The sequence below is a fragment of the Pseudomonas sp. R84 genome (assembly GCF_009834515.1).
Classification (GTDB): domain Bacteria; phylum Pseudomonadota; class Gammaproteobacteria; order Pseudomonadales; family Pseudomonadaceae; genus Aquipseudomonas.
The window spans coordinates 3,898,434-3,952,432 of record NZ_CP019426.1 but is presented as its reverse complement, the minus strand read 5'-3'; the positions used below and the strand labels follow the sequence as shown (position 1 = coordinate 3,952,432).

Here is a 53,999-nt window from a genome sequence, read left to right as displayed (position 1 = left end):
AGCCGTTCGCCAAGATTGCCGACGCCGATACCGTGAGCGTGCTTCGCCAGTCGCCGCAACGGCAGCAAACCGCGATACACCAGCAAACAACCGACCACCGCCAGCAACAGCGCCGCCAGCGAGGCGAGGCCATAAACACTCAAGCGGTAATTGGCGAGCATCGCGGTGCGCTCGCTCATCAGGCGCCCGGTGGTGACTTGCAGATTGCCCAGTTCGCCGGAATCGATACTCGCTGCCACTGCCGAAAACGGCACGCCGTCGACACTCGGCAGATGCTGCACGTCCTTGAGCGTCATCGCCTGGTCGATGGGCACCGCCGGCAACGTCGGCGGCTTCAGATTACCCGGGTTGACCACCAGCAACGGCGTTTGCCCCGGCGTGCCAATGGTCAGCAGCGCTTCGCGGTTACCGAGCATGTTCTGGAACAGCGCCGGTTTGTTCTTGATCAGCTCCAGGGCGTTGCTGTCGTTGAGAAAGGTGCGCAGTTGATCGACACGGCTGACCAGCGCGGTGTCATCACGGCGGATCAACTGTTGCTCCAGTTCGTTGTACAGCGCGGCACCGAGACCGGCCAGCGAAGCGAACGCTAGCAGGGCGAACACCAGCGCCAGGCGCAAGGTCAGCGAATAAGGGCGATGGCCGCTCATGGCTGCGTATCGAAGCGATAGCCGATGCCGCGCACGCTGTGGATCAGCTTGAGCTGGAACGGATCATCGATCTTCGCCCGCAAGCGGCGCACCGCGACATCGACCACATTGGTGTCGCTGTCGAAATTCATGTCCCACACCCGTGAGGCAATCAGCGAACGGGCGAGAACCTGCCCGGTATGGCTGGCGAACAACTGCAACAAGGCGAACTCCTTGTTGGTCAGGGTGATGCGCACCCCAGCACGGCTCACGCGGCGTTTGAGCACGTCAATCTGCAGGTCGGCGACTTGCAGTTGTTCGTCTTCATGAATCGGCCCGCGCCGGGTCAGAGTGCGCAGGCGCGCCACCAGTTCGGCGAAGGAAAACGGCTTGATCAGGTAATCGTCGGCGCCCAGTTCGAGGCCTTTGACGCGGTCAGCGATGTCATCGCGGGCGGTGAGGAACAGCACCGGTGTGTCGGCTTCCTTGCGCAACCGGCGCAGGACTTCCCAGCCATCCATTTTCGGCATCATCACATCGAGCACGATCACATCGAAACTGTGTTCCAGCGCCAGGTGCAGCCCGTCGGCACCGTCGCGGGCGAGACTGACGCTGTAACCCAGTTCCTGCAGACCGTTGAGCAGGTAGTTGCCCGCCTTGGGTTCGTCTTCGACAACCAGAATATTCATCGATCAGTCTCAGTGGTCATTGATGCAGCCGCTGCCTTGTACCTGATAGTCCAGCACATGTTCGCGGCCCTGATGGTCGAGGTAATTCAATTGCGCCGGGACCACGCCACACGCTTGTGAAATATCGGTGCTGGACAGGACTTTGTCGACATCCAGATTGACATAGAAGCCGGATTTGTCATGAATCACGGCGCTGTCGGGCATGTTCGCAGCGAACACGCTGCCGGTGGCAAGGAGGGCGGTGAGGGCGAGCAGGAGGGTTTTCATGGTCAGTCACTCAGTGGTCATGGTTGATCGGCATTGGTGCCGGGACAACTTCAGGCTACCGAGCGATCCGCACGGCAAACCGACAGCTGAATGACAAAGTTGTAATGAAACATGGGGCTGACAGAGATCAAATGTAGGAGTGAGCCTGCTCGCGATAGCGGTGTGTCAGGCACCATCTGTGTTGGCTGACACACCGCTATCGCGAGCAGGCTCACTCCTACAGGGGATTTGGGGTGCTCTGTCAGCTCGCGTGGGTATTGAGAATGCTCGCCACCTGCTGCGGCTGGCAGTTCAGATACGGCGACGACTTCAGCCAGCGCTGATCCGGGTACCACGAAAACATGAACTGGCCATTCTTCAACCGGTCGATCACCTGCTTGGCGATCTGTGGCCGAACCGCTGGGCAACCCTGGCTGCGGCCGATGCGCCCCTGTTTCTTGCTCCACAACGGATTCACATAACTGGCGGCGTGAATGACGATCGCGCGATCGCGAGCCATGTCATTGAAGCCTGGCTCCAGACCGTCCATGCGCAGCGAATAACCGTGGGTGCCGCTGTAGCTTTCCTGCGTGCGGAACAGGCCAAGGCTGGACTGGTAGCTGCCTTCGACATTGGAAAACTGCGTGGCGAAGTTTTCCCCGGAATTGGAGCCGTGAGCAACCAGATCGCGCAGCACCAATTTCTTTTTGCTGAGGTCGAAGATCCACAGTCGGCGTTCGGTGGACGGTTGCGAATAGTCGATGATCGCCAGGTGGCGGGACGGTTTCGCACCGTTGTTGACCGCGCATTGCATGGCGTTCAACGCACCTTTCAGCGCTTGGGGATTGAGTTCTGGCGCGGCGTGCGCGAGGCTGGTAAAGAGAACCGGCGATGGTTTGCCGGCGGCAAAAACGGGACTGGACACCACGACAAGGGTCGCGGTGGTCAACAGAAGTCGGCGCAAAAACGTCAACATTTTATAAAGTGTCCTCAATTGCTACTTATTTGGCACTTTGGCTCCTGACTCCCAGTCAATACCCGCAAGCCCGTCGATCGAGCCTGACTGTTCAGCGCACCTGATGTAAGGTTGGCCATCATCTAGACGGCCATGGATTGGAGTAAAGCAGTTGTTCAAAAAGTACGCATGCTACTTGAGCATTTGTTTGCTCGCTGCGCCGTTTGTCGCTTGTGCCGATGAGCCGTTGCCGCCGCTGGAGACATTGCCAACGCCACCGGCGGAAATGCCGGTCGAGCCGCAAAGTCCGTTGCAGGCGGTTTTGATCAGTCTGGCGCAGTCATGCCCGGCGATTGCGGCACAGCTCAACGGCCCGGCGCTGAGTCAATTGCAAGCCTTCTACCAGCAGCAGGACTGGATGCCGGTGTGGGCCAGTGAGTCGGCACGATTGCCGGTGTTGCGCTCGCAATTGCAGCTGTTGGCCGATGATGGTCTCAATCCAAAACGTTACCCGATCGCGACCACGGCGCCGCAGGATGGCGAGTTGTGCGCCGACATCGACATCAGTCGCAACTACCTGCAGGCCCTGCAGGATTTGCACTACGGTCGCCTGCTGCAATCGCACTTCGAACCGCTGTGGCATGCCGATGACAGCCCGCGTGACCGTCAGGCGGAATTGTTGGCGATCGCCGTACCGGGCATGCACGACATTGCCGTCGCGTTCGATCTGGCCCGTCCGCGTCTGGCGCAATATCAGGACTTGCGTCAGCTCTATGCGGCGCAACGGCTCACGGCTTTGCCGCAATGGCAAGCGGTGGGCAACGGGCCGCTGTTGCGCCCGGCCATGGAAGACAAACGTGTGCCGGAACTGGCTCAGCGGCTGTACAGCGAAGGCTACCTGACTCACGTCGTTGGCACGCCTGACAATGCTTATGACGACGTGCTGGTTGATGCGGTGAAGAGTTTTCAGGCCAACCATTCCCTACAGGCTGACGGTGTGGTCGGGCCGGGCACGATTGCCGAACTCAACATCAGTCCGCTAATTCGTCGTGAACAGCTGCGGGTCAACCTCGAACGTTTCCGCTGGATGGCCCAGGACATGGAACCCAATGGCCTGCTGGTCAACGTCGCCGCTGCTGAACTGACGTTGTATCAGAGCGGCGTGCCGGTGTGGCAGACGCGCACTCAGGTGGGTCGCGCCGAGCGCCAGACGCCGTTGCTGAAATCCCGGGTGACACGCCTGACCTTGAACCCGACCTGGACCGTGCCGCCAACCATCTGGAAGGAAGACAAACTGCCGGAAATCCGCAAGGACCAGACCTTCCTCAGCCGCCAGAACCTGCAAGTGCTCGACGCTAACGGTCAGCCGCTGGCGGCAGCGGATATCGACTGGGACAACCCCGGTAACATCATGCTGCGTCAGGACGCCGGGCCGCGTAATCCGCTGGGGCAAATGGTCATCCGCTTCCCCAACCCGTTTTCGGTGTACCTGCACGACACGCCGAGCAAGGCGCTGTTCGAAAAAGGCCCGCGTGCTTTCAGTTCGGGCTGTGTGCGGGTCGAGCATCCGATGCAACTGCGCGATCTGCTGCTCACCCCGGCGGAAAAGGCCCGCACCGAAACCCTGCTGGCCACCGGCACCACCCACGAATTCCGTCTGTCGGCGCCGGTGCCCATCCTGATGACTTACTGGACCGCACAGGTCGACAGCAGCGGCCGTGTGCGTTACTCGCCAGACATTTACAGCCGTGACAGCGCGTTGCTCGCCGGACTCGACCGGGCGCACTAAGCCTCAGCGGGTGCTTCTGTTCCAGAACACCCGCGCCAACCACGCATCGACACTCAACTTGCCCGCTCCGGCGAATACCAACGGTAGCAACGCGGCGAGGTAAATCGCCGGCAGCTTGAAGTTGCCGAAGCCTTTGTTAGTGATCGCATAACCCTGTGCCAATTCACTCAGTGACGACCAGTCAGCGGGCCAGTGCACGGCGGCGGTGGCGACGACAGTGACCACGATCAGCGAAATCGCTGAGATGCGCGTGCCGAACCCCACCAGAATCGCTAGCGCACCGATCAGCTCGGCCCACATCGACAGTTCCCAGTTCAGCGTTGCCGGCAGTTGATCGAACGGGAAGGGGAATCTGTCCTGAATGTCTTCGAACCAGTTCTGCCCGTTGAATTTCTCCAGCCCGGATTCGAAGAACTCCCAGGCGATGAACAGGCGCAGTGTCAGCGGGGCGAGCCAGGTGCCGGCGCGGTCGAGGTTCAGGTGCAGGTGTTTGACGGCGGTTGAAAGAGTGGTGGTCATGGTGCAGCTCCGGTGAATTGAATGAAATCGACCGGGGCATTTCAGCGTCGGGGTGTATCGGGGATGTGTCGGCGGGGTGGCGGATTGTGCTTTTGGTGTGTCTGCGGCTTCGGGGTATACAGTGCGATACAGTCAAAGGCCGATCACCCTAACCCTCCCGAAACGTCGGACCGCCCAGAGGGAGAGGGGACTGACCGTGGGATATTGAAGAGGTACGCCGACGTGAGAGTTTTCTTCTGAATCCATAATCGACTCAGTCTTTCAGGTCGATGGATGACGCCAGACACCTCGGTCGGCTCCCTCTACCTCTGGGCGGTCCGACGTTTCGGGAGGGCTAGGGTGAGGGCAACGGTTTAGGCACCCGCCACAAATACCAAGCCGCCACCGTCCGAAAAGGACTCCAAGCCACCCCAATCTCAACCATCTCCCTACGCGTTGGCTGCACCTCCAGTCCCTTCATCCGCCGATATCCCTCACGCACGCCAAAGTCATCCGCCGGCAGAATATCCATGCGCTCCAGGCTGTAAATCAGCAACATCTCCACCGTCCAGCGACCCACTCCGCGCAGGCTGATCAGGCGCTCAATCAACGCTTCATCATCCATCGCCAGCGCCGTAGCGTAATCCGGCACCACGCCATCCAGCGTTGCCTGAGCAATCCCCTGAATCGTCGCAATCTTGCCCGCCGAAAACCCGCAACTGCGCATGCGCTCAAACTCCGTCGCAAGAATCTGCTCCGGTCGCGGAAAGGATTGCCCGGAAAACAACCCCACCAGCCGCCCGACAATCGCATCGCCAGCCTTGGCATGCAGTTGCTGATAAGCAATCGCCCGCACCAGCGACTCATACGGATCACGCGCAGGATGAGGTTGATGCAGACACGGGCCGACCGCTGCGATATGGCGCTGCCAGTGCGGATCGAGCGCGGCCAGAAACGCGCTGGCCGCCTGATAAGCGTCGGGCATGTTATTTCAGCAGGCCGTTGACTTCGCCGTAGCTGAACGCCTTGAGGTCATGGGTATCGAGTTTGCCGCTGGCGAGAAAGCTTTTCACCAGCCCACCCATTGCGCCATAGAGGAATTCGGCAATGCCGGAACCCGCGCTCAAGCGGCGCACGCCCAGCGCTTGCAGTTCTTCAGGCGAAGGCAGGCAAGCGAAACTAAGCACGTTGACCGGCAGCGCAGTGCCTTTGCAGATGGCCTCGATTTCATAGGCCGACGTCACGCCTGCCGCGAACAAGCCATCGGCGCCGGCCGCTTGATAGAGCGCCGCGCGGCGCAGGGTCTCGGCGACGCGATCCTCGGCCGGCACCAGGCTTTTCAGATAGACATCGGTGCGCGCATTGATGAACAACTGGACATCGCGCTTGCCGGCGACCTGTCGCGCCACTTCGATCTTGCGCGCGAGCAACTCAGGATCGGCGGAACCGTCCTCGATATTGATCCCCACGGCACCCGCCGCGATCACCGCATCCAGCACTTCCGCCACGCGCCCGAGGTCGTCGGAATAGCCGGCCTCGACATCCACGGTCAATGGAATACTGATCACCCGGGCGATCGATTCCACGGTCGACACCAGACGTTCAAGAGGCAGGGTGTTGCCGTCCGGGTAACCGTGGGCCCAGGCCACCGCCGCACTGCTGGTGGCCACGGCTTTACCGCCCAGGTGCTCGACCAGTCGCGCACCGGTGGCGTCGGCGACATTGGTCAGAATCAACAGGCCTTGCTGGTGCAACTGGTGAAACTGCGTAGCGAGCGCGTTCATCAAAAATCCTTCTTGTCAGTTGATGGGGGTGGTCAGAATGCCAGGGATTGGGTGAGCTGCACGGCGGCGTTTTCCAGCCTCAGCAGAAACGCCTTGCGCGGCTGCCCACCACCATAGCCAGTCAGCGAGCCATCCGCGCCGATCACCCGATGGCAGGGCACCACAATCGATAACCGATTGTGCCCGTTGGCCAGGCCTACTGCGCGACTGGCGCCGGGTTTGCCCAAACTGGCAGCGATGGCGCCGTATGTACTAGTGTGGCCGTAAGGGATTTGCAGCAACGCTGACCAGACCTGCCGGGCAAACTCGCTGCCGGGCAAGTGCAGCGGCACAGTAAAGGTGTTCAGCTTGCCGGCGAAATACTCCACCAGTTGCTGCTCGATCTGCTGCAAGTGGGCGTTGTGCCCCGGCGCGACTGCGTAGCCATAGCGATTTTGCAGCTCCTCGACTTCGCGGGTCAGCGCCGGGCGATCGAGAAACTCCAGTAACACCAGTCCACGCCGTTCGGCCATGGCGATCATCGGCCCCAGCGGCGTGGTCAGCCGGGTGAACAGCAGTGGCTCGCTCTGTTCGGCGCGGCCCGGGGTGATGTGGAAGGACTTCTGGAAAGCATCACGAAAGCCGCTGAGCGATTCATAACCCGAATCAAACGCGGCGTGATCAATCGAGGTGCCTTGCCTGATCCCGCCCAGCGCCATGCCCAGCTGGCGCGTTCGCAGCCACGCGTGGAAGGTCATGCCGAAATGCTGCTTGAACCAGCGCCGCAGCTTCAGCGGTTCGATGCCTTCAGCGAGCAACTGCGCATCGCTCCAGCGCAGCTCCGGGTCGGCCTCCACGGCTTTGAGCAGGCGCTGCACCCAGTCCGGCGCGATGGCGGCGGCGTCCAGCGGCTTGCAGCGCAAGCAAGCGCGATAGCCGGCCGACATGCATTCGTCGGCATGGGCGAAGAACTCTACGTTCTCCGGTTTCGGCTTGCGCGCCGTGCAACTGGGGCGGCAAAAGATCCCGGTGGTTTTCACAGCCGTGAAGAACACGCCTTCATAGGCAGTGTCGCGTTCAAGCATGGCGCGAACCATTTCGGCGTGGGGCGGCAGGACAGCGGTTTGTATGTTCATGGTCCGAGAGTAAAACCAGATTCTCGATGGCTCCACCGAAAAATCGACAGTGAATTTTCAAATCCCCTGAACTACCGTGTAGGAGCTGCCGCAGGCTGCGATCTTTTGACGTTGATCCTCAAAAACAAGATCAAAAGATCGCAGCCTGCGGCAGCTCCTACCGTTTGTTGAGGTGTGCCCGATGCATCCGTTTTCCATCCAACATATCGATCACATCGTCCTGCGCGTCGCCGATCTGCGACGCAGCATCGAATTCTACGGCCAGGTATTCGGCGCCGAAGTGGTCAAACGCAACGAACCGCTGGGCCTGATACATCTGCGCGCTGGCACTTCGATGATCGACCTCGTCGACCTGCAAGGCGAACTTGGCCGCAAGGGCGGCGGGGCGGCCGGGGCCGAGCGGCGCAACGTCGATCACTTCTGCCTGCGCATCGAGCCGTTCGATGAAGCGGTGCTGATTGCACATCTGCAAACCTTCGGTCTGACTGTGGCAAAAGCTGAATCACGCTTCGGCGCCGAGGGCAAAGGTCTGTCGCTGTATTGCTTCGACCCGGACGGCAATCAGGTCGAACTCAAAGGTCCGTCCGAGGCTTAAGCACGTTTCGCCATCAGCAGCACCGACGCCGCCGCCGACAGCAGCCCCGCGCAGCAACGATTGAAGATCCGCTTGCCGCGCGGCTCGGCGAACCAGCGGCGCATGTGCAGGCCCATCCACGCGTAGGCGCTGATGGCGATCCACTCCAGCAGCAGAAACAGCACGCCCAGCATCGCGAATTGCTCCGGCACCGGGCGCGCCGGGTCGACGAACTGCGGCAGAAACGCGGTAAACAACAGGATCGCCTTCGGGTTGCCCGCCGCCACCAGAAATTCCTGCCGCGCCAACGCGAAGAACCCCGCCGTTGCTGCGGTCGCCTGCTGCTCAGTCTCGGGATTGGCCCGCCACAACTGCCAGGCCAGATACAGCAGATACCCCGCGCCAATGATCTTGATCGCATGGAACAGCCATTCCGAGGTCTGCAGCACCACCGACAGACCCGCCCCAGCCAGCGCAATCATCCCGGTGAACGCCAGAATCCGCCCGATGCCCGCCGCGCAGGCGCGGCGAAAGCCATAGCGCGTAGCATTGCTGACCGATAGCAGGTTGTTCGGCCCGGGGGCCATGTTCAGGGCGAAACAGGCCGGGAGAAACAGGATGAGCGTGGCGAGATCCATGACAGCACTCCAGAAAAGAGAGCGATATTTTTATCACAGCCTCCGGGCGCCCAGACCCATACAGTCACGCGGCGCTGTCGCGGTACAGCGCCCGGCGCCGTTGGGCAACGCGGTCGAACTTTTTGCAGATGCCTTCACTCTGAATGACTCAGAGGGTGATGGTTTCGGCAGAAATAACTATCCATCCGGTCAGAAACCGCGATAGCCGTGTAAAATTTCGCCGACGTTGCACTCACCCCGTTTGGCCCCTGGCGGCCCCACCAAGAGCGATCTACATGCAAGCAAAGGCCCGTGAAGTTTATGTGCCACCGGTGCTGCAAGATCTGCGGGCCGGCACTGCCGAGCTGCACATCGCGCTGGAAAAACGCCTTCCTTTTTTCTCCGATACCCTCGATACGCAGGCCTTTGTCCGGCTGGTGCAGGCCTATTACGGCTTCTATCTGCCGCTGGAAAACGCCTTGCTCCGCAGTGATGCAATTCCTGCCGGTTTTGATCTGACGCCTCGACTCAAAGCGTCAACCTTGCGCACTGATCTGCACGCGCTGGGCGTATCTGCCGAAGCGCTGCAAGGTCTGCCGCAGTGCGAGCAGTTGCCGGTGATCGACTCAAGCTCTGCCTGCCTTGGCGTGCTCTACGTTCTCGAGGGCGCAACGCTCGGCGGACAGATTCTGCGCCGGGAAATCTCTTCACGATTAGGCCTGGAAGCCGATAACGGCGCGGCTTTTCTCGATATCTACGGCGCCGCCACGGGCCGGCGCTGGCGCGACTTCATTGAATACCTCGGCAGTCGGCCAATGAGCGTCGCCGAGCGTGCCGCTGTCGTCACGGCAGCACAAACCACATTCAGCAGCTTCGAGCACTGGCTCGAACGCCGGGAGGTACTGGCATGACTGCGCAAGACAAAGAAGCCTTTGAAGAACTGCTGGCCAACTGTGCCGACGAGCCGATTCGTTTCCCCGGGGCGATCCAGCCCCACGGTTTGTTGCTGACTTTGAGTGAGCCTGACCTGGCGATCATTCAGGTCAGCGCCAACGTCGAAACCCTGCTGGCCCGCGCGCCACAAAGCCTGATCGGTCAGCCACTGGAAAGCCTGATCGGCGATGCCGAAGCGGCGCAAGTGCGCGAAGCCTTGCTGCAACCTTCGCTGTCTGACTTAGCGCCGCTGCGCTTCAGGCTCAACGGCACGGCGTTCGAGGGCCTGCTGCATCGTCATCAGGGCGTGCTGATCCTCGAACTGGAAATCCACGTCGAGAACTTCCAGCCACGCAATGTCGCCGGCAACCAGACTCATCTGGGGCGCATGCTTCAGCGTCTGCAAGCGGCCACCACCTTGCAGGCGCTGTATGACATCAGCGTCAAGGAAATCCAGGCCATGACCGGTTACGACCGGGTGCTGATCTATCGTTTCGAGGAGGAAGGCCACGGTCAGGTCATCGCCGAAGCCTCCGATCCGTCGATGGAAGTGTTCAATGGCCTGTTTTTCCCGGCGTCGGACATCCCTGAACAGGCGCGCGAGCTGTATCGCACCAACTGGTTGCGGATCATCCCGAATGCCGACTACCAACCGGTGCCGCTGTTGCCGAAGTTGCGCCCGGACACCGACACGCCGCTGGACCTGAGTTTCGCCACGCTGCGCAGCGTGTCGCCGATCCACTGCCAATACATGAAGAACATGGGCGTGCTGTCCTCGATGAGCATTTCCCTGCTCAAGGGCGACAAGCTCTGGGGTTTGATCAGTTGCGGCAATCGCCAGCCACTGCACGTGCCGCACGAATTGCGCGCCGCGTGTCAGACCATCGGCCAAGTGCTGTCGCTGCAGATCAGCGCCATGGAAGCGCTGGAGATCAGCCGTCAGCGTGAAGAGAAAGTCGAAGCCTTGGCGTTGCTCAATCAAGCAATGATCGATTCGCCGCAGAACGTCTTCGACGGTCTGGCCAACCAGCCGCAAACCCTGATGGCGCTGACCAATGCCGGCGGCATCGCAATCATCGAAGACAAACAATTGCACCGCTACGGCAACTGCCCTGAACCGGAAGAAATCCGCGCTTTGCACAAGTGGCTGCAGGACAGCGGCGAAGCGGTGTTTGCCAGTCATCACCTGGCCAGCGTCTACCCGCCGGCCGCGCAGTATCAGCAAGTGGCCAGCGGCGTGCTCGCCATGAGCCTGCCGAAACCGGTGGACAATGGCGTGTTCTGGTTCCGCCCCGAGGTCAAGGAAAACATCAATTGGAGCGGCGATCCGCGCAAGCCGCTGGACCTGGAAAACTCCGACGCCGGCCTGCGTTTGCGTCCGCGCACCTCGTTTGAAATCTGGAAAGTCGAGATGGCCGGGATCTCCACCAAGTGGAGCCACGGTGATCTGTTTGCCGCCAACGACCTGCGGCGTTCTGCACTGGAAAACGATCTAGCCCGCCAGGTTCGCCGCGAGCAGGAAGCGGTGCGCGCCCGTGATGAGTTGGTGGCGGTGGTGTCGCACGATTTGCGCAATCCGATGACCGTGATTTCGATGCTCTGCGGCATGATGCAGAAGGCCTTCAGCTCCGACGGCCCGCACACTTCGCGGCGCATTTCCACGGCCATCGACACCATGCAACAGGCTGCCGGACGCATGAACACGCTGCTGGAGGATTTGCTCGATACCTCGAAAATCGACGCCGGGCGCTACTCCATCACCCCGCAGAAACTCGATGTCGGGCAGATGTTCGAGGAAGCGCAGGCGCTGCTCGCGCCGCTGGCGCTGGACAAGGACATCAGCATTTCCTTCGCGGCCGATCCTGATCTGCGCATTCATGCTGACCCGGAGCGGCTGTTCCAGGTGCTGTCGAACTTGGTCGGCAACGCGATCAAGTTCACCCCGCGACTGGGCAGGGTGGGCGTGCATGCCACCACCGTCGGCAATGAAATCGTCTTCACTGTTCGCGATAGCGGCGAAGGCATTCCCAAGGAGCATCTACCGCATGTGTTCGACCGTTACTGGACGGTGAAAGAGGGCAACCCGACCGGCACCGGCCTTGGTTTGTACATCACCCAAGGCATCGTCGAAGCCCACGGTGGGCGGATCTTCGCCGAGAGCGAACCGGGGCAGGGCAGCGAGTTCCGCTTCACCGTGCCGCGTCTGGACTAAGCGTAGATTTTAATGTGGGAGCGAGCCTGCTCGCGAAAGCGGTGGGTCATGTGATCGTTCCCACGCTCCGCGTGGGAATACCTCAACGGACGCTCTGCGTTCGGCTCTGAAGGGGACGCGGAGCGTCCCAGGCTACATTCCCACGCAGAGCGTGGGAACGATCAGGATCACAGGGGCATTTTCTTCAATACCGGGGATCGGGTGCTGGTTAGGGTGAGCACCTTGTTCCTCGATTTGAAGCAGGTGTGCGATGAGTCTGATTGTTTCGATGGCGGCGTTTGCGCTGGCGGCGTCCATCACGCCGGGGCCGGTGAATATTGTCGCGTTGAGTTCCGGGGCGCAGTTCGGTTTTCGCGCCAGTCAGCGGCATGTTGCCGGGGCCACGTTGGGGTTTGTGTTGCTGCTGGTGCTGATGGGGCTGGGCTTGCATGAGGTGCTCAAGCTTTGGCCGTTCATGACCCGGGTGGTGCAACTGGCCGGCGTGGCGTTTCTGCTGTTCATGGCGTGGAAACTGGCCGTGGATGACGGGCAATTGAATGCCGGTGATTCCGGACGGGCGCCGTCGATGCTGTACGGCGCGGTGATGCAATGGCTCAACCCGAAAGCCTGGCTGGCCTGCGTCGCGGGCATGGGCGCGTTTGTCGCCGATGGCGAGGCGCGCTTGGTGTGGCAGTTTGCGGCGGTTTATCTGGTGATCTGTTATCTGTCGGTCGGCTGCTGGGCGTATGCCGGGACGTTTTTGCGTGGGTACTTGAGCAATGCAACGGGGATGCGCTGGTTCAATCGGAGCATGGCGGGGTTGTTGGCGCTGAGTGCTATCTACCTGCTGCTACCGTAAACCCTGTAGGAGTGAGCCTGCTCGCGATAGCGATGTATCAGTCAATATAGATGTCGACTGATACGCCGCTATCGCGAGCAGGCTCACTCCTACAATGGATCGCGGGTAGCCGAGAGATTATTAGTCGAACGGCTGCTGAAAGGCGCCGCCCTCAATGTGATGCACCTTCGGCTCTTCGGAAAAATATTCCTCCAGACCCAGCATGAACAGCCGATGGTCCTCACTTGCTTCAAACCCCGGCGTGTGATCCTCAAGGGATTGCCAGCGCACAATCAAATTGAACACCTCAGGCGTTTCAATTCCCTGCGCAAGCAGGTGCCCGCCGTAACCCTTGGCGCGCCTGAGCAGTGGCTCGACCCCGGCAAATGCCTGCCGGAAGGCTTCGGTGTTCCCTGTGTGAACGGGCAGTAAAGCGATCTCATAAATCATGGTGTTCTCCTCGGGGCTGGGTTCAGCGATTGGCGAGTTCGGGCGACGGCACGACAGCAATCGCAATTTTCCCTTGAACGCCGTTGTTGGGCGTCTCCAGCCGGGCATGCGCGAGGCCGATGTCGGCCAGCGGATAGACCGCGCCAACGTGCGGGCGCAACTGACCGTTGGCGATCAATGCGCTCAACTCGTCGAGTTTGCCGCGATTCTGTCGGGTGAACACGAAGTGGTAGCTGGCGTTCTTGCCCCAGGCCTGAATCAGGTTTTGCGGCTGGGCAAGGTCTACGATCGATACCACGCGGCCAAGCTGTGCGAGGGCGTCGGGGCTGCGCGCCAGGGTGTTGCCGCCGATCGTGTCGAAGACGACATCGACGCCACGACCCTCGGTTTCGCGCAGGATCGCGGCGACATAATCTTCCTTTTCGTAATCGATCAGCACATCGGCGCCCATCTGCCTGGCGAACTCGAAATTGCCTTCACGCACAGTGGTGAAGACCTTCGCGCCGATGGCTTTGGCCAGCTGGATTGCGACATGACCGACGCCGCCCGCGCCGCCGTGGATCAGAATGCTCTCGCCGACTCTGAGCGCCGCCCGCACGACCAGCGCTTCCCACGCCGTGCCGCCAACCAGACTCAGGCTCGCCGCTTCAAGATGGCTCAGTGCGGGCGGCTTCTTGCCGATAATGCTTTCGGCCGCCACGTGGTATTCGGCATAACTGCCTGGACCGTCGAAAATCTGCGGGGTGTACCAGACTTCGTCACCCGGCATGAACGCTGTCACCCCCGGGCCGACCGCTTCGACAACGCCAGAGACGTCGTGCCCGGTGATGGCTGGCAGGGGCACCAGATCGGCATAGTCGCCACGGCGCACCTGATAATCCAGCGGATTGATGGAGGTGGCGTGCACCCGGACCAGTACTTCTCCCGCGTGTGGCACTGGTTTGGGCACTTCACAAAGTTCGAACGATTGTGCGCCGCCAAATGAAGTAAGGATCATCGCTTTCATTGCATTTCCTCGTTTCGGTAAAAAGGGATATCGGGAATTATCGATATCTTGGGGCAAAAAATTACAGCTCGCTGCCGATGATCTCGGCCAGCGCACTGATCGCTGCTTCGTTGCGTTTGTAATAAGTCCACTGGCCGATGCGCCTGACTTCAACCAGGCCCGCGCGTTGCAGGGTCGCCAGATAATCGGACACCGTCGACTGCGACAGCCCGACGCCTTCCTGAATACTGCTGACGCAAACGCCCACCGTGTGCACGTCACCCTCATCCTGGGGAGGAAAGTGTTTCTCGGGATCCTTCAGGCCTTTGAGGATTTCCAGGCGTGTGCGGTTCGAGAGGGCTTTGAAGATTTCGAGTAGGTTCATGCCGTGAAGATATCGGAATTTACCGATATGTCAATATCTCAATTCGAAGGTCATCAGCCGATGATGCTGGCACTTCACCTTGTGGGAGCGAGCCTGCTCGCGAAAGCGATGGCACAGTCAATATCCCCGTGACTGATACACCGCTTTCGCGAGCAGGCTCGCTCCCACAGGGGGCAGTGTTGAGTTTCAGATGAAGTGTCAACCGCGATATTGGCCGGGCGTCGCCGCCAGATGTTGCTTGAACGCTCGCTGAAAATGCGCCTGATCGGCAAACCCGGCCTCAAGCGCCACATCCGCAATCAACTGCCCGTCGCGCAAACGCTCGCGGGCGAACTGGATGCGCTGGTTGACCACAAACGCGTGGGGCGTCATGCCGTAATGCTGTTTGAAGGCGCGGATCAGGTACGACGGTGACAGCTGTGCTGCGGCGCAGATGTCGTCGAGGTTGAGCACTTCGGTGCAGTGCTCGCGGATGAAATCGGCAGCGCGTTCCAGTTTGAAATTCGGCTCGCGCAGAGAGGGGCCAGCGGGGTTCAAACGCAGTTGCAGGTCGCTGAAAAACTCCACCGCCGCGCTCTGTTTGCGCAGCACATCCTGTTGCGGATCGACTAACGTTTGATACAGCCCGTTCAGTTCGTTGAACAGCGCAGAGTCATCAAGGTGTGTGGTGGAAAAACGCCGAAACTCAAGATCACTGGCGAAGCCCAACTGATGCTGCAAATCCGTCAGCCATGGCGTCTCGACATACAGCATCACATACGACCACGGCTGGTCATCAATCGGATTGCACGCATGCACATCGCCGGGGTTCATCAGCACCACGGTGCCCGCCGCGACCTCGAACCGTGCCTGCTCATGCACATAGGTGCTGCGCCCGGCAGTGATTGCGCCAATGGAAAAGTGCGCGTGGGAATGTCGTGCGTAGCAGACCTCGCGGCCATCGGCGATGGCCCGTGCTTCAATGAATGGCAGCGCCGCGTCGCGCCAGAAACGCGGGGCTTTTTCAGGGTTTTTGGCGGCAGCGTGTTTCATCGTTGTTATTCCCGGCAGGCCAGTGCGCCAGTGTATTAGCTCTGGCCGGCAAAGGCCCGTTCGAGTTCGGCAATGTCGAGTTTTTTCATTGTGAACATGGCCTGCATCGCTCGCTGCGACTTGGCGGTGTCCGGGTCCAGCATCATGTGCATAAAGGCCACTGGCACGATCTGCCACGACACGCCGAACTTGTCCTTGAGCCAGCCGCATTGCTGGGCTTCGACGGGGCCGCCCTCGGACAGATGGCCCCAGAAATGGTCGACTTCTTCCTGATTCTGACAATTGACCTGAAACGAAATCGCCTCGCTGAATTTGAACATCGGCCCACCGTTGAGCCCGGTGAAAGTCTGACCGTCGAGTTCGAAACTGACGGTCATCACCGCACCTTCCGGCTTGCCATGAAATTCCTGGCCGACCTTGCTGTAGTGGGTCAGGCCGGTGATTTTCGCGTGATCGAAGATCGAGCAGTAGAACTTCGCGGCGGCTTCGGCCTGATCGTCGAACCACAGGCAGGGCGTGAGCTTTTGAAAGCGTTGCATGGCAGTCATCCTCGGCAGGTTAGACGCGCAGGATTTACAGCGTAGTCAGTCCCTGGTCGATTGCCGGTGCCGTAGATCGACAATTGCCGAGCATTGGAAATTCTGACGACGGAGACACCGAGCCGCAGACCGGATTTTCTTAGCGTGTCTTTCTGTAGTCGTAATGACAAGGTTTCAGGTCGGATTGACTATGTCCTTGCGCTGCTGGTGGCGATGCATTCGCTGACCATCCTCGGCCCGACTCTGATCAAGATTGGCTACGTCATGCGTCTGTTGGCGCAGTACCGCATCCGTGCTCGGCGGATGATCCCGCAAACCGCATAATTCCTGTGGGATTACTTGGATATGTTGTCAACGCAAAACCCTGTAGGAGTGAGCCTGCTCGCGATGGCGTCGGCACAGTCTGCACTTGTATTGCCTGAAATACCGCTATCGCGAGCAGGCTCACTCCTACAATGATCAGCGGTGTTCTGGGGCTCAGCGGCGCTCGGCAACCATCAGCAACGACTGCGGCAGCGGACTTTGCGGGTGTTGTGGCTCTTGCAGGCTGGCCAGTTGGAACCCGGCCATATCGAGCGCATTCAACCAGCTCGACAACGTGCGGAAATACCACGGCATCGGCTGCCACTGGCCTTTGAACCCGGCGAAGGATTCTTCGCGCCAGTCATCCTGATAATCGCCTGCCGCCACGGCCCACGGATGCAAGGTCTGAATGACCAGCGCGCCGCCGGGAACCAGCAATGTATGCATCGCCGCAAGCAGCGGAATAATGTCCTGATGCAGCAGCGAGAAGTTGGCGCAAACCAGATCGTAGTCGCGACCGATGTCGACCGTCCCATCGACCAACGCGTCATAACTGGCGACATGCACCTGCGCCACCCCCGCCAAACGCGCCGCTTCGACCAGCCGCGCATCGCCATCCACCCCGACAGCTTCAATCCCCCGATCCGCCAGCGCCCGCAACAACCAGCCTTCGCCGCAACCAAGATCGAGCACGCGCACAGGCTGGCGGCCCATGATCGCCAACAGAATTGCCTGATCGGTGACCTGCCGACGGCTTTCGATGGCGCCGCTGCGGATCACTTCGATCCACGCTTCAGCGTTGTTGTGCCAGCTTTGCAAAAGGGCCGATTCGGGGGAGGGCATGACGGCGTCCGCAGTATCAAAAACCACAGTATGGACGCTGATCGCCAGGCGAGCCTTACGCGCACCAACCACATCCTCAAACGCTGACGAATGCTCACGGCGATTTGGATAGTAAAAAAGGTGGCTGGGCGGATAAGCGCGATGGCTTGATGGTTTTTGCTCATCAATCGACGCAGGAGCGAAGCGAAAGTGAGGAGCAGGGAACCCCTCACTCATTCGCTCTGCTGACTACAGCGGTACGCGCAGCTTGTCCAGCAGTCGATTGACCAACAGCTCGTTCAGCATGATCACCTGTTGCAGCGCCAGCAGCGGTTTGCGCTCCGCGCCGCCTATTGAGTTGGCGATGTTACCGGCCATGGAGTGGGCGTAGGAAATTGATTCGCAAGCTTCGACCAACAGGGTTTCTTCATCCAGTGTGGGGTCGACCAGATAGACCGGGCGAAACGGTGGCGAACCTGGTGGAGCGCCCAGTGCTTCGGGTCGCAGGTAGTAGTCGAGGGCGCGGTCGGTTGCCTCTTTGACCTTTTGCGGGTCAAGCGCGGGGTCGTGAGGGATTGGATCGGTGGGCGGTGGATTTGGCGTGATCTTGAACATGGATGAAACTCCTATCGCAGTTTAAGGAGCCATCACTCTCGCTACCAAACGAGTGGGTGGTGGCCATACGCGGGTTGGTAGACCGGCTGCAATAGGAACCCGGCGCTCACGAGTGAGCCCCACGCATGACTACCATTGAACTGAGCCTCCACAAAGACACAGCACTGGGTGTTGTCACACGGCTATTACAGACGGGCTACCAAACCCGATCACTGTTTTGCAGTGACAGGCCAACGATATAGCCCGGCCCATAGCCGTGTAAGCCGGCGGATTCTGGCGTACGCGTAGGTAACGACGCAAGGTGTTGTAGGGAGGATGGCGTAACGGTTTGTGTGCTTTAAACGCGATAACCGGATGACGTTTACCAATGGGCATTACCGAGCAATGAGATCTAAATTCAGGAGTTTTACGGACTACAATTTTGGGTGTAATGACCTACAGATCTGCAAGAATCCGCCGACTTGTCTGCCTTGAAACAAAATCCTATCGTTTGCCGGTCAAAACTTAATCACTTAAGCTGGTCAGCATGAATACACATCCTTCGGAGGCTCCGATGGCCACCACCAGAAAGACCGACAAACCTAACAAAAAGGAAGTTCGTGATGAGCTGACATTCCTTGATGTTCGGCAAGCCGCGCGTGATGGGCAGAAAGTGTTCGATAAATTTGTGATCACTGGCAGGCTACCTATTACAAAGTAGGCCTGAATGCCAGCCATCAAGATTTCTGCGCTTTTTGAACAAATCACTAACTGGCAAAACTTCGCTACACATTTTTATAACTACGAGGTGTGCGGTGAATTACCCGGGATTTTCGGGCGTGACGAACGACTCGATTTGACCGATATGCACCATATCCACCTTGCCAGTACTTCGTCACTGCAAGCTCGATGGGCAAAAATAAATCGTCAGTATTACCGCACTGTATTGGTTGACGATGCTGATAATGACTTTTGGCTGATCTATGCCTATGACGCGTTTCGGGATGAATATCTGTTACTGACAGTCACCGGCCCGGATGCCCATAACCGAAGCGAGTGGGGCTCATTTCCGCGCAATGTGCATTGCCAGATTGTTGAGCCTTGGACGCTGGGCAGGATTGCCTTTCCTGATTTGGACGATCTGTAATTTGAGGTCGAGCAGAGGAGGTGTGACATGAATCGATTGACTGGCGGTTGCCTGTGCGGCGATGTCCGTTTCGAAGTGACAGGCCAGCCCTACCGAGTCGGCATCTGCCACTGCCTCGACTGCCGCAAACGCCACGGCACGCTCTTTCACACCTCGGCAATATTTCCCGAGGATGCGCTGAAAGTCACCGGCGAAACCCGCGACTACAACGGGCGCTTTTTCTGCCCGCGCTGCGGCGCACCGGTATTTACGCGTTCCGAAGATGAAGTAGAGGTCAACGTCGGATCGCTGGATGAGCCTAATCAGTTCAAACCCACCTACGAACTCTGGACCATTCGCCGCGAGTCATGGCTACCGGCGCTTCCACTGGCTCACCACTACGAGCGTGATCGCGAGAGTACAAGTCGCACAGAGGAATAATGGACGTGAGCCCAATCACATCCCCTTGTGGGAGCGAGCCTGCTCGCGAAAGCGGTGGGTCATTCAGCTCAAGTTCAACTGACAGATCGCATTCGCGAGCAGGCTCGCTCCCACAGGGAGGAAGTGTATGGCTGCCAATGATCTCAGCTGCGAATAAACGCCAGCAGATCCGCGTTGATCGTTTCGGCCTCCGTCGTCGGCATCCCGTGCGGAAACCCCGGATACGACTTCAGCGTGCCATTGGGCAGCAACTTCGCCGACAACGGCCCAGAATCCGCATACGGCACAATCTGATCATCCTCACCATGCATCACCAGCACCGGCACGGTGACCTTCTTCAAATCCTCAGTAAAATCCGTCTGCGAAAACGCGACGATCCCGTCGTAATGCGCCTTCGCTCCGCCAATCATCCCTTGCCGCCACCAGTTGGCAATAATCCCCTCCGAAGGCGTGGCGCCCGGCCGGTTGTAGCCATAAAACGGCCCGGTCGGGATATCGCGATAAAACTGCGCGCGATTCGCCGCCAACTGCGCCTGAAAATCATCGAACACCGCTTTCGGTAGCCCACCCGGATTGCTCTCGGTCTGCACCATCAGCGGCGGCACCGCACTGATCAGCACGCCTTTGGCGACGTTGGCCTGACCATGCCGGGCGATGTAATGAATCACCTCACCACCACCGGTCGAGTGACCGACATGTACGACGTTCTTCAGACCCAGATGATTGACCACTGCCAGCGTGTCGTCGGCGTAATGATCCATATCGTGGCCATCCCAGACCTGGCTCGAACGCCCATGCCCACGCCGATCATGGGCAACCACCCGGAAGCCTTTGCCGAGGAAAAAAAGCATCTGCGCATCCCAATCGTCCGAGCTGAGCGGCCAGCCGTGGTGGAAGTGGATCACTGGCGCGTCTTTCGGGCCCCAGTCTTTGTAGAAAATCTCGACGCCGTCTTTTGTGGTGACAAATCCCATGTTCGCAACTCCAGACCAATCTGATGGATAACCCGCGCGGTGATCGCGGACCGGTTTCGCTCATGACGAGTTTTCTACAGTGCAGGCTCAGTGCGAGCCGTTATCAACTGTAGGATTAAAGTCGACATCTGCATGACCGGTGGTCGCAACGTCTGGCTTCACGCGCAAATTAGGCTTTGCTGAAAGGGATAAGCCGAGGCGCGCACAGGCATTGATGGCCGTAGCGACGCCCCTTCAGAACACCGTGAGTCTGAGGAATTTCCCCGATGCTGACCTTGAATATCAATGGCAAGGATCAGGAGCTCGATGTCCCTGCGGACATGCCGTTGCTCTGGGTCCTGCGCGATGTCGCGCACCTGACCGGTACCAAATTCGGCTGTGGCATGGCCCAGTGCGGGGCCTGCACCGTGCACGTTGACGGCGCGCCATTGCGCGCCTGCATCACCCCCGCAACAGCTGTGGCCCACGGCCAGAAAATCCTCACCATCGAAGGCCTGTCCACCGACGGCTCGCACCCGGTGCAGCAAGCCTGGGCCGAACTCGACGTGGTGCAGTGTGGTTATTGCCAATCGGGGCAGATCATGTCTGCGGCGGCACTGCTGGCGAAGATCCCCAAGCCCACCGACAGCGATATCGATCAGGCGCTCTCCGGCAATATTTGCCGTTGCGGCACCTATCCGAGCATTCGCGCAGCGGTGAAGCGTGCTTCGGAAATCGGCTGATTTTGTGGGGAGATAGACGATGAACAGTCCTGTATCGCGTCGGGGTTTTCTCAAAGGCAGCGCCGTGTTGGGCGGCGGGCTGGTGGTGGCGTTTGTCGTCCCCGGCGGCCACAAGTTTGCCTATGCAGCCGAAAATGAAGGCAAGGTGTTCGCGCCCAATGCGTTTTTGCGGATCGCGGCGGACAACAGCGTCACCGTGTTGCTCGGGCATTCAGAGATGGGCCAGGGCATCTGGACCGGCCTGACGATGTTGATTGCCGAGGAGCTGGATGCCGATTGGTCGAAGATCCGCGTCGAACACTCGCCGGCGTCAGCGGCGGATTACGGCATGCCGGGGTTTGGCGGCATGCAGATTACCGGCGGCTCGACGTCGACGTGGATGGAGTTTGACCGTTATCGCCTGGCCGGCGCGACCGCGCGGCAGATGTTGGTCGAGGCGGCGGCGAAGCGCTTTGAAGTGGCGCCATCGGCGATTCGCACCGAATCGGGCGTGGTCATCGCTGGCGATAAACGCGCCACCTACGGCGAGTTGGCGGATGCCGCCGGACAACTGCCGGTACCGGATCCGAAGTCGATTACGTTCAAGGAAGCCAAGGACTGGAAAGTCATTGGCAAACCGACCAAGCGCCTCGATACGCCGGAGAAAATCACCGGCCGCGCCAAGTTCGGCATGGACGTGCAGTTTGAAGGCTTGATGACAGCAATGGTCGCGCGCCCACCGGTATTCGGAGCCAGCGTTAAATCCTTCGAAGGTGCTGAAGCGCTGGCGGTGCCGGGCGTGCACAAAGTGCTGCAAGTGCCGACCGGTGTCGCGGTGATTGCCGAGCATTATTGGGCGGCGAAGCTGGGACGGGATGCGCTGAAGGTCGATTGGGATCTGGGGCCGAATGCAGACCTGAGCAGCGAAAAATTGCTGGAAAGTTTCCGCAAATTGGCCGCCACGCAAGGCACGTCAGCCAGTCAGGCTGGGGATGCCAAGGGCAGTTTCGGCAAGGCGGCGAAGAAAATCGACGTCGAATACAGCGTGCCGTATCTGGCCCATGCGCCGATGGAACCGCTCAATTGCACGGTGAAGATCAGCGCCGAGAAATGCGAGATCTGGACCGGTACGCAGTTTCAGACGCTCGATCAAATGGTCGCCGGCAAGATCACCGGGCTGAAACCGGAGCAGGTGGAAATCCACACCGAATTCCTCGGTGGCGGTTTTGGCCGCCGGGCCAACCCAACATCAGACTTTGTCGCCGAAGCGGTGCAAGTGGCGAAAGCCGCCGCCATGCCGGTGAAAACCGTGTGGTCGCGCGAGGATGACATTCGTGGCGGTTATTATCGTTCGATGTTCCTGCATCAAGCCAAGATCGGTTTGGGCGTCGATGGTTTACCGTCGAGCTGGCAGCACGTGTTGGTCGGCCAGTCGATCATGACCGGCACGCTGATGGAAGCGATGATGGTCAAGAACGGTATCGACCCGACCTCGGTCGAGGGTGTGGCCGACAGCCCTTACGTCAAAGGCCTGGCCAATCATCAGGTCGATCTGCATTCGCCGCAAACCGGGATCAATGTGCTGTGGTTGCGCTCCGTTGGCCACAGCCACACGGCGTTTGTCATGGAGTCGCTGATCGATGAAATGGCGACGGCGGCGGGCAAGGATCCGGTCGAGTACCGACGAACCTTGCTCAAGGATCATCCTCGGCATCTCGGCGTGCTCAATCTGGCGGTGGAAAAGGCCAACTGGAAAGCGCCGTTGCCGGACGGCCATGCGCTGGGGGTTTCGGTGCATGAGTCGTTCGGCAGTTATGTGGCGCAGGTGGCGGAGGTGTCGCAGGACAATCTGGCGATTCGCGTGCATCGCGTGGTCTGTGCGGTGGACTGCGGGATCGCGGTGAATCCGCAGAGCATCGCGGCGCAAATGGAATCGTGCATCACTTTCGGTCTGGGCATGGCGCTGCACAGCAAGCTGACGCTCAAGGACGGCGCGGTCGTACAGTCCAACTATCACGATTATCAGGTGCTGCGGCTTAACGAGATGCCGGTGGTCGAGGTGCACATCGTGCCCAGCAGCGACAAACCCGGCGGCATCGGCGAGGCCGGTGTGCCGCCGACCGCCCCAGCCGTGGCCAACGCGGTGTTCGCCCTGACCGGGCAGCGCCTGCGCGAGTTGCCGCTGCAACTGTCGGGGGTGTGAGATGAAACGACATCTAGTGTTGGGCACGGTGATTCTGCTGGGGCTTGGCGGTTATGCATCGGACTTGTTTGCCGATGATCAAGAGGCGCTGAAAGCCTTCACCACGGTGCAGAAAGTCTTCCAGAGTCCGCGTTGCCAGAACTGCCACATCCCCGGTGATTCGCCGCTGCAGTTCGACGCTGGCATCCCCCACGCGATGAACGTGGTGCGCGGCATGGACGGCAAGGGCGCCGCCGGTTTGCCCTGTGCAACCTGCCACGCGGAAAACAATCCGCCGGCCAGTTACGGCCCCCATGCGCCACCGGGCGCGCCGCACTGGAGCCTGCCGCCGGCGGCGCACAAAATGGCCTGGATCGGCCTGCCGCCGGACAAGCTTTGCGCGATGATCAAGGATCGTTCGAGCAACGGCGATCGCGACTTTGCCGCGCTGATCAAACATGTCAGCGAAGACAAACTGGTGCTGTGGGGCTGGAATCCTGGGGCAGGGCGTGCGCCCGTGCCAGTGCCGCACGATATTTTCGTTACGCAATTCAAGCTCTGGGCCGATGCCGGCGGGCCTTGTCCGGTGGCGCAAATGTGAGCCATTGCCAAATTAGCGCTACGCTTGAAAGCATTGTTGCCAACGGAGTGTGCTGATGCTGGTTCCAGGAAAACCTGCGAATGAAACGGCGCGAGTTCAAGCGCTGCACGGTCTCGAACTGCTCGATTCCGCCCCCGAAGAGCGTTTCGACCGACTGACACGGCTGGCGAAACGCCTGTTCAATGTGCCGATTGCACTGGTGACGCTGGTCGACACCAATCGGCAGTGGTTCAAGTCCTGTGTGGGCCTGGATGCCACTGAAACGCCCAGGGATATTTCATTCTGCGGACACGCGATTTTGCAGAACGATCTGCTGTTGGTGCCCGACGCCCGCGAGGATGTGCGCTTCCATGACAATCCGCTGGTGACTGGCGCGCCGAACATCCGCTTCTACGCCGGCTACCCGCTGACTGTGCCCAACGGCAATAAAATGGGCACGCTGTGCCTTATCGACACCAAGCCCCGCGACCTCGACGAGGAAGAGCGCGCGTTGTTGCGCGATCTGGCCGAGATGGCCGAGCAAGAGCTGACGGCCGTGCAGATGGCGAGCATGGACGAGCTGACGCTGCTGTCCAATCGACGGGGCTTCAAGCAACTGGCCCAGCATGCGCTGGATGCCTGCGCACGGCTGGAGCGGCCGGCGACGTTGCTGTTTTTCGACCTCAACGACTTCAAGCAGATCAACGATCTGTATGGCCATGCCGAGGGTGACAGTGCGCTGAAGACCTTTGCTGATGTGCTGCGCATTGCCTTTCGCGAGAGCGATGTGGTCGGCCGGCTGGGCGGAGATGAGTTTGTAGCGTTGCTGACCGGTTCCAGCCATGTTGAAACCACGACGATCATGGCGCGGCTCAAGGACATCCTTGAAGAGCGCAACGCCACACTGCATCGAGGGTATGCGATTCGCTTCAGCGTCGGCCAGATTGAATACGACGCCAAACGCCATGAGACCGTGGACCGGTTGCTGGCGGATGCCGATAGCGCGATGTATGTGCACAAGCAGGCCCTGAAGCGCTGCTAGGGAATGCACCGCAGATCCCTGTAGGAGTGAGCCTGCTCGCGAAGGCGTCAGGTCAAACGATGGGAAAGCTGTTGAAATCCACGCTATTGGCCAACCGGCTATCGATCAAATCGATAAACCCCTGCGCCTCGGGCCGGTTGAAATGCGCCTGCATCGCCGCTTCTGACTGCCAACGAGCACTGACCGTCCAGCGGTGGCTGTCCTCGGGGCAGCGGTCGACCAGGTAGGAATCGCAGCCCGGCGTTTCGCGCAGGGTGTCGACGATCTTCTGCAGTTGCTTGCCGAGTTCATCCGAGCGGCCGGCGGCAGCCTGCACTTGGACCGTGTTGATCACTTCATTGGACATTGCTCACACTCCTGAATCAGGCCGGACGAATCCTGCTCATTGAGGGATAACGCCTGTGCAGGATAGGCCTGCCGTCGTGAATCACCAATAACCAATCGGCAGTAAATGCGTTATACCAAAGGCTCATGACAGCTGTTCGAGGATGTCACGCAGGCGATCCAGAGCGATATCGATGTCCAGCGTTTCGATGGCGCCGAAGCCGAAATACAGGCCGTTCTTCGCCGGTTGCTGATGATAGAAACCGTTGATCGAGTACAGCCCGACTTCGACCTTTTTCGCCAGTTCGATCACCAGCGGCAAGTTGATCGGCACCTTGCAGAACACCGCCATATGAAACCCGGCGCAGGCCGGCACCGCCTCAAGCCATGGCGAAAAATCATCCGCCATGCGCGCCAGAATCCGCTCACGGCGCTGCGCATAAATCGCATGACAGCGGCGGATATGCTTGAGCAGGCAACCTTCGGCGATGAACTTGGCCAATGCCCACTGCGGCAGGGTCGAGGCATGCAGATCGGTCAGTTGCTTGGCGCGGATCACCGCTTCGAGAATGGCCGGCGGCAGGATCGCATAACCCAGGCGCAATTCCGGCAGCAGGGTCTTCGAGAAGGTGCCGACGTAAGCGACGATGCCACGCTGATCGAGGTTGTACAGCGAATCGGTCGGCCGACCTTCGTAGCGAAACTCGCTGTCATAGTCGTCCTCGATGATGATCGCGCCCAGCTCATGAGCGCGAGCCAGCAAAGCTTCGCGGCGCGCCTGACTCATTGGCATGCCCAGCGGAAACTGATGCGACGGCGTGACATAGATGAGGCGCGTGCCATCGGGAATGTGCTCGACCTGAATGCCCTCGGCATCCACCGGAATCCCGACCACCTCGGCGCCATGGGTGGCGAACAACAGGCGTGCCGGCGGATAACCGGGGTCTTCCATTGCCACCAGACTGCCGGGGCGAATCAACACTCGGGTGATCAGGTCCAGCGCCTGTTGCGCGCCGTTGCACACGACGATGTCTTCATCCTGACAGTTGATCCCCCGGGAAAACGCGATGTGCCGGGCAATCGCATTGCGCAGCGCCGGCAAGCCCTCGGCGACACTGTAGAAGCCCTTGGACTGGCCCATCTGACGCATCGCATGGGCGACGCAGCGGCGCCAGTCATCCTGCGGAAACTGGCCCTTGCTGGTGGCGCCGCCGATAAAGTCGTAACGCAGCGAGCCTTCCAGCGTTGGGTGACGCAAGAACACCGGCAGATTGCGCCAGCTCTCGATCACTTCGGCACTGGCCAGTTCGCTGTGGCTTTGCTTGCGCTGGATCTGCGCCGGGCGCGCGTTGACGTAGGTGCCTTTGCCGATCACCCCAGTGAGGAAGTTTTCGTAAGTCAGCTGCGCATAGGTGTCGGAAATGGTCTTGCGTGAGATGCCCAGTTGCTCGGCGAGCAGACGGCTGGGCGGCAACTGCGTGCCAGCGGCCAAGCGCCCGGATTCGATTGCACCGCGCAGCTGCTGATACAACTGACCGGCGAGATCCTTGCGGCCGTTGATCACGACGTGAAGTTCCATACCGACGAGGCTCCCGGGGCTATTTGGCGTGTCCGCCAGATTACCGCTGTTGCGGGATCGGCAATAGTTGCCTACCCGAAAAACCCCAAATTGGCCTAGATCCCCTGTAGGAGTGAGCCTGCTCGCGATGACGGTGGCACATCCGACATCAATGTTGCCTGACACACCGCTATCGCGAGCAGGCTCACTCCTACAGGGATTTGTGCTCGGCTGATGGTGATTGGTGTAGCGGTTTTCCGTGCAATTGGGGCTGTAATGCATCGCTGTCGGCGTTTACGGTGACCTCATTATTCCGTCTAACGAGACCTGCCCATGTCCCCGCGCCTGGATTACTACAACGCTTCGCCCAAAGCGATGAAAGCGATGATTGCCATGGAGGCGCTGACCGCCAACCTCAGTATCGAACAGCCGCTGCTGCAATTGATCCGCATCCGAGCCTCGCAACTCAATGGCTGCGCATTCTGCACCGACATGCACTCGGTGGATGCGCGACGGGCCGGGGAGAGTGATCGGCGTTTGTATGCGATCGCGGTGTGGCGCGACAGCAACTTCTTCAACCCTCGCGAGCGTGCGGCGCTGGCCTGGGCCGAGGCGGTGACGTTGTTGGCGGAGAGCCGTGTGCCTGATGAGGTGTATCAGCAGGCGCGCGAGCAATTCAACGAAGGGGAATTGGTCGACCTGACCATGGCCGTGACCACCATCAACAGCTGGAACCGCCTCGCAGTAAGCTTCCGCCAAACGCCTAGCGATTGAAGATCAAAAGATCGCAGCCTTCGGCAGCTCCTACAGGGAAACGATCAAAATCCCATGTAGGAGCTGCCGAAGGCTGCGATCTTTTGATTTTGACGTTGCCCTAATTCGCCGGACGTTGCGGTTTCACCGAGGTGCCGAAGGTGTTGCCCATCCGCGTACTGGTCGCCGCCGGGGTCGCCAGCCCAACTTGGTTCGGCGGCCGCTTGTTCACCGGCACATTCAGCGCCTCTTGATTCTTCTCCGCCGCCGCAGCGCCTTCCGGGTTGTTGCCCATCTGCTGGCTCAGACAGTCATAATTCGGCGCCTTGTAACCGCCGACCGTCACTTCCACACAGCCCAACGGCTGCTCCGCATAAGCGCTCGACAGAGCCATCAACAACAGCCCGCCAAGGCTGATTCGCCACAGTGTTTTCATGCTCGCCTCCTGGCCGGCCCGAAGGAGCCGCGCTATGGCTTGAGTCTAGTGCAAGCCTTGCGCAATTCCCGTGATGGTTTTTTTGCACCGCCCGTCACACCAGATTCATAAACAGCCCTCAGGATGACGATTTCCAAGGATTCGTCAGCCGTGCAGCGAGGCAATTCCACGGACGGTTTTCAGCGTTCAACGAGGCTTGTGCGCCGGATGTGTCTGGGGTGGCTGCTTGGCTGTGCGGCGGGCCACGCCATGGCTGACGCGGTGCCGGCGGACTTGCGGATGACGCTGCACATTCCGGCACAGGATCTGGCGCACGCGCTGGATCAGTACAGCCACGCCACTGGCGTTGCGGTGCTGGTCGACAGTCAGTTGAGTCGCGGCCGACGTTCGCTCGCGGTGGACGGCGAATACACCGCCGCCGATGCCCTGCGTCGATTGCTCGGCGGCAGTGGTTTGATGGCGCGCTATGCCCGCGACGATGCGTTTACCTTGCAAGTGGCGCAGGTCGAAGACGTGCCGGCACCGCCGCAAAAACAGACGCCGGAAAGCGTCGCGGTCAACCGCAGTTACGCCACGGCGGTGCAAGCGGCGATCGAGCGCAACCTGTGCCGCTCGCCGCTGACCCGACCGGGCAGTTATCGCGCGGTGTTGCAGGTCTGGGTTGGCCGCGACGGCTTGGTGCAGCACAACCGGTTGGTCACTTCGACCGGTGATGTACGGCGCGACAACGCGCTGGTGGAAAGTTTTCGCAATCTCAAGATCGACCGGCCGACGCCCAGCGCCTTGCGTCAGCCGGTCACGTTGCTGTTGTTACCGGAGTCGTCAGGGAAACGCATGGAATGCACCAAATGGGAAGGAGTTTCCGGGGGATGAAAGACACCGGACAAGGTTCGATGGTCCAACTGTTCCTGACGTCCTACGAGGACTTTCGGGTGCGCCTGCGCAGGCGTCTCGGTTCGGAAGATCTGGCCAACGACGTGCTGCACGAAACCTACCTGCGCGTCGACCGCATGGAGACGCCGCCGAACGTCCTGCGGCCCAATGCCTACCTCTATCGCATGGCCCTGAACATCGCCGCCGACCGCCGCCAGGCCGACGCGCGCCTGCTCACCGGCGAGGAAGTCGAAGAGCTGCTGCAAATCGGCGACGAAGCGCTGGACCCGGCGCGGGTGGTGGGCGGGCAGAAGGAAATCCAGTCGCTGCTCAGTGCGTTGTACGAGCTGCCCGCACGGCGCCGGAAGATCTTCATCGCGGCGCGCCTGGAAGAGGCGCCGCACCTGGAAATCTCCCAGCGTTTCGGCATTTCCACGCGCATGGTCGAGAAGGAAATCAAAGCGGCGTTGGGCTTTTGCGCGGCGAAACTGGAAAGAAAAGTGTTTCAGCGGTTCGGTCGCGGGGCCGGAAAACCGTCTTCTGAATAGTGCCCGATCAATTCGTTGAGAATCTGCGCGTTTGAACATCTTTCGACTGACATCTGCCGAGCCATCGGCGGCCGACCATCTGCACAGCGAAGCCCGCGACTGGCTGGTCCTGCTGACCTCCGGCCGCGCCACCGTGGCCGACGCCCGCGCTCTGCGCGAATGGTGCGCGCAGAGTGCCGAACATGCCCGCGCGTTCGAAGAGGCCAAGCGGTTGTGGCACAACCTGCAACCTGCCGCGCAAGGCTTGCAGGCACCGCGCGGGTTTGGTCGACGTGCTTTTCTCGGTGGGGCGATTGCTGCGTCGGCGGCGTTTTTGCTGGTGCGCGGGACGATTCCTGGTGGTTTTGAAGGGCTGGGCGCGGACTACATCACTGAAGTTGGCCAGCAGCGTCGTTTCGAACCGGTGCAGGGTGTGAGCCTGGAGCTGAATACTCAGACGCGGATCAATCAGCGTGCAGTGTCTGACGGTGTGCAGGGGTTTGAACTGGTCAGTGGTGAGGTTGAAGTGCAGACCGCGCGGTTGCCGTTGGCGATGCAGGCTGGGGGAGGGTGGTTGCGCGCGAGTCAGGGGCGGTTCAATTTGCGTAATACCGATCAGCAGGTGTGTGTGACTTGTCTTGATGGTGCGGTTGAAGTGGATGTTGAGGGGCGTAGCCTGCGTCTTGAACCGGGGCAGCAGGTGACCTATGACGCGCGGCAGGTTGGCAGTGTGCAGAGTGTCGACACGGCGGCGGTGATGAATTGGCGTCAGCAAGTGTTGGTGTTTAATGGCGCTACGCTGAGTCAGATGATCGACGAGATCAACCGGTATCGGCCGGGGATGTTGTTGCTGCTTAATCGTGAGCTTGGGCAGCGGCGGGTGCAGGCGCGCTTTAGCCTTGACCAACTTGCTGGCGTTGCATTGCTGATTCGCGATGCTTATGGCGTCAAGTGCACTGAGTTGCCGGGTGGCGTTGTCGTTTTGAGTTAGTGGGTTTGATTGGGTACATATCCGTTGCTGCGGTAACGGCGGCTTAGGGTTTCGCCCTTACGGCGACTCACTTTTTTTACAAACGCCTAAAAAAAGTAAGCAAAAAAACGCTTGCTCCTACGTGCGGCCCGCTCGCTGGGGCTCGGGGTTCCTTCGCTCCGGGATCCATCCGGGCGCATCGCCTACGGTTTGCTTCGCTGCACCTCCTCTCGATGCATTTGGCTGCGCCAAACGGTCGCTGCGCTCCCACCCCCGGATGAATCCCTCCACTCAGCCTTCCGACGTCGCCCGTGGAACAAGATCAAAAGCTGCAGCCGAGCTAACGCTCATCCTGTTGAGTGGGGCGGCTTTGCCGCTCGGGCTGTACGCAAATTAAAACGGTGGGAGCGAGCCTGCTCGCGAAGACGGCCTGCCAGCCGACCAATCCCCAACTGACTCCACCCAATCCAACTGTAGGAGCGAGCCTGCTCGCGAAGACGGCCTGCCAGCCGACCAATCCCCAACTGACTCCACCCAATCCAACTGTAGGAGCGAGCCTGCTCGCGATGACGACCTCACAGCCAACCAACCTCCAACTGACCTCACCCAATCCCACTGTGGGAGCGAGCTTGCTCGCGAAGACGGCCTACCAGCCAACCAATCCCCAACTGGCTACCCCCAATCCAATTGTGGGAGCGAGCCTGCTCGCGAAAGCGGTCCATCAGTAACAACCATGTTGACTGACCCACCACGCTCGCGAGCAATCCCCTCCCACATTTAATTCATGGCCAGCAAATCACTCCAACGGCCCAATCACCTGCCGATACTTCTCCACCCCCTGCGCCGTCCCCCGACTCAACCGAATCTCCAACCCCAACGGATCCTCCCGCCGATTCCCGCTCAACTGCCGCCACCCCTTATCCACCTCCCAAACCCGCACCTGCACATCACTGACTGCACTCAAAACAGCCACCCCATTCCCTGGCGCCGGCAACGGATACCGACTCCGCGCCTCAGCCACCGCCCGATACAACGTGTCGCCCTTGACCCACCACCGCACCCGCTGCAACGCCCCCGGCTGATCCGCCGCCGTGCGAATAATGTCCAGCCGAAACCCCTTACTGTCGCTACTGCGCACAGTCAGAGCGGGCGGGGCGCTCGGCGGCTCATCATCCACCCCAACCTTCTTCGGCTCCGTCAACTCAACCCCCGCGCGCATCTCCACATCCCGCTGCAACTGATTCAGCGCGCGCAACAAACCGTCACTCTGCTCACTGCTCGCCTGCAAATGACTGTCCGCCCGCGTCACACTGTCCAGCCCCCGCCAGGCAATCAAACTCACCACCGCCATCAACAAAATCGCGACCATCACCTCAATCAACGTAAACCCCTGCTGGCGCTTCATTGCAGGCTGATCCTTCCACTGCCATCACGCAGCACACTCAAGCGATTCAACCCATCCGACAACGTCAATTGCAGCGGCGGATTAATCCACTCAGCGTTCAGCACCACCCTCTGTTTCGGCTCCACCCGCACCTCCAGCTTCGGACTCTGCCAGGCACGCGGCCGCAACTGTGGATCCTGCGCGAAATGATCAAACCCCTTGCCACTGTCACTGCGCCGACTAAACCGAAACCCCTTGGCATCACTCACCCACACAATCGGCCGGCCATCGGCGCGCGCCTCGGCCTGCGCCACCTGCAGCAACTGCGCCACACGCTCGGCATCCTTGCGCAGCAACTGCAGCGGATCGGGCTTGATACTCAGGCTGATCGCCGCACTGGCGATGCCGATGATCACCAGCACCACCATCAACTCGATCAGCGTAAAACCCTGTTGCCTGTTCATCGCGCGCGCGCTCCTTTGCGTCCTGCGCCATCGTGCACGGCCAACATGTAAGGCATGTGAAATAAAACGGAGAGAATTGCTGCGTAGGCTGGCAGCAGGGATAAAAAGGAGATTCAACCCATGACCTTCACCGCACGCTTTTCGCCACCCCAAATGGTCCAGGCCCTCGCACTGCTCGCAGCGCTGGTCGGCGTGGCGACGTGGTCGTCGCTGCTGCTGACCTCCGCCGAATCCCACACCCCGGCAGCGGCCCCGCAGTTGCTTGCGGCGCGTAGCGATAGCCCGGCGTTGCAGTGGTTTTCCAATCAAACGGCGCCGATGGACATCAAGGTGAGCGGGGTGATGGCGGGGAGTCGGGGGGCGGTGGCGATACTGAGTTTGAACGACGGGCCGCCGAGGAGCTTTTTGCAGGGGGAGAGGGTTGGGCCTGGGGTGAAGTTGGTGGCGGTGGAGGGGGATGGGGTGGTGATTGAGCAGGGTGGGGAGCGGGTGCGGTTGGTGCTGGATAAACTGCCTGAAGGACCGGATTTGCCGAGGTTGGGGAGGCCGTGATTAGCGGGGTTGAACGCGCCTATTTTGTCGTTTCAGCTGTGGTCGTGCGGTCTGGATTGCCGGGAGTGTACTTAGTTGCCTTTGGTTAGAGGATGCCTGTCGTAAATATCCTCTTTCGGCCAGAAACAGACGTTCATTCCCCTACGTTGTCCTAGTACCGTTAGTGGGACGCCTAGGACAGGCGACTACCCTTTACCTTGCTTTCAATGAACGAATCTTCGCCAGCGCCCGGCTGATTGGAGGATTTTCCATCCCTTCCGGAATGATTACGTCGTCGTCAGTCTTGATGGCCGAAATTTCCTGGCCGTTCTCATCGATCTCCCAGGCATTCATAACAACAACCCCTGAAGTCAATAAGTGGGCAACGAGCTTTCCTTTGGTATTTACAGTAGCGACATAACATTCCTTGCGTACCTCATAATCCTTCAAAAACCTTTCAAGGTTCACAGACGAATCTGGCGTCATCGTATGAATTCGAGAAAGGGCTGCTTGAACTATCCCAGATCCATTCTCAGAAAGATCAATATTGCTTGTAACGGCCACACGATAATGCGCAGGGTGCCGCTTGTCGATGCCACGTATCAATGCGATACGCAGCATTTTATTAGGGTCTTTATCCCCGATCCTTTCCGCAATGTTCGAGAATATCCTATTTCCAACAGCAGTATTTTCGAAGGCAAACATCAGCACCGGAGTTTCGCTTTCGCATGTTTGGAAGCCTAGGCCCTTCCAGCCTGCCTGATCCCATAGACTCGTCTGAATGAGAGAAACGACTTTAAGCTCTCTATGTTTCATATTTGAAAATTGAAATGGATGCTTTGGACTCTCATCGCCCAGATCAGACTTAGGATGAAAGTCTAGAGGTTTAATGTTGTGATGATCAAAAAAAGCCGTTCGCCGAGTTGGAGTGTACAATTGGAAGGGTGGTTTCTGATGTGAAGTGATACTTGGACTAGCGTCGTGTCCCATGAAGTACCCTTCCAGTCCGAGATTGGAGTTGAAAATTACTGCGCGCTCTAAAGCCTTGTCGTCACGAAGCATTTTCTCTAGGTTTGGCCAGCCAATTTGAGGACAGATCACGGAAATAAAGTGAAGGCAGAATTCACTATAAAACTGCTGGATCATATTCCTTTGGTCATCTGTAAGCTTGGCGATACTGAAAGCCGAGCAGAGGATCTGGGCAGAGGTTACCTGCGCAGCCGTATCGAAGGTGTACCGGAGTATAAACTCTTCCTCATCCTCTAATGAAATATCAATATTGACCTTTGGTACTGTCGCCGCGGCACGGTCAGCCATCATGGGAGCGCAGAAGCTTTCAAGCACAGTCAGCAACTGCTGCGCCAGCTACAAGCAGGGTGACTTCACAGGGAAAGAAACTGAGATCTCGCAGCCCAGGATATAGGAGTTTATGGTTGTCCAGCGCTCTAGGTATAAGTCCAGCGGAGCCACCGGAGCTCCCATATCAATGCTCCGCCAGATGTTCATAAAATCAAGATCAAGTGGTTCGTCCTCGGGCCCTGCTTTATCTTCATGGCCTAAGCAAGCCAACAGCGCATCAGCGCTCAGCGCCAGGCCCATTTGATTAAGCTTATCTGGCAACCACGTTAATTTCTCAACAGTTGAAAACGGAGCATTCAAAAACAGCTTGCCAATCAAGCACTCGTAACTGATTCTCTGATCATCTGTCCAAGGATTATCGTTCAGCATTGGCGATATAGCATGAGACAGGTAATACCAATTCAATGATTGTCCTAGGCGTCCTAGCTGCGCTTCAATCCACATGAGCCGCTGGTAGATAGCAGCCTGTTTGGCATTGCTTCGCTGCTCCTTCAATGCATCAGATGTTACGAGGTACGCGGCCATTATCGCAGCCCCTCGCGCTGCCCAAAGAAGGCCCTGTTTCTCGTATGCATGGGAAAGCATGTAAAGAGCAGAAAAAATCTCTCTCTTGCTTTCGCTGTTATACAGCCCATATAGCGATAACCCGAGGCACTTGATCGCCCTGTAGTAGTCCTGCTTGTCGCAGCTAAGCGCTCCGCGCCTCAGATACTTGTCCGCGCTCATCCTGGCACCTTGCCGCGCACCAGCGTCGTCAATGACCTTATCCATAAGATCCTCGTATGCCTCCATGTCTCCAAAACCCACATCAAGTGCTTCCAGTAAATTGACGAGGCGAGCCATGGGATAACCAATCAGCTTATGTGCGTTGTCTGCAATGTTGCCCAAAGACCTGAAAATACTACTGAGTTGCTCCTCATTTTCAGCAGCCAGTAGATCAAGGAGCGCCAAGGATGTTTTGGCCTGTAACGCGCCACTGATCATATCGGCGTCATTAGCAATCGAGTTCAATTTTTCCCGAATAGTGGTCTCTATGGAAACAACATTGAGCGTGCACTTGCCTTGTCGATGAGTGGTAATCACCAAGTTGAACAACGTTACGATTTTCTCCCACACCTCGACGTTGTCGGTCTCTTGGGCCACGCCAAGGGTTCTCTCAAAGGTCTCCTCAAAGAGATCGATATTTTCAAGCCACCAATAAGCCGCCCAAGTGAGCTCGTACAAGGCATCGAAATGCTGTCGTTGGGTGCCGAATTTTTTCGCCGTCCGCACAGCGATATCGAACTGATGCTTTACAGCAGCGGCATCCCGCTCCAGCTCTTTGAAGATGATGGCGCGGTTGGTATAGAGGTCGACCTGAGGAATGGTCAAATGGCCTGGATCTTCAATCTGGTCGATCTGGCGCTCGATCTCTGCTAACTGAATCTGCTTATCAGCATCGAACGGGCCGATCTGAATTTTGCTCTCAATGCTACCTGTAAGACCGAGGTACTCGATGGCAAGGTGCTGGTTCTTGGGCTCCAGCGTTTTATCAAGCAACCACGTTCGATCATAGATGGTGACCTTGACGCCATGCTTCTTTGAAAGGTCGTCCTGGAGCTGGGCTCTCAGGCTGTTCTTGATGAACCGGCTGGAGACACAGAAGATGCGGACATAGTCACGCCCGGTTGACATGATGCTCTCAACATCCTTTTTGCACTTTGTCTTCCAATCTTTTTGGGTGCTGACCCCAAATGCCCAGCGCTCGGATTGCGGTGCCTCGTTTAGGCCCCAGAAAAAGGCGATTTGGCTGGCGACAGGATACGTCTCGGTATCGGTTTTACCGTCCCCACCCGCAGTCGGGCCGCTCTGAGGAACTAGGTTGGGACAGATTTCCCGCTCGCAAAGCTTCCGTACGAATATCTCAAACTGGAGCTCTTGGCTTCGATTGTTCAGCGTCTCGAAGTGGTACTCCAGCATGGAGCGGTCAATGGTCGATTCTTGTAACTTTACAGAATCCGAGAACTGCTCCGGACGTCTGGCTCGCAGAAAGTCTTGTGGTTTAGGGCCAGGAATCTTCGTAGCCGTTTGTTCCTTTTCCATCATCCACTCCTGAAATGATCAATTGCATCGCACCGCTACGATCAACGTCTTGGCCTTGAGTCATGCAGGGCCCGACGCCGCCATGATGGTGTCGCTTGAGATGCTAAGGGACGTCCGCGTAGTCATAGTGAGGGGACGATCTTTACGTCAGCCATTGGCCTAATTGGCTGATGGCTTGCTCAAACTCGGACGCCGGCTAACTGGGCTGCCAAAAATTGCAGCTGAAGTTATTCAGGCCTCCGCCATGGCGACTTGGTCTAACCGCGAACAACTCAGGTACAGCATCACCATCGCCACCCTTGCGGAAGAACTCTCTCAGGGAAAAGAGAGCCTGCATCTTCAAGCGCTCCCATTCTTCGTGCAGGCGACTTTCGAGATCCCTCGTGACCTGGGCAGCGCTGGGTCTACGCGTGGTCGATAGTTGAGCGTAGTCGGGCTGAAGGGAAAAGTCGTACACGAAGGTCAGTTGCCCGTATTTCCAGTCGGCAGACTGAGACGCTCGCCAGCGGAATGGCACTCGCACTGATAATCGCTTGCTGAAATGGAACGGCGGGATGATCTGATCATCAATGTGAAACAGCTCCCCCTCTCCGCGCTCAGTTTCGAGCCGCCCCTTCATTTGCTGCACCGCGTGAATGAGGTCACTGCCGGCATGCAGCGCATCCTGCCGAGTGCTTTCGCGCTTAGCATGGGACTTGGCGTTGCTGTACTCAGCGATCGTTTGCTCGAACCTCTGGAGCTTAGTAGCCACGTAAGGCCCACAGCTACTGAGACCAAGGCCATGGAGCGGACCTACGCGCTTTTCATCTAAGCACTTTTGTACCGCTGCGCGAAGCACCGTCTCGTCAACGTCGCTAATCGCATCTTGCTGAACACTGGGCAGGTTAATGTACGACATAACCAAAACTATCCTTGTGCAATAGTGGCCTAGCTACCGCCATCTCAGCCCCTGGCCGCGGCAAACCTTCCCCACGTATGTGGGAAATTTAATGTCCCGTACCGATAGCAGGAAATTCTTGAGGTTAATAGGGCGATGCTGTCACGAATGCTCAGATAGGCGCAACGCCCCCCAATGCGGGTCTCTGAAAGCGGAATGTAACTTGCTGCAAAACGTTGCACCTGGAGCGTCCCTGTTTCTATAGAAGGCATCATGCTTCAGAGAAGGCATGCTAACCCTGCGTAACTGTCCGGTTTTGGCCGATTGCTGTCCGTCGTTAGGGGCGGCAATCGAGCCTACGCAGTCGGTGAAGGCAGGTAAAACCGGCAAAAAAAATCTAGGCAAATTTTTACCACTATCTTGAAAATCTTCACGATAGGTCTGTCGACTATCTCGCGCTACAGCTATGCTAGGTAGCGGTTTTCTAAATTTATGAGTTAAAAGTAGAACTGTAAAATGTAAAATACTTGCAATTATGTCTCGCTCCGGAATATGTACGATCGCCAGCCCAAAGGATAACTATGCACCTTACAAAAGTTGAAATAAAAAATCTTAAATCGCTCGGTAACTTTACTTGGGAATTAACTGGCGACGATACACTTGCGGGATGGCATGTTCTGTTAGGTGATAACGGCTCAGGAAAATCTACATTCTTGAGAGCCTGTGCCATTGCTCTGATGGGTCCTAAAAATGCAATGGGGTTGAGGTTGCCTTGGCAAGATTGGGTCCAGCATGGTGAAAAGGAAGCGAGGATCAGCATTGGTCTTACACAAGATTCAGTCGATCAGTGGACTGGCAAAGGAAACACTACTGCAGGAAAATTGCGCGCGGCCGTTAAAATCAATGATCAGGGAATTACTACGGCCGAAGTTTCTCCGTCACCAAACAGACATATCTGGGGCGGTGCTGGCTGGTTTACCTCGTCTTTCGGTCCTTATCGACGCTTTTCGGGTGGTAACAAAGATCATGAGAAGTTGTTTTATTCAACGCCAAAACTTGCAAGCCATCTTTCTCTATTTGGAGAAGATGTTGCGCTTAGTGAAACGCTCGGCTGGCTGAAAGAGCTTCACTACATCAAGCTAAACGACGAGAGCAGTGGTGTCCGTAACTCTTCATCTGGACGACTTCTGGATAATATAAAAAACTTCATCAATCAGGACGACTTTCTTCCTAATGGTTCAAAGCTTGAAGAGGTAAATCCAAAAGGTGTAACCTTTAAAGATCCAAATGGAGAAATCATTGAGATTACTGAACTTAGTGATGGTTTTAGATCCGTTCTAAGTATGACGCTAGAGTTAATACGTCTGTTAAGTATTAATTTCGGACAAAGTCATTTATTTAGCAGTGACAGCACCAGAATTATCGTGCCAGGAGTAGTCATTATTGACGAGATCGACGTCCATCTTCATCCCCGCTGGCAACGAACCATTGGTCCGTGGATGACCACCCACTTTCCTAACATACAATTTATTGTCACTACACATAGTCCACTGGTCTGCCAAGGTGCTGTCAGTGGCTCGATTACCCGATTGCCCTCACCTGGTGGCAATGAGAAAGAAGGACGGGTGTCTGGAGTAGCGCTAGATCGACTCCTGTTCGGAGATATTCTTGAAGCATTGAGTTCTGGGGCTTTCGGCGAGGGCATCGAGCGTTCAGAAATAGCAAAAGAGATGTTTTACGAGCTAGCCACGCTAAACATTCAATCTCGCCGTCGTTCGCTTGATGAGGTCGAGTTGGAGAGACGTACAGAACTCCAATCGATATTTTCTTCGATGACTGAAACGGTGGGGGCATAGCGCGATGCTTAAACTTCCACAGGTCAGCGCATTTGGCCGTACGCGAGCCTATCTAGAGGCTCAACAACAGCTCATTAACAACCTTCCCACTTATGCCGAAAAGGTAGCTTCTGCAAAAAAGGCGTGGGAAGGGAAAAGTAAGGCCATTTTCGAGGAGGTCCGAGCTACATTGGACATTCTTTGCTCGGGGGCACGACGCTGCCAATACTGCGAGGATTCTGCCGCCGATGAAGTCGAGCATGTATGGCCAAAAAAATTCTATCCCGAAAAAACGTTTATATGGCAAAACTACTTATTCGCTTGCGGCCCTTGCAATGGTTCCAATAAAAGGGATCAATTTTCAATCTTCGATGCAGACGGAAATAAATTTGATATTGTCCGTAAAAAAGGTGACCCGGTCTTACAACCACCAACAGGCATCCCACTTTTTATCGATCCCACATCTGAGGATCCCACTGAGTATATTTCCTTGGATTTGCAAACCGGCCTTTTCGTGCCGTTGTCGCCCAAAGATACTCGGGAATATAAGCGGGCCGAATACACTATTAAAACTCTTGGCTTGAATAGCAGGGATTATCTGAGCCGAGCTCGTAGGATCGCATATGCAAGCTATAAAGATTCCCTAGACGCCTATACGAGGCTCAAAGAGAGTGGCGGCACCTTGGATGAGCTCATGAGCAAACAAGCTGAAATCAGCGAAAAAAACCACCCTACTGTATGGCATGAAATTAAGGTTACAGCACATCTCCGGATAGCTCACCATGATGCATTTGAGCAATCTCCTGAGCTTTATCAAATCTGATCTGTTCAGATGTGTTGACCCCGAGGTACATAATGGAGAATGGGCTTTCACGCAGCCCTATTTTTTAACCCTGCGCGCCCATCGCCGTCCCCGCCGAGCAGCGCGGCTTAGATAGCAGTTGGCACCACTATCGATGGATATTCGTGCGACAACCTATATGGAGAGGGAACACGGAAGAAGAGCTTCAATTCACGCGAGCGACGATCTTGGCTGGTGCTGTACTACTGGAAAAGATGACGCAGGCAAAATTTGACCAGATGATTCAACGACTGAGCTTGGACAACCAAGTGCCGTCCGGTGACGCCATCAGCGTGCCAAAAAAGGTGGTTCAACTTAGTCACCCGGTTTTGCTCAACCCTCATCAACCATTAGTAACGAAAGAAGGTCTAATAACCGTCGCCGAGGCACTTATTCGGGAAGCCGTAGCGTTGATGTGTCATGGAAGTACGGAATCGCCTCAGGAGCACCTGAGGCGTTGCTTGGAAAGAGATGGTTTTGACGTCTCGTGGGATGGTGGCGCGTGTGCTCAAGGTACCCCACCTTGGCTGCGATGCTCGCTACCTTCCAATGTGAACCTTCCTCAGGTCGACAACGAACTTCATGCGCTGCTCAAATACTTCGATATGCAGATAGCAATTGCTCACTTAGACCAGGCCATCGACTGTCATACACGAGGCGATTGGGCGGCCGCGATTGCACAGTTCAGGACCTTCATAGAGCAGTTGGTTAACGACATTTCGGCCAAGGCATTTCCGGGGCAGGATGCTGCAAGCCACACATTGAACAACCGAATCCAGTTACTGGGTAAAGAGGGTTTCTTGTCAGAACCTAGAGGCGAATGGGGGAATGACGGAAAGGGCTACATACAAGGGTTGCTCCGGATGCTTCATAGCGAAGGGGCACATCCCGGAATCTCTGACGATGAGCACTCAACATTCAAGTTCCATCTCACGCTCATAACGGCCAGGACGCTTTTACGAAGGCTTCAGAAGGCTCGGTTTAAGCCTTTCACTGCCCGTTGCGACGGGTGGAACCTGGTCGTTTGTTGCCCGTCACGATAGGCCGCGACCGACAAAGCTGTGTGAAAACGTTTCAGAACACGTTTGAATGTCGGGGGGGGGGGGGCAAAGTCGCGTTACTACTCAAATTTGTTGTTGGCTGATAACACAAGCACTAGCAGATTTTACGTAGCAACGCAGACCTCAAAACGGCACATGTGTTTTTACATACTGAATAAGGTACAGATGATTGATTTATCGCCTTGGAGGACCCATAAAGCGTTTTCTCGAATCATATATGTAATGTTTGACGTCATAAATCTTCTCACTTAATTCCCAGTGGCGCTCCGGAATATTTCTTTTCTTATCGGCCTTTGTGAAGTCGTTAAGAGCGGTTTGTAATTTATCCAGTGTCATTCCGGGCTTCAATGTTTCAATTCGCTCTCCCGATCCTTGATGATTTACGAATAGCTGCGATACTACATCTAGGGCTTTAAGTATTAGCCAGCGATATTCTTTCTGGCCAGTATGGACGAACTTGCAGCTCCAGCTGTAAATGTTTTTCACGTCCTCAAGTGAGACGTTTAGTGCAAAAAAAATGGAGCCTTTCTTCATGAGGAATTTTATAAAAAGGCTCACGGGAAAGCTTTCTTCGGTTTGTATTAGGTAACCTCGAGCAACCCTTAAGGACTTGAAGCCAATCATGTTGCGAAATTTATCTTCAAGGGCGAGCCTGATGTAAAATGGTGCACTGAATTGCTGAAGAGTTCTTTTTTGATCAGGTAGATCAATAAAGCTATACGTGTGAGGAAGCGATGCTGCACGAGCATGATTAAGGAAAGTATATCCAGAGATGGATTTTTGACTTGCAGTTATTTCTGTGGTTATATTAAGTTCGGGGGAGTCGAACTGAAGCTCACTAATTTCTGAAATAATTATCTCGGACAATGCTATGAAGTCGGTAGCCTCCGTTGAAACTCCGAGATAATTTGGCTTGATTTGACATGACTGCAGTTTCTCGGCGATTTTCTCAAGTTGCTCTGCGATTACCGGCAAGTGCGCTCCTGGATCAGCAAGCTCCCTTTCGCTTGGAAATGCTCCCATATATTTCGAATTATACTTTTCATGAGATTTTATCAAGCTCGCAATTTCTAAGCATCGCATAACTGCGCTTGTAATTTCTTTTTGCGAAATCATGTTTTCCGTCCTGAAATTTATTGGCCTGGCCATCAGTGCTCATGCGTTGGAAAGGCATTGAATACCTTAAGTAAAGGTTTGAGTGCTAATTCTCTAATATTTATGCGCAACACCTAATCGCCCGCAGGATGTTTTTTCTGTTTGTGTAATGAAGTTAATACCTCTTTTGAGTGTGCATCAAGAAGAAATTTTAAATTATTAATGGTTGGCTCGTACAGCTGTCTTGATACTAATGCGCCATCCGGGTGATATTGAATAGGAGAATTAGTATTTATATCGTAAAAGTTATGAGTGACCTCTTTGGCATCTATGGTGTCGGCTTCAAAGGGGATAGTGGCATATGGATTGTAATATATATGCAGTCCATCAAGGTGAGTTTCTCGGTGGTAGGATGAATGGTAAATATGAATGTCAGAGCCAGCTATGCTGCTGCCAAAATCATATCGAGTGGAGATAAGATAGTTTAATGGACCTATTTGATAGTTGTTTATTCCTAAGCCGTTGAAGCCTTGGAGGGCTGCGGGCTCGTTTTTGTTGATTTCTCTGAAGATTGTTGCCCTGACGATTCTCTCGACACCACTTTCAACTACCGCCTTGCCAAAAGTTCCAGTAGTAGAAAAAATTACTGCGCTAATTTCTTTGTAGGAGTCATTTGTAAATATACCTAGCTCAACTGGAGCGCCTGACGGCTTGCTAATTGATGAGATTTTTCTCTGTTTTCCTGTTTTAAGTGCGTGTGCATCTGGAGGTTCAATACCAAAAAGCACACGGTTGATTATTTCGTTGTTTTGCGTTAGTGATAGGTCACTATCAAATGGAGCAATTGCAATTACAAATGGCCTGCCCCGAACATGCCCAAGGGAAGAGTAGGGGAACTGTTTTCCATTGACTCCGCTGAAAATATCTCTTTTGTCTTTTATCTTTCCGATGAGCTTAAAGGTGCAGTGGTCCCTGAACTCTTTCTCGTTGAGAGAGTTCTTTTTGGTGGTAGTAGCTTTTGGGCGATCTGATATCACAGCTTCAACGTTGAATTGATATCCACTTGGAGTGCTTACGCAAAAGTCCGGACTTGCTTTGGTGTAATCGACAGCGAAGCCAAGTTCCATAATCATCTTATTTAGATATAGTTCCCAAAAAGAAGAGTTGAAGGTGGTCTGGAACTCATTGATAAACTTTACTTGTTCTCCTGATCTCTCCAATAGTCCTTTACTCCACGACTGGATCACATCTTTGACTGGTGTATAATTAGGGTCGCTACAAATTTCTTTGAAAGATGCATGGAGTTTATTTTGTGGTAATTTTGTATTAAAAAGATCCATCTTGTTCGCCTGCTGGGTAAGGCCCCTTAATGAGGGGGGTTATGAGAGCGACTCGTTAACGGATTTTAAGTGCTATTTATCTCGAAGACTAATTTTATTTATCCTACGCCTTTCAATCAGGCTAGTTGTAGGGCCAGCATTGAGGGGGCGTTTTTAAGGCGCCTAAAGCTTTGGTGTGATTGTGGAGCTCGTCGAGCCTGATTTTGAACTGAATCAGCACCTCGTTCAAACACTGACGCGCAATCCTTGGGCTATTGCACAGACCTTACATATGCGGTTCTGCCAAAAAATAGCGGTGCGGTTAGCAGCAGAGATCGCAGGTATTGCTCACCTGGAGGCTGCTGGCTCAGTGCTTATGAGTGTCCGCTCGGGGTCGACAACCTTCTCTCATAAACGGCCGCTCTTGGCCGAAAGTAGCCACCTATAGCTCGGCTAAATCCTACTTACAAGCCTTCAATCGCGTTCCATCAGTACCATTGCCTTCACTGGTGTCAATCTCGCCTTTACGGTCAATATGAATTTCCGTTGTCGACCATTGGGGCGTAATGCTGATGCAACGGTTCAGGCCCTTTGAATTCCACCAGTCCAGACGCATGAAGAATTCATTGTCAGGAAAGATATGTCCTATATCACCCATTGTTTTTCCGGGCAGCAGTTCACCGCGAACGATGGTGTGCTGTGTGTTCAGGACGTAATTAGTGTTCTTGGTGCCGTCTTTGAGTAGAAACGACAACTCGCGATATAGCTATGTACCAGCACGTCACAGCACCAATGAGAAATAATCCTATCCACCGGCCAATACGTCGTGGTCGCTTTTCACTTACAGACATGCTTTTGAACCCCTGTACCCCAGTTAGCAATTAGTATTCGATAAACACCAACGTTTAAAAAGACATCTCCAAACACTCTCTCAGGCTACATATCCTTGCGCCTTTGCCTACAGCTACGCCAGAATCCGCCGGCTTGTGCGCTTTTGGGTCGGATTCTATTGTGGTCTGGTCGCTGACGAATCAGTGATCGGGTTTGGTAGCCCGGCTTAGACTTGGCGCATAGCGTCACCCGATACAGGCCTTTTTGGGGCTGTGTAATTATGGTGGCCATGCGCAGGGCGTCTTCGGGCGCGCCGGTTCTCCAAGTCACCGGTCTACCAACCTTCGTATGGCCACCACCCCTTCGTTTGGTAGCGAAAGATGATGGCTCCTTTTCTATGATTTGGAGATTCACTCATGATCAAACCAACACCCAACCCGCCAGAAACCGCCTCGGTTTCCCCCTACGAATCCATCGATTCCAAAAAACTCCACGAAGCCGCCTACCGCGCGCTCGACCATTACCTCTGTCCGCCCGGTTCCACGCCGCCCCCACGTAAAAACCGCGGGATGTATGCCGTGACGGCGGACAACAAAACCGAAGAGCTGCTGGTCGATGCCAGTGCAACACTCGCTTCGGCCAAAACCATCGCCCAGAACGTCTCCAGTCTGTTGCCGGCATCGCAGCGCCATGCGCTGGCGGGGATTGCGCAGTTGATCATGCTCGGGGAGCTGGCGGTGAATCGGGCGTTGGATAATTTGCAATTGTCGGAGTGATGCGGGTGTCGGGATCACCAGGTGATTGATTGGGTGGTCATTCTGGCGCTTTCGCGAGCAGGCTCGCTCCCACAGGGTTTTGTGCTGATTGCAGATGTTGTGTGCGACGCTGAAACCTGTGGGAGCAGTCGATTATTACCGTGCCGTCTTCGTGTGGTTATTGAGTCGGTTCAGGACATTCGCCGGTCCATCGCGTCACCGTAATTTTATTGAATTGCTCACCAATGGTATCGACGCGCAGGCAAGCGCCTTTCTTCGAGTAGTACAAGATGCAGCGCGAGCTATCAAACGAGCAGGTGTCCAGTTCGAAAAACTTGCGTGTAGCCAGCTCCTTCTCCACGCCGCTGTATTCATAACCGTCGGTGGTGTGCATCCGCGTTGGCTTCCATCCTTGTGTGACGAGCTTGGACTTGGCCGCAGCCAAACGCTTTCCGACGACTATGCCTGCTGGTCCGCGCTTGTCGTTCGGCGCCTGTGAGCCATCGGCAAATGCTGCGCTGATACCCGTGCAATAAAGTGCGACAAGTACGAGGGTTGAAGCCTTCATTTGGTTGTTCCTCCAGCCGATTTGTAGCTCGACAAAAACTCTGGATACTCGACGTAATGTTGCGGGGGATAGTGATTCTTTTTGCCGGGCCCTTCGGGAAGCGCCGCCCACCTTGTCGCTGCTTTAGGCATCGCGCCCGGAAAGTCACAGGCCTTGATCTTGTCAATCACGCCTAGCAAAAAAAGGGACTGATTTATTTCATAAAATAAATCAGTCCCTTTTGTTATCACTTTGTTGTCGATTTCTGGTTTCAATCCTTTTCAGGACATTTGAAGTTCCAGGAATAAATTTTCATGTCTTTGACTTCTTCGCCGACAGTTCCTACACCTAAACAATCTCCGTTCTTGATGTAGTTGAAGCTGCAGAAACGGACGCCCTCCGTGCAAGACTCGATTTCATTGAAACCTTGTCTTTGTAGGACGTTTTCAACCCCGAACTCACCTGAGTAGGAAGGATTCGGCTTCCAGCCATTTTTGATCAACGCTTTTCGGGCTTTCGAAAATGGCATTCCCTCTTTGATAGGAATGTCTGCTGCGCTAGAAAATAAACTGACGCAACATAAAAGGCTGATGGCTAATATTTTTAGTTTCATTTAACAGTACCGCCAAAGCCTTTATATATTTTTTCTACTTCGTCGTACTCAGTATAAGGTTGGCCAGAAGGCTTTCCATTGATTGGTCGATTTGCCAAGCCCGGCCCCATAGGCAACGCTTCCCATTTTTTTGATGCTTTTCCAACTGCAGTTTTTAAGTCGCCACCTGTCAGCGGTTCGATGGCACTCACGTTGCGCAGGAGTTCAACGGCAATCAAGTCCTGCGTTCCGGGGCTGAAGTCAGATAGTCCCATTGCTTTGATGGAGAGCTCCGACCATGTGGCTTTCGTGATTTGGTACCTTCCAGAAGCTGTAGTTGAACCACCAAAACCTGGTCCTGGGTGAGTCGACTCATCACTGAATGTCCACTTCCCGGATTTCCAGCCGGCTGCCCAACCATATCCGAATTTCGCGTGATAATTGCCACCCTCGACTTGTGCCAACGTATCCAGAAAGGCCTTCACATTTTTATTCTTTAAGAACTCTGCGTTCTCGGCACGCCTCTTTTGTTGCTTTGCGTCTACGGATACAGCTTTAGGGCTGGAGTCTTTGACAGGCGTCACCGTTCTGGTGGCTACAGATGACATTTTCCGGCCGTTTTTGCTAATGACTTCAGCCATGAGGAAAACTTCCGTTATTTTCTTTGATGCTCTGCTGGTGGCTGTTTTGGAGAGTGGAAATAAAGAACTTTATGCTTTTGGCCATGGAGCCTTGTACACGGTAGTTTTCTTGAGTTTTATCTACATCCATTTTCAATCCTCCAAAAACAGTTGGATCGTTTCGGCGAGGTGCGAGCTAATTACGTGCGTATACCCCATTGAATCGCTGACACCGTGCTCAATGCTGCCGTCAGCTCGCTGAATGGCGTAATCAAGATTAGCTAGCGGCTCCCCTGACTCGTCGTCAATAAGCCTGAACTTGTCGCTGAAGTGCACGGGCATCGACGTCAGACCGCTGAAAGGCGCTGATACGACGGTGTCGCCAATGATAACCGTGCCGGATCCGCCGATAACCACGTTGCCGTGGCCACCGGTACTGTCTTTGGTCGCAGCGTTCAGCCCATTGATGAAAACCGTAGCGCTGACGGCGCCCGTGATTGGGCTACCGCAGGCGGATTTGTCGGTCATTCGAGCGGCGGCAAGGCCGTCGAAATTCACATTGGGCGAGCCGCTGACAATAGGGTTTGTGCCATGCCCAGGAAGCGGGCAATTGGTTGGATCTGTCACTCGCGCAGCGGGTTTGCCACTCATGAAATGTTCCTTTTCAAAGTTTCAGTTTTCCTTGACCGGAATGGGGTCGATATGGGAGCGAGGGGTATCGGCCGCCAAAATAATGCGGGGGTGTCCAGCGTGTGCGCGCGAAGAAAAGGGCGTGTCCTTGGAGGGGCGCATAAAGCTTTACTGTCCATGTAAATGTGCTGCGCGCAGCATGCCCGAGGCAGTCGGCGCGCTCAATATTTACTTACAAATTATTGGTTGACTGCTGGATATGGTCGCGAGGCGGGGCGAGCAGGGGGAATCCTTGGCAACAGGTGACGGGATCAATTTTAGACGGCAGGACGCAATGATTGGCCCGATAAACACCAACGTTTAAAAAGACATCTCCAGACACTCTCTCAGGCTACATATCCTTGCGCCTTTGCCTACAGCTACGCCAGAATCCGCCGGCTTGTGCGCCTTTGGGGTGAGTTCTATTGTGGTGCGGTCGCTGACGAATCAGCGATCGGGTTTCGCAGCCCGGATTAATCAAGGCGCACAGCGCTCCGAATTGTTGTCATTCAAAATTTATGGCAACGGTACTTTATGGCGGTTGTGCGCGGGATACCTTCGGGTATGCCGGGTTCCTTGATTCCCGGTCTGCGAACCTGCGTACAGCTGCCACCTCTCTTCGTTTCGCAGCGAAATGTGGCGGCTCCAACAATCAAGGAGCTTCACCATGATCAAACCAACACCCAACCCGCCCGAATCTAACTGCACGTCTCCCTACGAATCCATCGATTCCAAAAAACTCCACGAAGCCGCCGACCGCGCGCTCGACCATTACCTCTGTCCACCCGGTTCCACGCCGCCCCCACGAAAAAACCGTGGGATGTATGCCGTCACCGCCGACAACAAAAACGAAGAACTGCTAACCGATGCCAGTGAAACACTCGCTTCGGCCAAAACCATTGCGCAGAACGTCGCCAGTTTGTTGCCAGCGTCGCAGCGTCGGGCGTTGTTGGGGATTGCGCAGTTGATCATGCTCGGGGAGTTGGCGGTGAATCGGGCGCTGGATAATTTGCAGTTGCCGGGGTGATGTAGGTGTCGGGATCACCTGGTGATTGATCGGGTGTTCATTCTGGCGCCTTCGCGAGCAGGCTCGCTCCCACCTTTGAGTGTGTTCCAAGGTGGGAGTGTTCTGGCTCTTCAGTCGCGATAAATGTTGAGACGATGTACGTGTATCTGTACCTGCGAGCGGGGGGCTTTCTTTGCGTCAATCGACTACCAGGTTGTCCCGAGCCCACTGTTCAGCGGTAGTGACCTGAATCGACTGCTGTTCGTTGAACGTCCCCGCTTTAGGCCACGACACGCCTCTGCCTTGGGCAAATACGGCGCGGTATTTTTTGATGTGGTGGGTGGGGTCTTTTTCCAGTTCCTGCATCAGGTACGGAACCGTCCAGACGTTACGCTTGAACGGCCGCCCCAGCACACGTTCAAGTAGGCTCGTCACCTGCCCATACGTCACCGTGTCGCCAGACAGGTAGACGATCTCATTGCGAAAGCGCGGTTCGAAGAAAACGATGTCCGCTGTCAGCTTGCCGATGTCCTCCGGTGTCGTGAGCGTCACGCTGGTTTCCAGGCTGCCCAAGGCGTTGACGGTGTCGTTCTCAAAATCGACGACCTCAAAGACCGGCTCGAACAGAAAACTGGTGAACATGCCGGTCGAGATGATCACCCATTCGGTTTGATCCTGGGCGCGGAGCAACTCGCGCACGTCGAGTTGCGCATCGAACAAATCCTGTGGGCTGCCCCGACCAATCACTTCGAAATCTACGCCAAACTGCCAAGGGAAATAGCGCTTCACGCCGGACCTGAGCGCAGCTGTCGCCAGTTTCATCGGCGTTTCGCGGCCGGCGACCATGCCGGCGCAGCCTATGACGGTGTCGAATGCTGCGAACACTTCGGCCAGTTGATCGATGGAATCGTTAACCAGGTCTGCAGCGACCATCTCGATACCCAGACTGCGCAGTTCATCGACTTCCAGTTTTTTCTCAGGGACTTGCGTGTTGATGGTCGAATCCCTGAGCAGGACGCTGAGGGTGCTGCCGGGCGAGCGCTTGGCTACCCGCGCAAGATTGCGCAGCACCGGCAGGCCGAGTTCGCCGGCGCCGAGTACGAGAATGGATTGTGGGGAAGGGTGGGTCGCTTCGGTCATGATGTCTCCTGAGATCCGTCGTCTGTATGATTTGGCGATGCTGGCACGAATGCGCAGCGCTCAGAAGAAGGCACACGCGTGATACCAGGGGGACACATGACCGATGAGGAAACCCTTAGCCAGGCAGAAGCGATCTGCCAGACGCTAAGACGAGACGATGATGGCGTGCGGCGCGAAGTCCTGGCGCACGCCGGTAGCCGCTGGTCACTGGGCATCCTGCATGCCCTGGGTGTGTACGGCACGATGCGTCATGCCGAGATCAAACGGCAAATGACGGGCGTGACTCAGCGCATGTTGACCAAGACGCTGCGTGCGCTGGAGCGCGATGGTTTGCTGATACGTCGGGAGTTGGATCAAGTGCCGCCCCATGTTGAGTACGAGCTGACGGCGTTGGGTATGGAGTTGTTGGTTCGCATGTCGCCGATTTGGACTTGGGTTGTGGAGCACGTGGATGATTTTCGCGAGGCGCGTCGTGTGTTTGATGGTCAGAGCGGGAAAAAGCCTGCTTGGCAGGTTCCGGTGGTGGGGCTGGTTGATTCAGAAGGGGCCGATTGAACGCTCGTGTCATTGAATGGTTCGCGCCCGAGAAATCAGCGGCGAATCTATTCAAGGGGACAGGTGATCGACCACCACCCTCACAGGTGATGGTTTGATGCTTAACGCAGGTTAGATATTCGGGGTGTAAGAGAAGCTCTGCGAAGCTTCGGTATCGGTGAATGGCGTAACGCGAGTTTTCTTGTTGAACAGGCCATTGACGACCGAGCCCGGGAACATCTCGATGGTGTTGTTGAACAGTTCGACGTTGCGGTTGTAGATGGTGATGGCCGCTCCGACGTTCTCTTGTTGTTCGGCAATTTCACGCATCATGTTGTTCGCCGCTTCTGATGCTTTCAGGTCAGGGTAGGCCTCGAAAGCGATGCGCAAGCCACCCATCAGCTCTCTCGAGGCGGTTTCAACTTTGGTGAGGGCATGGCCGTCCGCTCCAGCAGGCAGGGCGTGGACCGCGCTGCGCAGGCCGGTGATTTTTTCGAGGAGGCTGGCCTCAAAGACCATGAAGTCGGCGAGCACCTTTTGAAGCTGATCGAGCACCTTGGTCTTTTGGCGTTCGTAAACGAGGACGTCCGACCAGGCACGTTGTACTGCGTTGTGTCCCCCGATGATGTCGTTGTAGATGCCCAAGCCCACTAAGATGATGATGACGGCGATCACAGCGGAGAGGATGAGTGCAATGTCCATGGCTTACTTCTCTTTGCGTTTTTTTGGGGGAGTGGCGGTCAAGGCAAAGTTGTCATCGTGCAGTTCAGTGAGTGCATGGCTCCATTGGAGCACAGACATCAGGCGGGGCAGTGCGACACCCGCAGAAATTTCTGCGTAAAACTCGTTGGGTGAAGCCAGCGTATGCTCAGTGCCGAACGCGAGCAGGTCGCTGCTCGCGAAGCTGAGGCACAGCTTGCCATTGTCGGAGAACTCCAGGTTCGGACGATGGAGGATGTCGAATAGCTTCAACAAGTGCAGCACTGTCGAAGGTTTGATGAATTTCGCGCAGAGTATCTCGCTCTGCCCAGTCAAACAGAACGCTTTATTAAAGTCCGGAGATGCCGTGTCCATCGGCCATGAGTAGTCGTTCTCTGATTGGTCATCAGATCTGACCGATATCCCGGTGACCCAGGGAAAGTCGATGACCAAACTGTACCGGTCGTAGTGGTCATACACCACTCGCGTCTCCGTTTTGGTTTTGCCGTCTTTGTCGGTCACCGTGACTTGCACCGTTCGTTTGTTGACGTAGTGCAGTTGGCGGTAATTGTAAGGAAGCTCACGCAGTGTGCCGGTAAATACTCCCTCTATCGATTCGACAAACTCTCGGCTGTAGTTGCCTCGAGTGTAGTCACCAAATTGCGCATCCAGTTCGTCGAGGGTCCAGTCCGAGTCTTCTTCCAGGAACATCAACTCGTTGTGGAAGTAGGAGGACAGTTCAGCAATTCTTCGGCTGAGCGATGGCAAGCGATCAGCTTTGGATGTCATCCATTTCATGCTCCCAACGGCGAACCCGATGCCTAGCACACCAGTGACTGCGCCGACCAAGCCAGGCTCAATTTGCAGACGTTGAAAGAAAGAAACGACGGAATAGGTATTCATATACCCAAAAAGGACTACAGCGCCCGCAATCAATAGCAGGCCAGTACCGAAAAAACACCATGCGCGTGTGCAATTGAATTTGAGCGGGCCATCGTAGGAGGCGAACTCGTGGATCACCTTCAATAGGTCGGCTGTGGATTCAGCACTGTCAATATTGGCTTCGCTCACAGTCAGCAACTCATTCAGTCGCGCGTTCTGCGATGTGTTGGGCCTGTAGACATCCATCAACGAGAGCACGGGAGAATACTCATGACAGCATAGGGCGGCTCGAAGCAAGCGGGTCGAAGGTTTGCAGACTCAATTGGAAGAGCGGGTGATTCAGGGATGCCTGGTGCGGGAGCAATGGCCCAGATTGTGGATTTGGTTCTATTCATAATCTGTCAGAAATTTGGAAAAGGAGGGGACGATACCATTGTCATGGCAATGATGGCTTCTGGCCGGTCTCAGTTTCTGTAGATGATTCTTCCGGGATGGGGGGCAAAAGCTACCCTCACCCCAGCCCTCTCCCGGGGGGAGAGGGGGCCGATCGAGGTGTCTTGCGGGGTACGTCGACCTGAAAGATCGTGGGGATTATGGCTTTGGTGATTCTGGGGGTTGCGAGTAGAAGCGGCCCTCACCCCAGCCCTCTCCCGGAGGGAGAGGGGGCCGACCGAGGTGTCTTGCGGGGTGCATCGACCTGGAAGTCCTCGGCGATTATGGTTTTGGTGAAGAGCCTTCGATTTGGCTTTGTGGGCTTGGCAATTGTGGATTCAATGAAATACGTTCAAGTCGGTGTAGCTCTCGAATATCCCCCAATCGGTTCCCTCTCCCTTGGGAGAGGGCTAGGGTGAGGGGCTTTCCGTTCGGGACATCAAAGTCTCCAGCCTGGCCAGCGGCGGCGCATCCTGATTACGGTCAAACACCTGAATCCCAACCTTGAGCAAGCGGCCGTTCTCGGCTGCGCTGATCACCTGTTCACAGCGCAGCAACAACCGCCCCTGATCACAATCCAGCGCTTTCATACCCATCGGTAACCTGCCTTCCAGCCGCAACTCCGCCATCCGACTCTGCGCCGCAATCATCGCCACCGACCGATCCCTCAAAACCCCGCTACTCTGCGTCATCAACCCCGCCACCCGCACAGCCGCCGACATCGCCACGGCAATAATCGCCAGCGCCACCAGCACCTCAATCAACGTGAAACCGTCTTCCCGCGAACGCGCACGCATACATGGCCCAAAACCCAAACCCAGCCCTCGACGCTAACCCGCGTGCTTGACGGCTTGACGACGAAAACACCCGAGGATTTTCAACATCACTGACATATCTTCTTGCAACACTGCGCGTCGAATCGAATCAAGCCAGGGTATGTCGAGATGGATATCGCACCTTTCAAATCGCTTCAGCAACCGATGCGCACGCTGCGTGGTCAGCAGGGTTTTACCCTGATCGAGATCATGGTGGTCGTGGTGATTCTGGGGATTCTTGCGGCGATGGTGGTGCCCAAGGTACTCGACCGGCCGGATCAGGCGCGGGCGACGGCGGCGAAGCAGGATATTGGTGGGTTGATGCAGGCGTTGAAGTTGTATCGCCTTGATCACGGTACTTATCCGTCGATGAATCAGGGTTTGAAAGTCCTGGTTGAGCGGCCGGCGGATGCGAAGAACAGCAATTGGCGCTCGTACCTGGAGCGCTTGCCGAACGATCCGTGGGGGCGGCCTTATCAGTACCTCAACCCCGGCGCGAATGGCGAGATCGACATTTTTTCCCTCGGTGCCGACGGTCAGCCGGATGGCGACGGCGTGAATGCCGATATCGGTTCCTGGCAGTTGTAAGGCCGGCCATGAACAGCCGCTCGCCTGAGGGGGCGAAGCAACAGGGCATGGCGATTATCAGCGCGTTGTTGATTGCGGCCGTGGTGGCGGTGATTGCGGCGGGCATGTTGACGCGCCAGAGCGTGTCGACCCGTGCGCTGGAGGCGGATCAGCAGCGTGTGCAGGGGCGTTGGCTGGTGCTGGGCGGGTTGGAGATCAGCCGTCAATTGTTGTGGGACGCACGTCAGCGCGATCCGTTGACCCGGCTCGATCAGCCGTGGGCGCAGCGTCTGTCCGCGCAAGGTTTTGAGGGGCGGCTGGAGGATGAGCAGGGCAAGTTCAACCTGCGCAATCTGGTGGCCAATGAGCGGGTTGATGAGGCGCAGGTCGCGGCGTTTCAGCGCTTGTGCGAGTTGATCGGGGTCAGTGCCGGGTTGAGTCAGCGCATCAGTCAGCGGGTGATCGCGTCCTACCCGCGACTGCTGAATGCGCAGATTGCTGAAGCGCCGAAGAACGGTTTCGACAGTGGCCGCGCGACCTCGCCCAACGCTTCACACAAACCGCAAAAACCGACGCTGCCGATGCTGCGCAGCATCGATGATTTGCGCAG

The 53,999-nt window shown here is 56.6% G+C and carries 63 protein-coding genes (2 of these 63 cut by a window edge); 26 read left to right on the top strand and 37 right to left on the bottom strand.

All coding sequences use genetic code 11. The annotated features are described in order from the left end of the window. The 4 genes from PspR84_RS17330 to PspR84_RS17315 all read right to left on the bottom strand — a co-directional run. Positions 1-647: the 5' portion of a heavy metal sensor histidine kinase gene (locus PspR84_RS17330; protein WP_160058465.1), read on the bottom strand. 757 nt of this gene lie to the left of the window's left edge; only the first 647 of its 1,404 coding nucleotides appear in the window; the start codon lies at positions 645-647; its stop codon lies beyond the left edge, outside the window. Then, positions 644-1,315, bottom strand: a complete 672-nt coding sequence (locus tag PspR84_RS17325; protein ID WP_150750873.1) for a heavy metal response regulator transcription factor — start codon at positions 1,313-1,315, stop codon at positions 644-646. The genes PspR84_RS17330 and PspR84_RS17325 overlap by 4 nt, the downstream gene beginning before the upstream one ends. A gap of 9 nt (positions 1,316-1,324) precedes the next feature. Beyond that, complete coding sequence (locus PspR84_RS17320) at positions 1,325-1,582, bottom strand: DUF2790 domain-containing protein (protein WP_160058463.1); 258 nt, start codon at positions 1,580-1,582, stop codon at positions 1,325-1,327. 241 nt (positions 1,583-1,823) lie between these two features. Then, positions 1,824-2,537: a murein L,D-transpeptidase catalytic domain family protein gene (locus PspR84_RS17315; RefSeq protein ID WP_160058461.1), complete on the bottom strand. Its 714-nt coding sequence runs from the start codon at positions 2,535-2,537 to the stop codon at positions 1,824-1,826. Between the two features lie 151 nt (positions 2,538-2,688). Here PspR84_RS17315 and PspR84_RS17310 point away from each other — a divergent pair, with 151 nt between their 5' ends. After that, a complete protein-coding gene (locus PspR84_RS17310) occupies positions 2,689-4,305 on the top strand; it encodes a L,D-transpeptidase family protein (RefSeq protein WP_160058460.1) in 1,617 nt (538 codons plus the stop codon). Positions 4,306-4,308: 3 nt separating this feature from the next. Here PspR84_RS17310 and PspR84_RS17305 read toward each other — a convergent pair whose 3' ends face one another. The 4 genes from PspR84_RS17305 to PspR84_RS17290 form a co-directional block, all read right to left on the bottom strand. Continuing rightward, positions 4,309-4,824 carry a DoxX family protein gene (locus PspR84_RS17305; RefSeq protein WP_160058458.1) on the bottom strand — a complete coding sequence of 172 codons (516 nt, stop codon included), beginning with the start codon at positions 4,822-4,824 and terminating at the stop codon, positions 4,309-4,311. Between the two features lie 334 nt (positions 4,825-5,158). Then, complete coding sequence (locus PspR84_RS17300) at positions 5,159-5,788, bottom strand: DNA-3-methyladenine glycosylase (protein WP_160058456.1); 630 nt, start codon at positions 5,786-5,788, stop codon at positions 5,159-5,161. A gap of 1 nt (position 5,789) precedes the next feature. Continuing rightward, positions 5,790-6,587, bottom strand: coding sequence for an isocitrate lyase/phosphoenolpyruvate mutase family protein (locus tag PspR84_RS17295; protein ID WP_160058454.1), 798 nt, complete (start codon positions 6,585-6,587; stop codon positions 5,790-5,792). Positions 6,588-6,619: 32 nt separating this feature from the next. Next, entirely contained in the window at positions 6,620-7,702 is a 1,083-nt protein-coding gene (locus tag PspR84_RS17290; RefSeq protein WP_160058452.1) for a bifunctional transcriptional activator/DNA repair protein Ada, read from the bottom strand. Between the two features lie 181 nt (positions 7,703-7,883). On the opposite strand from PspR84_RS17290, the gene PspR84_RS17285 reads away from it, so the two are divergent. Next, positions 7,884-8,297: a VOC family protein gene (locus PspR84_RS17285; RefSeq protein ID WP_160058450.1), complete on the top strand. Its 414-nt coding sequence runs from the start codon at positions 7,884-7,886 to the stop codon at positions 8,295-8,297. Here PspR84_RS17285 and PspR84_RS17280 read toward each other — a convergent pair. After that, positions 8,294-8,914 (bottom strand): LysE family translocator, encoded by a 621-nt coding sequence (locus tag PspR84_RS17280; protein ID WP_160058448.1) that lies wholly within the window; start codon positions 8,912-8,914, stop codon positions 8,294-8,296. The two genes, PspR84_RS17285 and PspR84_RS17280, sit on opposite strands and share 4 nt — an antisense overlap. A 275-nt stretch (positions 8,915-9,189) precedes the next feature. Between PspR84_RS17280 and PspR84_RS17275 the strand changes: the two genes are divergently transcribed. The 3 genes from PspR84_RS17275 (at position 9,190) to PspR84_RS17265 (ending at position 12,876) form a co-directional block, all read left to right on the top strand. Next, positions 9,190-9,804 (top strand): biliverdin-producing heme oxygenase, encoded by a 615-nt coding sequence (locus PspR84_RS17275; RefSeq protein WP_160058446.1) that lies wholly within the window; start codon positions 9,190-9,192, stop codon positions 9,802-9,804. Further along, on the top strand, positions 9,801-12,038 hold the full coding sequence (locus PspR84_RS17270) for an ATP-binding protein (protein ID WP_160058444.1): 2,238 nt from the start codon (positions 9,801-9,803) through the stop codon (positions 12,036-12,038). Before PspR84_RS17275 ends, PspR84_RS17270 begins: the two co-directional genes overlap by 4 nt. A gap of 250 nt (positions 12,039-12,288) precedes the next feature. After that, positions 12,289-12,876 (top strand): LysE family translocator, encoded by a 588-nt coding sequence (locus tag PspR84_RS17265; RefSeq protein WP_160058442.1) that lies wholly within the window; start codon positions 12,289-12,291, stop codon positions 12,874-12,876. 120 nt (positions 12,877-12,996) lie between these two features. On the opposite strand, the gene PspR84_RS17260 is transcribed toward PspR84_RS17265, so the two are convergent. From PspR84_RS17260 to PspR84_RS17240, 5 genes are all read right to left on the bottom strand, one after another. Beyond that, on the bottom strand, positions 12,997-13,305 hold the full coding sequence (locus PspR84_RS17260; protein WP_160058440.1) for an antibiotic biosynthesis monooxygenase: 309 nt from the start codon (positions 13,303-13,305) through the stop codon (positions 12,997-12,999). 22 nt (positions 13,306-13,327) lie between these two features. Then, positions 13,328-14,311, bottom strand: coding sequence for a zinc-dependent alcohol dehydrogenase family protein (locus PspR84_RS17255; RefSeq protein ID WP_160058438.1), 984 nt, complete (start codon positions 14,309-14,311; stop codon positions 13,328-13,330). A gap of 61 nt (positions 14,312-14,372) precedes the next feature. Continuing rightward, positions 14,373-14,675 carry a metalloregulator ArsR/SmtB family transcription factor gene (locus PspR84_RS17250; protein ID WP_160058436.1) on the bottom strand — a complete coding sequence of 101 codons (303 nt, stop codon included), beginning with the start codon at positions 14,673-14,675 and terminating at the stop codon, positions 14,373-14,375. Between the two features lie 198 nt (positions 14,676-14,873). Continuing rightward, positions 14,874-15,707, bottom strand: coding sequence for an AraC family transcriptional regulator (locus tag PspR84_RS17245; protein ID WP_160058434.1), 834 nt, complete (start codon positions 15,705-15,707; stop codon positions 14,874-14,876). Between the two features lie 35 nt (positions 15,708-15,742). Beyond that, complete coding sequence (locus PspR84_RS17240) at positions 15,743-16,246, bottom strand: VOC family protein (protein WP_160058432.1); 504 nt, start codon at positions 16,244-16,246, stop codon at positions 15,743-15,745. Between the two features lie 144 nt (positions 16,247-16,390). On the opposite strand from PspR84_RS17240, the gene PspR84_RS17235 reads away from it, so the two are divergent. Further along, positions 16,391-16,570, top strand: coding sequence for a hypothetical protein (locus PspR84_RS17235; RefSeq protein ID WP_160058431.1), 180 nt, complete (start codon positions 16,391-16,393; stop codon positions 16,568-16,570). Between the two features lie 153 nt (positions 16,571-16,723). On the opposite strand, the gene PspR84_RS17230 is transcribed toward PspR84_RS17235, so the two are convergent. Together PspR84_RS17230 and PspR84_RS17225 are read right to left on the bottom strand one after the other, a co-directional pair. Then, positions 16,724-17,392 carry a class I SAM-dependent methyltransferase gene (locus PspR84_RS17230; protein ID WP_160058429.1) on the bottom strand — a complete coding sequence of 223 codons (669 nt, stop codon included), beginning with the start codon at positions 17,390-17,392 and terminating at the stop codon, positions 16,724-16,726. Between the two features lie 228 nt (positions 17,393-17,620). After that, entirely contained in the window at positions 17,621-17,986 is a 366-nt protein-coding gene (locus PspR84_RS17225; protein WP_160058427.1) for a hypothetical protein, read from the bottom strand. A gap of 553 nt (positions 17,987-18,539) precedes the next feature. On the opposite strand from PspR84_RS17225, the gene PspR84_RS29495 reads away from it, so the two are divergent. From PspR84_RS29495 to PspR84_RS17215, 3 genes are read left to right on the top strand one after another with little or no spacing between them, the layout of a single operon-like run. Next, positions 18,540-18,686, top strand: coding sequence for a hypothetical protein (locus tag PspR84_RS29495; RefSeq protein WP_163004822.1), 147 nt, complete (start codon positions 18,540-18,542; stop codon positions 18,684-18,686). A 6-nt stretch (positions 18,687-18,692) separates the two neighbouring features. Next, on the top strand, positions 18,693-19,112 hold the full coding sequence (locus PspR84_RS17220) for a type II toxin-antitoxin system YafO family toxin (RefSeq protein ID WP_160058425.1): 420 nt from the start codon (positions 18,693-18,695) through the stop codon (positions 19,110-19,112). A gap of 27 nt (positions 19,113-19,139) precedes the next feature. Further along, on the top strand, positions 19,140-19,532 hold the full coding sequence (locus PspR84_RS17215) for a GFA family protein (protein ID WP_160058423.1): 393 nt from the start codon (positions 19,140-19,142) through the stop codon (positions 19,530-19,532). Positions 19,533-19,675: 143 nt separating this feature from the next. On the opposite strand, the gene PspR84_RS17210 is transcribed toward PspR84_RS17215, so the two are convergent. Next, positions 19,676-20,506: an alpha/beta hydrolase gene (locus tag PspR84_RS17210; RefSeq protein ID WP_160058421.1), complete on the bottom strand. Its 831-nt coding sequence runs from the start codon at positions 20,504-20,506 to the stop codon at positions 19,676-19,678. A 266-nt stretch (positions 20,507-20,772) separates the two neighbouring features. Between PspR84_RS17210 and PspR84_RS17205 the strand changes: the two genes are divergently transcribed. From PspR84_RS17205 to PspR84_RS17190, 4 genes are read left to right on the top strand one after another with little or no spacing between them, the layout of a single operon-like run. Continuing rightward, positions 20,773-21,228, top strand: a complete 456-nt coding sequence (locus PspR84_RS17205) for a (2Fe-2S)-binding protein (protein WP_160058419.1) — start codon at positions 20,773-20,775, stop codon at positions 21,226-21,228. 19 nt (positions 21,229-21,247) lie between these two features. Further along, a complete protein-coding gene (locus tag PspR84_RS17200) occupies positions 21,248-23,410 on the top strand; it encodes a xanthine dehydrogenase family protein molybdopterin-binding subunit (RefSeq protein ID WP_160058417.1) in 2,163 nt (720 codons plus the stop codon). A 1-nt stretch (position 23,411) separates the two neighbouring features. After that, positions 23,412-23,990 (top strand): hypothetical protein, encoded by a 579-nt coding sequence (locus PspR84_RS17195; RefSeq protein WP_160058415.1) that lies wholly within the window; start codon positions 23,412-23,414, stop codon positions 23,988-23,990. Between the two features lie 55 nt (positions 23,991-24,045). Beyond that, on the top strand, positions 24,046-25,011 hold the full coding sequence (locus PspR84_RS17190; protein WP_160058413.1) for a sensor domain-containing diguanylate cyclase: 966 nt from the start codon (positions 24,046-24,048) through the stop codon (positions 25,009-25,011). 52 nt (positions 25,012-25,063) lie between these two features. Here the strand turns inward: PspR84_RS17190 and PspR84_RS17185 are convergent, their stop codons facing one another. Together PspR84_RS17185 and PspR84_RS17180 are read right to left on the bottom strand one after the other, a co-directional pair. Further along, the gene (locus PspR84_RS17185) at positions 25,064-25,357 is read right to left on the bottom strand and encodes a putative quinol monooxygenase (RefSeq protein WP_160058411.1); all 294 of its coding nucleotides are present in this window, start codon (positions 25,355-25,357) and stop codon (positions 25,064-25,066) included. A gap of 123 nt (positions 25,358-25,480) precedes the next feature. Beyond that, positions 25,481-26,914 (bottom strand): PLP-dependent aminotransferase family protein, encoded by a 1,434-nt coding sequence (locus tag PspR84_RS17180; RefSeq protein ID WP_160058409.1) that lies wholly within the window; start codon positions 26,912-26,914, stop codon positions 25,481-25,483. Between the two features lie 312 nt (positions 26,915-27,226). On the opposite strand from PspR84_RS17180, the gene PspR84_RS17175 reads away from it, so the two are divergent. Then, a complete protein-coding gene (locus tag PspR84_RS17175; protein WP_034155623.1) occupies positions 27,227-27,667 on the top strand; it encodes a carboxymuconolactone decarboxylase family protein in 441 nt (146 codons plus the stop codon). Positions 27,668-27,767: 100 nt separating this feature from the next. Here PspR84_RS17175 and PspR84_RS17170 read toward each other — a convergent pair whose 3' ends face one another. Then, positions 27,768-28,082: a hypothetical protein gene (locus PspR84_RS17170; RefSeq protein ID WP_160058407.1), complete on the bottom strand. Its 315-nt coding sequence runs from the start codon at positions 28,080-28,082 to the stop codon at positions 27,768-27,770. Positions 28,083-28,289: 207 nt separating this feature from the next. On the opposite strand from PspR84_RS17170, the gene PspR84_RS17165 reads away from it, so the two are divergent. The 3 genes from PspR84_RS17165 to PspR84_RS17155 are packed head-to-tail and all read left to right on the top strand — an operon-like array spanning position 28,290 to position 30,473. Then, entirely contained in the window at positions 28,290-28,955 is a 666-nt protein-coding gene (locus PspR84_RS17165) for a secretin and TonB N-terminal domain-containing protein (RefSeq protein ID WP_095122850.1), read from the top strand. Beyond that, entirely contained in the window at positions 28,952-29,503 is a 552-nt protein-coding gene (locus tag PspR84_RS17160) for an RNA polymerase sigma factor (RefSeq protein ID WP_007913935.1), read from the top strand. The genes PspR84_RS17165 and PspR84_RS17160 overlap by 4 nt, the downstream gene beginning before the upstream one ends. A 31-nt stretch (positions 29,504-29,534) precedes the next feature. Further along, complete coding sequence (locus tag PspR84_RS17155) at positions 29,535-30,473, top strand: DUF4880 domain-containing protein (RefSeq protein ID WP_160058405.1); 939 nt, start codon at positions 29,535-29,537, stop codon at positions 30,471-30,473. Between the two features lie 775 nt (positions 30,474-31,248). Here PspR84_RS17155 and PspR84_RS17150 read toward each other — a convergent pair. After that, positions 31,249-31,857 (bottom strand): prepilin-type N-terminal cleavage/methylation domain-containing protein, encoded by a 609-nt coding sequence (locus PspR84_RS17150; RefSeq protein WP_160058403.1) that lies wholly within the window; start codon positions 31,855-31,857, stop codon positions 31,249-31,251. Further along, complete coding sequence (gene gspH, locus PspR84_RS17145; protein ID WP_160058401.1) at positions 31,854-32,300, bottom strand: type II secretion system minor pseudopilin GspH; 447 nt, start codon at positions 32,298-32,300, stop codon at positions 31,854-31,856. Before gspH ends, PspR84_RS17150 begins: the two co-directional genes overlap by 4 nt. A gap of 120 nt (positions 32,301-32,420) precedes the next feature. Here gspH and PspR84_RS17140 point away from each other — a divergent pair, with 120 nt between their 5' ends. Beyond that, a complete protein-coding gene (locus PspR84_RS17140; protein WP_160058399.1) occupies positions 32,421-32,852 on the top strand; it encodes a type II secretion system protein N in 432 nt (143 codons plus the stop codon). A 192-nt stretch (positions 32,853-33,044) separates the two neighbouring features. Here the strand turns inward: PspR84_RS17140 and PspR84_RS29685 are convergent, their stop codons facing one another. The 3 genes from PspR84_RS29685 to PspR84_RS17130 form a co-directional block, all read right to left on the bottom strand. Next, on the bottom strand, positions 33,045-34,184 hold the full coding sequence (locus tag PspR84_RS29685; protein ID WP_238785141.1) for a hypothetical protein: 1,140 nt from the start codon (positions 34,182-34,184) through the stop codon (positions 33,045-33,047). Positions 34,185-34,196: 12 nt separating this feature from the next. Further along, positions 34,197-36,272 carry a hypothetical protein gene (locus tag PspR84_RS29680; protein ID WP_238785138.1) on the bottom strand — a complete coding sequence of 692 codons (2,076 nt, stop codon included), beginning with the start codon at positions 36,270-36,272 and terminating at the stop codon, positions 34,197-34,199. Between the two features lie 196 nt (positions 36,273-36,468). Further along, on the bottom strand, positions 36,469-37,170 hold the full coding sequence (locus PspR84_RS17130) for a hypothetical protein (RefSeq protein WP_160058397.1): 702 nt from the start codon (positions 37,168-37,170) through the stop codon (positions 36,469-36,471). A gap of 560 nt (positions 37,171-37,730) precedes the next feature. Between PspR84_RS17130 and PspR84_RS17125 the strand changes: the two genes are divergently transcribed. From PspR84_RS17125 to PspR84_RS17115, 3 genes are all read left to right on the top strand, one after another. After that, positions 37,731-39,005 carry an ATP-binding protein gene (locus tag PspR84_RS17125; RefSeq protein WP_160058395.1) on the top strand — a complete coding sequence of 425 codons (1,275 nt, stop codon included), beginning with the start codon at positions 37,731-37,733 and terminating at the stop codon, positions 39,003-39,005. Between the two features lie 4 nt (positions 39,006-39,009). Next, on the top strand, positions 39,010-39,807 hold the full coding sequence (locus PspR84_RS17120; RefSeq protein ID WP_160058393.1) for a hypothetical protein: 798 nt from the start codon (positions 39,010-39,012) through the stop codon (positions 39,805-39,807). Positions 39,808-40,013: 206 nt separating this feature from the next. Then, positions 40,014-40,868, top strand: a complete 855-nt coding sequence (locus PspR84_RS17115; protein ID WP_160058391.1) for a hypothetical protein — start codon at positions 40,014-40,016, stop codon at positions 40,866-40,868. A 192-nt stretch (positions 40,869-41,060) separates the two neighbouring features. On the opposite strand, the gene PspR84_RS17110 is transcribed toward PspR84_RS17115, so the two are convergent. Beyond that, on the bottom strand, positions 41,061-42,002 hold the full coding sequence (locus PspR84_RS17110) for a hypothetical protein (RefSeq protein ID WP_238785137.1): 942 nt from the start codon (positions 42,000-42,002) through the stop codon (positions 41,061-41,063). A gap of 113 nt (positions 42,003-42,115) precedes the next feature. Then, positions 42,116-43,321 (bottom strand): hypothetical protein, encoded by a 1,206-nt coding sequence (locus PspR84_RS17105; protein ID WP_178121146.1) that lies wholly within the window; start codon positions 43,319-43,321, stop codon positions 42,116-42,118. Positions 43,322-44,547: 1,226 nt separating this feature from the next. Between PspR84_RS17105 and PspR84_RS17100 the strand changes: the two genes are divergently transcribed. Next, complete coding sequence (locus PspR84_RS17100) at positions 44,548-44,907, top strand: hypothetical protein (protein WP_160058387.1); 360 nt, start codon at positions 44,548-44,550, stop codon at positions 44,905-44,907. A gap of 157 nt (positions 44,908-45,064) precedes the next feature. Here the strand turns inward: PspR84_RS17100 and PspR84_RS17095 are convergent, their stop codons facing one another. Genes PspR84_RS17095 through PspR84_RS17070 form a run of 6 tightly spaced genes read right to left on the bottom strand, consistent with a single transcriptional unit; the run spans position 45,065 to position 47,296 of the window. Beyond that, a complete protein-coding gene (locus tag PspR84_RS17095) occupies positions 45,065-45,454 on the bottom strand; it encodes a hypothetical protein (RefSeq protein ID WP_160058385.1) in 390 nt (129 codons plus the stop codon). Continuing rightward, positions 45,451-45,708, bottom strand: a complete 258-nt coding sequence (locus PspR84_RS17090; protein WP_160058383.1) for a hypothetical protein — start codon at positions 45,706-45,708, stop codon at positions 45,451-45,453. The genes PspR84_RS17095 and PspR84_RS17090 overlap by 4 nt, the downstream gene beginning before the upstream one ends. After that, entirely contained in the window at positions 45,705-46,046 is a 342-nt protein-coding gene (locus PspR84_RS17085; protein WP_238785135.1) for a hypothetical protein, read from the bottom strand. Before PspR84_RS17085 ends, PspR84_RS17090 begins: the two co-directional genes overlap by 4 nt. Then, entirely contained in the window at positions 46,043-46,666 is a 624-nt protein-coding gene (locus tag PspR84_RS17080; RefSeq protein ID WP_160058381.1) for a paar repeat-containing protein, read from the bottom strand. The genes PspR84_RS17085 and PspR84_RS17080 overlap by 4 nt, the downstream gene beginning before the upstream one ends. Beyond that, positions 46,659-46,796 carry a hypothetical protein gene (locus tag PspR84_RS17075; protein ID WP_160058379.1) on the bottom strand — a complete coding sequence of 46 codons (138 nt, stop codon included), beginning with the start codon at positions 46,794-46,796 and terminating at the stop codon, positions 46,659-46,661. Before PspR84_RS17075 ends, PspR84_RS17080 begins: the two co-directional genes overlap by 8 nt. Positions 46,797-46,798: 2 nt before the next feature. Further along, positions 46,799-47,296, bottom strand: a complete 498-nt coding sequence (locus PspR84_RS17070; protein ID WP_034155639.1) for a PAAR domain-containing protein — start codon at positions 47,294-47,296, stop codon at positions 46,799-46,801. Positions 47,297-47,981: 685 nt separating this feature from the next. Between PspR84_RS17070 and PspR84_RS17065 the strand changes: the two genes are divergently transcribed. Further along, entirely contained in the window at positions 47,982-48,341 is a 360-nt protein-coding gene (locus tag PspR84_RS17065) for a hypothetical protein (protein WP_160058377.1), read from the top strand. A gap of 177 nt (positions 48,342-48,518) precedes the next feature. Here PspR84_RS17065 and PspR84_RS17060 read toward each other — a convergent pair whose 3' ends face one another. Further along, positions 48,519-49,460 (bottom strand): aromatic alcohol reductase, encoded by a 942-nt coding sequence (locus PspR84_RS17060; RefSeq protein ID WP_160058375.1) that lies wholly within the window; start codon positions 49,458-49,460, stop codon positions 48,519-48,521. A 96-nt stretch (positions 49,461-49,556) separates the two neighbouring features. Between PspR84_RS17060 and PspR84_RS17055 the strand changes: the two genes are divergently transcribed. After that, positions 49,557-50,015, top strand: coding sequence for a helix-turn-helix domain-containing protein (locus tag PspR84_RS17055; protein WP_095122810.1), 459 nt, complete (start codon positions 49,557-49,559; stop codon positions 50,013-50,015). A 111-nt stretch (positions 50,016-50,126) separates the two neighbouring features. On the opposite strand, the gene PspR84_RS17050 is transcribed toward PspR84_RS17055, so the two are convergent. From PspR84_RS17050 to gspI, 3 genes are all read right to left on the bottom strand, one after another. Next, the gene (locus PspR84_RS17050; RefSeq protein WP_160058373.1) at positions 50,127-50,696 is read right to left on the bottom strand and encodes a LemA family protein; all 570 of its coding nucleotides are present in this window, start codon (positions 50,694-50,696) and stop codon (positions 50,127-50,129) included. Positions 50,697-50,699: 3 nt separating this feature from the next. After that, complete coding sequence (locus PspR84_RS17045) at positions 50,700-51,764, bottom strand: hypothetical protein (protein ID WP_238785133.1); 1,065 nt, start codon at positions 51,762-51,764, stop codon at positions 50,700-50,702. A 653-nt stretch (positions 51,765-52,417) separates the two neighbouring features. After that, positions 52,418-52,804 carry a type II secretion system minor pseudopilin GspI gene (gspI, locus tag PspR84_RS17040; RefSeq protein ID WP_160058371.1) on the bottom strand — a complete coding sequence of 129 codons (387 nt, stop codon included), beginning with the start codon at positions 52,802-52,804 and terminating at the stop codon, positions 52,418-52,420. Between the two features lie 183 nt (positions 52,805-52,987). Here gspI and gspG point away from each other — a divergent pair, with 183 nt between their 5' ends. Together gspG and gspK are read left to right on the top strand one after the other, a co-directional pair. Continuing rightward, on the top strand, positions 52,988-53,410 hold the full coding sequence (gspG, locus tag PspR84_RS17035; protein WP_174244515.1) for a type II secretion system major pseudopilin GspG: 423 nt from the start codon (positions 52,988-52,990) through the stop codon (positions 53,408-53,410). A gap of 8 nt (positions 53,411-53,418) precedes the next feature. Further along, positions 53,419-53,999 carry the 5' portion of a type II secretion system minor pseudopilin GspK gene (gene gspK / locus PspR84_RS17030; protein WP_160058369.1) on the top strand. 379 nt of this gene lie beyond the right edge of the window, so 581 of the gene's 960 nt are visible here — the first part of the coding sequence; the start codon lies at positions 53,419-53,421; its stop codon lies off the right edge, out of view.

What these genes read in the sequence shown, in the direction of transcription:
- PspR84_RS17285 (WP_160058450.1), top strand. Translation starts at nt 7,884, where the DNA reads ATGCATCCGTTTTCCATCCAACATATCGATCACATCGTCCTGCGCGTC.
- PspR84_RS17290 (WP_160058452.1), bottom strand. Translation starts at nt 7,702, where the DNA reads ATGAACATACAAACCGCTGTCCTGCCGCCCCACGCCGAAATGGTTCGC.
- PspR84_RS17315 (WP_160058461.1), bottom strand. Translation starts at nt 2,537, where the DNA reads ATGTTGACGTTTTTGCGCCGACTTCTGTTGACCACCGCGACCCTTGTC.
- PspR84_RS17100 (WP_160058387.1), top strand. Translation starts at nt 44,548, where the DNA reads ATGATCAAACCAACACCCAACCCGCCAGAAACCGCCTCGGTTTCCCCC.
- PspR84_RS29495 (WP_163004822.1), top strand. Translation starts at nt 18,540, where the DNA reads ATGGCCACCACCAGAAAGACCGACAAACCTAACAAAAAGGAAGTTCGT.
- PspR84_RS17295 (WP_160058454.1), bottom strand. Translation starts at nt 6,587, where the DNA reads ATGAACGCGCTCGCTACGCAGTTTCACCAGTTGCACCAGCAAGGCCTG.
- PspR84_RS17130 (WP_160058397.1), bottom strand. Translation starts at nt 37,170, where the DNA reads ATGTCGTACATTAACCTGCCCAGTGTTCAGCAAGATGCGATTAGCGAC.
- PspR84_RS17080 (WP_160058381.1), bottom strand. Translation starts at nt 46,666, where the DNA reads ATGGCTGAAGTCATTAGCAAAAACGGCCGGAAAATGTCATCTGTAGCC.
- PspR84_RS17125 (WP_160058395.1), top strand. Translation starts at nt 37,731, where the DNA reads ATGCACCTTACAAAAGTTGAAATAAAAAATCTTAAATCGCTCGGTAAC.
- PspR84_RS17170 (WP_160058407.1), bottom strand. Translation starts at nt 28,082, where the DNA reads ATGAAAACACTGTGGCGAATCAGCCTTGGCGGGCTGTTGTTGATGGCT.
- PspR84_RS17055 (WP_095122810.1), top strand. Translation starts at nt 49,557, where the DNA reads ATGACCGATGAGGAAACCCTTAGCCAGGCAGAAGCGATCTGCCAGACG.
- PspR84_RS17190 (WP_160058413.1), top strand. Translation starts at nt 24,046, where the DNA reads ATGCTGGTTCCAGGAAAACCTGCGAATGAAACGGCGCGAGTTCAAGCG.
- PspR84_RS17220 (WP_160058425.1), top strand. Translation starts at nt 18,693, where the DNA reads ATGCCAGCCATCAAGATTTCTGCGCTTTTTGAACAAATCACTAACTGG.
- PspR84_RS17120 (WP_160058393.1), top strand. Translation starts at nt 39,010, where the DNA reads ATGCTTAAACTTCCACAGGTCAGCGCATTTGGCCGTACGCGAGCCTAT.
- PspR84_RS29680 (WP_238785138.1), bottom strand. Translation starts at nt 36,272, where the DNA reads ATGGAAAAGGAACAAACGGCTACGAAGATTCCTGGCCCTAAACCACAA.
- PspR84_RS17150 (WP_160058403.1), bottom strand. Translation starts at nt 31,857, where the DNA reads ATGAAGCGCCAGCAGGGGTTTACGTTGATTGAGGTGATGGTCGCGATT.
- PspR84_RS17245 (WP_160058434.1), bottom strand. Translation starts at nt 15,707, where the DNA reads ATGAAACACGCTGCCGCCAAAAACCCTGAAAAAGCCCCGCGTTTCTGG.
- PspR84_RS17225 (WP_160058427.1), bottom strand. Translation starts at nt 17,986, where the DNA reads ATGTTCAAGATCACGCCAAATCCACCGCCCACCGATCCAATCCCTCAC.
- PspR84_RS17165 (WP_095122850.1), top strand. Translation starts at nt 28,290, where the DNA reads ATGTGTCTGGGGTGGCTGCTTGGCTGTGCGGCGGGCCACGCCATGGCT.
- PspR84_RS17050 (WP_160058373.1), bottom strand. Translation starts at nt 50,696, where the DNA reads ATGGACATTGCACTCATCCTCTCCGCTGTGATCGCCGTCATCATCATC.
- PspR84_RS17175 (WP_034155623.1), top strand. Translation starts at nt 27,227, where the DNA reads ATGTCCCCGCGCCTGGATTACTACAACGCTTCGCCCAAAGCGATGAAA.
- PspR84_RS17160 (WP_007913935.1), top strand. Translation starts at nt 28,952, where the DNA reads ATGAAAGACACCGGACAAGGTTCGATGGTCCAACTGTTCCTGACGTCC.
- PspR84_RS17205 (WP_160058419.1), top strand. Translation starts at nt 20,773, where the DNA reads ATGCTGACCTTGAATATCAATGGCAAGGATCAGGAGCTCGATGTCCCT.
- PspR84_RS17210 (WP_160058421.1), bottom strand. Translation starts at nt 20,506, where the DNA reads ATGGGATTTGTCACCACAAAAGACGGCGTCGAGATTTTCTACAAAGAC.
- PspR84_RS17255 (WP_160058438.1), bottom strand. Translation starts at nt 14,311, where the DNA reads ATGAAAGCGATGATCCTTACTTCATTTGGCGGCGCACAATCGTTCGAA.
- PspR84_RS17260 (WP_160058440.1), bottom strand. Translation starts at nt 13,305, where the DNA reads ATGATTTATGAGATCGCTTTACTGCCCGTTCACACAGGGAACACCGAA.
- PspR84_RS17065 (WP_160058377.1), top strand. Translation starts at nt 47,982, where the DNA reads ATGATCAAACCAACACCCAACCCGCCCGAATCTAACTGCACGTCTCCC.
- PspR84_RS17250 (WP_160058436.1), bottom strand. Translation starts at nt 14,675, where the DNA reads ATGAACCTACTCGAAATCTTCAAAGCCCTCTCGAACCGCACACGCCTG.
- PspR84_RS17095 (WP_160058385.1), bottom strand. Translation starts at nt 45,454, where the DNA reads ATGAAGGCTTCAACCCTCGTACTTGTCGCACTTTATTGCACGGGTATC.
- PspR84_RS17185 (WP_160058411.1), bottom strand. Translation starts at nt 25,357, where the DNA reads ATGTCCAATGAAGTGATCAACACGGTCCAAGTGCAGGCTGCCGCCGGC.
- gspH (WP_160058401.1), bottom strand. Translation starts at nt 32,300, where the DNA reads ATGAACAGGCAACAGGGTTTTACGCTGATCGAGTTGATGGTGGTGCTG.
- PspR84_RS17070 (WP_034155639.1), bottom strand. Translation starts at nt 47,296, where the DNA reads ATGAGTGGCAAACCCGCTGCGCGAGTGACAGATCCAACCAATTGCCCG.
- PspR84_RS17060 (WP_160058375.1), bottom strand. Translation starts at nt 49,460, where the DNA reads ATGACCGAAGCGACCCACCCTTCCCCACAATCCATTCTCGTACTCGGC.
- PspR84_RS17265 (WP_160058442.1), top strand. Translation starts at nt 12,289, where the DNA reads ATGAGTCTGATTGTTTCGATGGCGGCGTTTGCGCTGGCGGCGTCCATC.
- PspR84_RS17200 (WP_160058417.1), top strand. Translation starts at nt 21,248, where the DNA reads ATGAACAGTCCTGTATCGCGTCGGGGTTTTCTCAAAGGCAGCGCCGTG.
- PspR84_RS17180 (WP_160058409.1), bottom strand. Translation starts at nt 26,914, where the DNA reads ATGGAACTTCACGTCGTGATCAACGGCCGCAAGGATCTCGCCGGTCAG.
- PspR84_RS17275 (WP_160058446.1), top strand. Translation starts at nt 9,190, where the DNA reads ATGCAAGCAAAGGCCCGTGAAGTTTATGTGCCACCGGTGCTGCAAGAT.
- PspR84_RS17105 (WP_178121146.1), bottom strand. Translation starts at nt 43,321, where the DNA reads ATGGATCTTTTTAATACAAAATTACCACAAAATAAACTCCATGCATCT.
- gspI (WP_160058371.1), bottom strand. Translation starts at nt 52,804, where the DNA reads ATGCGTGCGCGTTCGCGGGAAGACGGTTTCACGTTGATTGAGGTGCTG.
- PspR84_RS17075 (WP_160058379.1), bottom strand. Translation starts at nt 46,796, where the DNA reads ATGGATGTAGATAAAACTCAAGAAAACTACCGTGTACAAGGCTCCATG.
- gspG (WP_174244515.1), top strand. Translation starts at nt 52,988, where the DNA reads ATGCGCACGCTGCGTGGTCAGCAGGGTTTTACCCTGATCGAGATCATG.
- PspR84_RS17280 (WP_160058448.1), bottom strand. Translation starts at nt 8,914, where the DNA reads ATGGATCTCGCCACGCTCATCCTGTTTCTCCCGGCCTGTTTCGCCCTG.
- PspR84_RS17195 (WP_160058415.1), top strand. Translation starts at nt 23,412, where the DNA reads ATGAAACGACATCTAGTGTTGGGCACGGTGATTCTGCTGGGGCTTGGC.
- PspR84_RS17325 (WP_150750873.1), bottom strand. Translation starts at nt 1,315, where the DNA reads ATGAATATTCTGGTTGTCGAAGACGAACCCAAGGCGGGCAACTACCTG.
- PspR84_RS17240 (WP_160058432.1), bottom strand. Translation starts at nt 16,246, where the DNA reads ATGCAACGCTTTCAAAAGCTCACGCCCTGCCTGTGGTTCGACGATCAG.
- PspR84_RS17320 (WP_160058463.1), bottom strand. Translation starts at nt 1,582, where the DNA reads ATGAAAACCCTCCTGCTCGCCCTCACCGCCCTCCTTGCCACCGGCAGC.
- PspR84_RS17140 (WP_160058399.1), top strand. Translation starts at nt 32,421, where the DNA reads ATGACCTTCACCGCACGCTTTTCGCCACCCCAAATGGTCCAGGCCCTC.
- PspR84_RS17230 (WP_160058429.1), bottom strand. Translation starts at nt 17,392, where the DNA reads ATGCCCTCCCCCGAATCGGCCCTTTTGCAAAGCTGGCACAACAACGCT.
- PspR84_RS17215 (WP_160058423.1), top strand. Translation starts at nt 19,140, where the DNA reads ATGAATCGATTGACTGGCGGTTGCCTGTGCGGCGATGTCCGTTTCGAA.
- PspR84_RS17270 (WP_160058444.1), top strand. Translation starts at nt 9,801, where the DNA reads ATGACTGCGCAAGACAAAGAAGCCTTTGAAGAACTGCTGGCCAACTGT.
- PspR84_RS17300 (WP_160058456.1), bottom strand. Translation starts at nt 5,788, where the DNA reads ATGCCCGACGCTTATCAGGCGGCCAGCGCGTTTCTGGCCGCGCTCGAT.
- PspR84_RS17305 (WP_160058458.1), bottom strand. Translation starts at nt 4,824, where the DNA reads ATGACCACCACTCTTTCAACCGCCGTCAAACACCTGCACCTGAACCTC.
- PspR84_RS17110 (WP_238785137.1), bottom strand. Translation starts at nt 42,002, where the DNA reads ATGATTTCGCAAAAAGAAATTACAAGCGCAGTTATGCGATGCTTAGAA.
- PspR84_RS17085 (WP_238785135.1), bottom strand. Translation starts at nt 46,046, where the DNA reads ATGAAACTAAAAATATTAGCCATCAGCCTTTTATGTTGCGTCAGTTTA.